Below are 54,493 nucleotides of genomic sequence, written 5' to 3'. Positions count from 1 at the left end.
CTTCTACACCAGCCACGAGGCCCTGCTGCTCGGCTACGAGGAGGCGCTGACCCGCATCGACTCGACCACGGGCGATTGGTACGCGACCTCCGGGCACATGCTGTGGATCGGCGACCGCACCCGGCAGCCGGACCATGCCCATGTCGAATATGCCCGCGGGATCAAGAACCCGATCGGCCTGAAATGCGGTCCGTCCATGCAGGCGGACGGCCTGATCCGGCTGGTCGATCAGCTCAACCCGGAGAACGAGCCCGGCCGGCTCAGCCTGATCTGCCGGTTCGGCGCCGACAAGGTCGGCGACCACCTGCCGGCCCTGATCCGGGCGGTCGAGCGGGAAGGGCGGACGGTGGTCTGGATCTGCGACCCGATGCACGGCAACACCGTCGCGGCGGGCCGCTACAAGACCCGGCCTTTCGACCGGGTGATGCAGGAGATCGAGGGCTTCTTCGGCGTCCACCGGGCCGAGGGCACGTTCGCGGGCGGCATCCATCTGGAGATGACCGGCAAGGACGTGACCGAATGCACCGGCGGCGCCCGGGCGCTCACCGCCGACGACCTGCAGGATCGCTACCACACCTACTGCGACCCGCGCCTCAACGCCGAGCAGGCGCTGGAGGTGGCGTTCCGCACGGCCGAGCTGGTCAAGGCCGAGCGCAGCCACATCGAGCGCCCGCGCCTCGACGCGGCCGAGTAAGGCGCTTGCCTATCCCTCCCCCCCGCGGCGGGGGAGGGATGCTTTCAGGCGATCGCCCGGGCGGCACCGTTCCAACGCTGGATGACCTCGCCCACCTGGGAGACCGGAACCGGGCGGCTGATCAGGTAGCCCTGGATCTCGTCGCAGCCCTCTGCGCGCAGATGCGCGAGCTGCGCTTCGGTCTCCACGCCCTCGGCGGTGGTGGTCATGCCGAGGCTGGAGCCCAGCCCGATCACCGCCCGGACGATGAAGTCGGTCCCGTCCTTCACGCACAGGTCGCGCACGAAGGACTGGTCGATCTTGATCTTGTCGAACGGGAAGCTGCGCAGGTAGCTCAGCGACGAGTAGCCGGTGCCGAAATCGTCCATCGAGACCCGAACACCGAGCGCCTTCAGGCTGTGCAGGATCGCGGTGGTCGCGCCGGGATTGGCGACCAGCACCGATTCGGTGATCTCCAGCTCCAGGCGGCGGCCGGGCAGGCCGGTCCGGCGCAGGGCCTCGCGCACTGCGGTGACGAGGCTCGCCGAGGTGAACTGCACCGCCGAAACGTTGACCGCCACCTTGAGCCCATCCGGCCAGCGGGCGGCCTCCTCGCAGGCCCGGCGCAGGACCCATTCGCCGAGCGGGACGATCAGGCCCAGTTCCTCGGCGATCGGGATGAATTCGGCGGGCGAGACGAAGCCGCGGGTCGGGTGATCCCAGCGCAGCAGCGCCTCGAAACCGCAGATCCGGTCCGTGTCGAGGCTGTAGATCGGCTGGTAATAGACCTCGAACGCCTCGCGGATCAGCGCGTCGCGCAGGTCGCGCTCCAGCAGCCGCCGGGCCTGGAGGCGGGCATCCATCTCGGGCTCGAAGAACCGGAACGAGCCCCGGGCCTCGGTCTTCCCGCGGTCTAGGGCGACCTCGGCATTCTTCAGGAGCTTCTCGCAGCTGGCCCCGTCGCTCGGTGCCAGGGTGATGCCGATGGTCAGCCCGACGCTAATCTCGTGGTTGCTCAAGATGTAGGGCGCGCTCAGCACCTCGATGATCCGGCGGGCCAGGATCGCGGCCTCCTCCGGGCGATCGACGCCGCGCTGGACGACGATGAACTCGTCCGCACCGAGCCGGGCGACGCAGTCGATCTCGCGCACGCAGGCGGTGAGCCGCTCGCCGACCGCCGCAAGCAGCTCGTCGCCGACCCCATGCCCGAGCGTCTCGTTGACCGGGCGGAAGTCGTCGAGGTCGATCGCGAAGACGGCGAAGCCCGAATCGCGCCCGGCCTGCGCCACCGCCATCTCGATCTGCTGGCCGAGCGCTTCACGATTCGGCAGGCCCGTCACCGTGTCGTGGTGCGCCAGGAAGGCGATGCGGGCCTCGGCGCGGCGGCGCTCCGTGACGTCCTCGTAGGTCGCCACGAATCCGCCATCGGCAGTCTCGCGGCGGTCGATCGAGACGGTGCGGCCGTTGGCGAGTTCTTGGAATTGCGTGTGCCAGGTGCCGCCGCGATGCGCTTCGTGCTCCTGGTGGAGGAGGGCAGCGAGGTCGCTGCCGGGATGGTTGCCGGCCACGAGGCTCGCCCGCATCACGTCCTGCGCCGACATCCCCGGAACGATCGTCCCGGCGGCCAGGCCGTAGATCTCGCTGTAGCGCCGGTTCACCACCATCAGGCGATGCTGTGCGTCGTAGAGGCAGAGGCCCTGGGACATGTTGTCCAGCGCCGCGTCGAGCCGCAGGTTGGTCTCGGTCAGCCGGTCCTCCTGCTCCTTGAGCAGGCTGATATCGCTGCACACGGCCACGAAGCCGCCCGACTGGGTGGCGCTCCGGCTCACCCGCAGCCAGCGCCCGTCCGCCAGCCGGATGTCGCCGTCGCGGGCGAGCGCCCGGAAGCACTCGTCGAGGGATTGCGAGCCGGTACCGGAACCGTCCTCGGAATCCGACGGACAGATGCCGGCCAGGATCGCGGCCTCGAGCCCGTCGAAGAAGCGCAGCGCCTGGGCGTTGGCGAGCGCGATGCACCCCACGGCGTCGACCACCACCACGCCTTCGCGGGAGGTCTGCAGCGCGTCCGTCACCAGGGCCTCGGCGACCCGTCGCTGGCTGACCTCACGCTGCATCATCGCCTGGATGTTGTCGCGCATCACCGCCATCGAGCGGAGCAGGCTGCCGAGCTCGTCCCGGCCGCCGGCCGGGATCCGGTCGTCGAGGCGTCCGCTGGCGATCCGCTCGGCGGCCGCCGAGGCATCGGCGAGGGGGCCGGTGATCCGGCGGTTGAGCAGCCAAGCGATCAGCGCGCAGGCGAACACCGCAAGCCCCGCCGCGATGGCGTTGACGTGGATCTCCCGGGCCACCAGCGTCCGGGCGGCCTGCCGGAAGGTGAAGCCGTCGCCCGCCGTATAGTTGACCAACAGGTCGATCTGGTTGTCGACCGCGCTGGCATACTGGTCCAGCGCGTCCCAGCGCTCGGGGCGGGCGGTGGCCGGGTCGAGGCCGCGGCGCATCTCCTCCCAGGCAGCCACCGCTGCCTGGACGGCGCCCGCGGTGCGCACCGACCGGTCCGATTGCGAGCGCTCGACGGCGATGGTCAAGTCTTCGGCGAGCGTGGTCGAGAGATCGGCAATCTCGGCATCGAGCTTGGCCGCCTGGGCGGAGTCGCGGACATGAGTCCGGCGCGCGAAGGCGCTGCGCATCTTTGCGAAATCCGCCGCGGTCGCCCGGGCGTAATTGATCGACATCAGCGACTCGTCATAAGTGCGATTGACGAGCGCCCCGACATGCGAGATCGCCACCACGGCATAGAGCCCGAGCGCCCCCGACAGCAGGCTCATGCCCAGGAACGCGACGAAGATCCGACCGCGGATCGTCGCCGAAAGGCCGGTGATGCCGCGCACAAAGCGCATCAGACCCGAAGGCGGCCGCTCATCCGTCGCTCTCTCGGGGTCTCGCATCGCACCGCGCCGTGTGACAGGTGCCATGAACCGTAATTGCCACATGTTAAGAGCCGATTAGCCGGGGCCATTATCGGTTCGTCTTATGGATAATCGTTTTGACCCGTTCCTGGTCTCGCAAACAGCCCAACTCCGCGGAACGTGAGGGTTTTCGAAAATGATTTCTCAATAAAGTCTCAGGTAGATTGCCTCGATCAGCCCGAGGAATGCCATGGCCCCCGCTGCGCCGAGTATGCCCGTCCCGCTCCGCTGGAAATCGGCCATGCCGGCGGCCATCGCTCTGGCCCTCGGCCTGGTCTGCGGCCTGATCCTGGTGGGCGACCTGGAAGCCTCCGGATTGCTGGTGTCCCAGAAGGGCCGCGCGTTCCAGCCGGGGAATATCGCCCTCAGCCGGGGCGAGACGGTGATGTTCGTCAACGACGACAGCGATTTGCTGCACCACGTCTTCGTGGAATCCGACACGTTCAGCTTCGATTCCGGGGATCAGGAACCAGGCAGCCGCACGCCGGTCACCTTCACCGAGCGCGGCACCTTTCAGGTGCTCTGCGGCATCCACCCGAAGATGAAGCTCGTGGTGCGGGTGAACTGATACCGGTTCGACGGGTCGGGCAGGCCATCGACCTCCGATCCCACGCCGTCATTGCGCGCGCAGCGACGAGGCGAGCGAAAAAGTTCTTCACCCCACGCATCCCGGGGTGCTGCGAGGCAGCCCAAGGATGAAAAAGGTTGGTCGGTGGAGAGGGCGCCGAGAGACCTCTCCTGCGGCCTCAACCGATCACCGCTCCGCGGCTCGGATCGGCTTGGTCTGCGGTGCCGGCTTCACGCGCTCGATCGTCTGGCCGTCGCGCAGCTCCGGGGGCGGGCTGAAGATGATGTGGCTGTCGGCCGCCAGACCGGATTCGAGTTCGAGAATCCGCCCGAGATCGCGCCGCACCTTGATCGTCCGCCAGGTCACCCGGTCGTCCTCGCCGACTTCCGCGACCTGGAAGCCGTTGCGGTTGAAGACGGTCGCCTCGGCCGGAACCGAGACGCTCTCCTCGGTGCGCGGGATCTTCAGCGTCACGGTGGCGTAGAGCCCGGCCCGAAGCGCCCGGTCGGGGTTGGGCACGTCCACCTGCGTGGTCAGGGTCCGCGAGGCGGCGTTCAACGCCACCGAGCTGCGCTCGACGAAGCCGCCGAACCGGCGACCCGGGATCTGCGGGACGCTGATCTCGGCTTGGACGCCCGGCTTGACGCCCACGGCATCGTTCTGCGGCACGTTCACGGTGATGCGCAGGACGCTGTCCTGGTCCATGCTGAGGAGCGGCGTGCCGCCGTTGTCGGCTCTGACCAGATCGCCCACATCGACGTTGCGGGTCGTGACCACGCCGTCGAACGGCGCGACAACCCGCTCGAACGCCGTGAGCGCCTTCAGGCGGTCGACCACGGCTTCCTGCGACGTGATGTTGGCGGTGGCGACCTTCACGCCCGCCTCGGCGGCCGCCAGGGTCGCGGCCTGCGAGAGCACGCCTGCCTGCGACGTGTCGGCGTTCTGGCGCGAGGCCCAGCCCTGGACGGCCAGGGTCGAGGTGCGGTTGTTGGTGAGATTGGCGAGGTTGACGTTGGCCCGGGCCTGCTCGACCTGCGCCTGAGCCTGTAGCAGCTGCGCCTTCAGCTGGCCGACTTGAGCCTCGGCCTGCGAGAGCTGCTGGTCGAGGTCCGGCGCCGCGATGCGCAGGAGCAGGTCGCCGGCCTTGACCCGGGAGCCGATATCCACCCGCCGTTCGGCGATGTAGCCGGTGGCACGGGCGGCGATCGCGGCGGTCGTGAAGGCCTGTGTCTCGCCCGGCAGCATCAGGTCGAGGGGGCCGTTCGCCCGCTCCGCCACGACGGTGCGCACCTGGGGCACCAGGGTCTTGATCCGCTCCAGGGTCGCGGTCGCCTCGACGTCCCGCTGCCAGTGGTTGTAGGCGCCGTAACCCAGCAATCCGAGAGCGGTGAGACCCACGAGGACGAACGGGCCCTTGCCGGGCGGCGGCGGGATGTCCTTGGTGCCCGTCTGCACCGCGTCTTGAGCCTTCATCGTTCGGCTCTCCGCCGCGAATACCGCCTACTCTTGTCACGGTAGCGGCCGAAGACCGCGACGAATAGAGCGAGGCTTCGCCGCATCTCGACTATCGCGCGACCGGCCCTTCCAGGCGCAGGCGCCGGCTGAGCCGCTTGTGCAGGTGGACCATCAGGGCGATGCCGAACAGCGGCGTCAGCAGGTTGAGGATCGGCACCACCATCAGGGCCGACATCAGGCAGCCGGCGCCGAGCGTCCGGACCGCGTAGGCCTTGCGCATCTCGGCGGCCTCCGGGAGCGGCCGGAACCGGGCCGCCGCCATCTCGAAATATTCCCGCGCCAGCAGGTAGGCGTTGGCGCCGAAGAACGCCACGATCCCGATGACCGGCACGAAGAAGATCACCAGGGCCGCCAGGTTGACCAGCAGCGTCACACCCGCGAAGCGCACCGCATAGAAGAGCGCGGTGCCGAGCGGCATCGGGCGGCCCGGGGGATCGTTCGGGAAGTCCGTGCGCTCGACGATCGCGGCGGCATCGTCGAGGAAGAACCCGGCCACCAGGATCGATATCGCCGGCATGAGGTAGGCCAGAACCACGAACAGGCCGAACCCCGCGAGGTAGTAGGCGAGGTTGTCGAGGATCGGGTACTGGGCGGAGATGTGGTGGCTCGCCTGGAACGCCTGGACGAGGCGGGTCAGGCCGAACCAGAGCAGGACCAGGAGCCCGAGTGTCAGGCTCAGGGATTTCCACAGGATCGCCCGCAGGGGCGGGGAGAAGGTCTGGCGCAAAGCCGCCGCGGCGGACTCGACGATCATCGGGCGGGGTTTCCGGCTTGAGCGCTTGCCGCCGATGAGACACCGGTTCGGCGCGAAGGAGCGCGAGACCTCGGGGACGCGGCGCCGGAAGCGGCGCGGCAGCGTTGTGAAGCGGTGTGGCGACCGGCGCAAGGCCAGGCACGGCCGCACCGGAGCGAGCGGACAGGAGCGCGCGTGCAGGATTCCAGGGTGAAGGCCTCGACTTCATCGCATGCTGAGGTCCGCTCCGCGGACCCGCCGCGGGCACCGGATTACCGGCCGCGCCTGGCGCCGCCGCCCGCGGATCCGGAAGTGCTGGTGATCGGTGCCGGCGCCGCCGGCATCGGGGCCGCGCGGACCCTGGTGGAGCGGGGCGTGCGTGTCGCCGTTCTGGAGGCCCGCGACCGGATCGGCGGCCGGGCCTTCACGGTTTCGATTCGCGGCCACGCCCTCGACCTCGGGGCCCACTGGCTCCATGCCGGGCCGATCAACCCGCTGGTCGCGTTGGGCCGGACGCGCGGAGAGCGCCTGAAGCTGGCTCCCCAGGAGAGCCACGTCTGGGTCGACCGCCGCCGGGGTCGCCCCGACGAGATCCGGGCCAACGCCAGGGCCTTCGACCGGGCCGACCAGGCCATGACCCGCGGCGCGGCGCAGCCGGGGCCAGACCGTCCGGCCGAGACCGCGCTTCCACCGGGGCTCGGCCCCTGGGGCACCCGCGTCGCGCAGGTCCACGGGCTGGTCTCGGGCCGGGCGCTCGATGAGGTCTCGCTGCACGATTTCCCGAGCCTCGAATACAGCGAGAACTTTTTTCTGGCCGGGGGCTACGGCAGCTACCTCGCACGGCTCACCAACGACCTGCCGATCGCGCTCGCGAGCCCCGTCACGCGCATCGACTGGTCAGACCGGCAGGTGCGCGTGGAGACGGGCGATGGAACCACGTACCGGGCCCGGGCTGTGATCGTGACGGTGCCGGTCATGGTGTTGCGCGACGGCCCGGCCTTCTCGCCGCCGCTGCCGAACGCGGTCCGGGCGGCGATCGACGGCTTCTCGACCGGGATCTACGAGCACGCGGTCCTGCACTGGCCGTCGAGCCCGTTCCGGGGCCGGGACCGGTTGGCGGCGATCCACGGCACGCGACCGTCGCCGGCCGGCCTGCTCACCCGGATCGACGACACGCCGTTCCATTACTACGAACTCGACGTGCATGAGGCGGAGGCGCTCGATGCGGCCGGCTCGGGCCCCGACGGGGTGCGCCGCCATGTCCGGGCGGTGCTCGCCGAGCAGTTCGGCCGGGCGCGGCTGCGCGACCTGACCATCCCGGCGGTGAGCGCATGGCGGCACGATCCCTGGTCCCGCGGCTCCTGGGCGGTGGTGCCCCCCGGCCACGCGCCGGCCCGGGCGTTCCTGCGCGCGCCCCTCGCCGACACCGTCTGGTTCGCCGGCGAGGCGCTGTCGCGGCTGCAATGGGGCACCGTGGGCGGCGCCTACGAGGAGGGCACCCGCGCCGCCGCGGCTGCCGCCGAGCGTATCCGCGCGGGCACAGGCTGAGGCGCGCGCGCACCGCCCGCGGCCGCGCGGCTTGCCGGAGCCCAGCGGGACGGGCATCCCGCTCAAGCTCGGGACATGGCGGAGGCGCGCGTGGATTGGATAGAGGCGATCGGCTACCTCGGTACCGCGCTGACCATCTCGGCCTCGGCGATGAGCACCATGATCCCGCTGCGGATCATCTCGCTCTGCGCCAGCTGCGCGGTGATCACCTACGGGATCCTGATCGGCAGCATGCCGGTGGTGCTCACCGAGGCGATCCAGATCCCGTTCAACGCCTACCGCCTCTGGCAGATGATGCGGCTGGTGCGCGACGTCGAGACCGCGGCCGACGGCAACCTCTCCCTCGAATGGCTGCGCCCGTTCGGGTCGCAGCGCCCATTCGGAATCGGCGAGGTGGTGTTCCGCAAGGGCGAGGAGGCCGGCGAGATGTACTACGTCGAGAGCGGCGCCTTCCGGATCCCGGAGGTCGGGATCGAAGTGCGCAAGGGCGGCATCGTCGGCGAGCTCGGGCTGCTCGCGCCCGGCAACACCCGCACCGCCTCGCTGGTCTGCATCGAGGCCGGCAACGCGCTCTGCGTGTCGTATTCCGACGTGAAGCAGCTCTATTACCAGAACCCGGAATTCGGATTCTACTTCCTCAAGCTCACCAGCGAGCGGCTGTTCCAGAGCGTGCAGAGCAAGACCTCACCGCAGTCCTTGGCGGCGGAAAGTGATTTGCTATGATCCACAGCTGGAATCGCTTCGACCGAAAACACCGCACCTTGTCTTTCCGGGGCTCGCCGAAGGCGAGAACCCGGAACCCATAACCGCCGAGGATGCCGAAACTAGGCGCTGTCGGCTTCGGTTTGGAAATGAAACCGATCAGGCAGATCTGCCGTGGCGTATCACGTCTACCTGCTCGCCAGCCGAAAGCACGGCACCCTTTACGTCGGCGTCACCAACAATCTCGCCCGCCGCGTCCACGAGCATCAGACCGCGGCAAGTCCTGGCTTCACGTCAACCTACGGCGTGACGCGGCTGGTCTGGTATGAATCCTACACTTACATCTTGGAGGCGATCGACCGGGAGAAGGCGCTCAAGAAATGGCGCCGTGACTGGAAGATCCGGTTGATCGAGGATTTTAACCCGGACTGGTCGGACCTCTACCCGACTTTGAGCGGCTGGACCGCATCATAGGCAGACGCGCTCGTCCGGCCGCGTTGGCGGCTATGGGTTCCGGGTTCCGCTGCGCGGCCCCGGAAAGACAAAGGCGGTGTTTCCGAATGTACGCTCAGAGCATGCTCGGCAGGATGCGGTCCGGCGGCCGGTGGCCGTCCATGAAGGTCTTGATGTTGATGATGACCTTCTCGCCCATGTCGGTGCGGCTCTCGTAGGTCGCCGAGCCCATATGCGGCAGCAGCACGACCTTGCCCTGGCGGGCGAGCTTCACCAGGCGCGGGCTCACCGCCGGCTCCTGCTCGAACACGTCGAGGCCGGCCGCCGAGACGTCGCCGGCCTCGATCAGCCGGGCGAGCGCGTTCTCGTCGATCACCTCGCCGCGGGCGGTGTTCACGACGATCGCCTCGGGCTTCAGCAGCTTGAGCCGCCGGGCCGAGAGCAGGTGATAGGTCGCCGGGGTGTGCGGGCAGTTCACCGACACGATGTCGACCCGGGCGAGCATCTGGTCGAGGGATTCCCAGTAGGTCGCGTCGAGCGCGCTCTCGATCGCGGCCGGGACCCGGCGGCGGTTGTGGTAGTGGACTTGCAGGCCGAAGGCGCGGGCGCGCTTGGCCAGCGCCTGGCCGATCCGGCCCATGCCGACGATGCCGAGCCGCTTGCCGGTGATGCGCCGCCCGAGCATCCAGGTTGGCGACCACCCCGTGGTCCAGTCGTCGTCCGGGATGATCCGCGCGCCCTCGGTCACCCGGCGGGCCACCGCGAGGATCAGCGCCATCGTCATGTCGGCGGTGTCCTCGGTCAGGACGCCCGGCGTGTTGGTGACCGTGATGCCGCGCTCCAGGGCGGCGGCCACGTCGATGTGATCGACGCCGTTGCCGAAATTGGCGATCAACCGCAGGTTGGGGCCGGCCTGGGCCAGCAACCCGGCATCGATCTCGTCGGTGACGGTCGGCACCAGCACGTCGGCCTCGCCCAGCGCCGCCGCGAGGGCGTCGGCCGGCATCGCGGCATCGTCGTGACTGAGGCGAACGTCGAACAACTCGCGCATCCGCGTCTCGACGGCATCCGGCAGGCGCCGCGTCACGACCACCAGCGGCTTGCGCTTCGACACGTCTCTCTCCCCGTCAGCCTCGCGGCCGTGTTGGCGATCCCCGCCCGGCGGCCCCGTTCCGGACAATCCGTGGCAAGCGTCCGTTAACCGAACTCGGCCAGACAGGTCGGGTGCGAGGCACCGGTCCCGGAGCCTGTTCCGACCCATCGGCCTCTCTACCAGAGGTGGGCTGGAACACAATCGGATGCCGGCGGGATCCGCGCATCGGCGGGCCGTCCCGTCGATATCCTGCGCCCGTCGGGACGCGTCCCGAACGGGACTTGCCGGTTCGAGAGATCTTGCCGGTTCGTAGGATGAATCATCAACCGACCGCGCGGATCGGCCCGAGGCGGTTCCGTACGGCACCACGACCCGGGAAAGGGAGAAGACCATGCGCGCGTCACGCCTGAGCTTCGCCGTCGCGGCGCTCCTGCTGGCCGGCCTCGCCCCGTCCGCCGCGGCCCCGCCGGTCGCAACGCCCGAGACCGGCCTCGGCCCCGTGACCAAGCTGCCGCTGCCGCGCTATGCCAGCCTGAAGACCGATCGCGTCAACCTGCGCGAGGGTCCCTCCAAGGATCACCGCACCCTGTGGGTGTTCCAGCGGGCCGGCCTGCCGGTGGAGATCGTCGGCGAGTTCGAGACCTGGCGGCGGATCCGCGATTCGGAGGGGACGGAGGGCTGGGTCCTGCACTCGCTGCTCTCTGGGCGCCGGACCGCCATCGTCAATGCCGGGCCCGACAAGGGCGCCGAGAAGGCCGCGATCTCGCTACGCGCTAAAGCGGACGAGGGCGCGGCGGACGAGGCGCGGCTCCAGACCGGCGTGATCGGCAACGTGAAGACTTGCAGCAGCGGCTGGTGCCGAATGATTGTGACCCTGCCGAACCGCCGGGACGTGGACGGCTACATCCGCCAGAACCGCCTCTGGGGCGTGTATCCGAACGAAGTGGTGGAGTAGGTTTTTCGGTTTTTCGGTTTTTCGGGAGGGGCGCCCGGCAACGCCGTTCGGCTTGATCCGCCGAGCCCATCTGCGCCGCGCCTCCCACCCACCTCTTCATCTGAAGTGGCGGCGCGCAGCGTCGCCCTCGAAGGAGCCCTCCAGAACCCGCGCACGGCCTGGAGTCCTCCTTCGAGGCCTCCGCTACGCTCCGTCGCCTCAGGATGAGGGAGAGGGGGTGGAATGTCGGTGCGTGATACGGTCTGCTGCGGCTCGGTTGAGGACCGGCCGGCGATCGCCTTCGCGAAGCGCGGCTTAGGCCTCGTCCCGTGCCCGCGCTGAGATGCTCATACCCAGCTCATGCAGCCCGTGACGCGCCGCTTCTCCCGTGCGGGCGAGGGTTGGGGTGAGGGGACAGGTCTCTCCGGAAAGTTCGCATCCCTCAACCTGTCCCTATCTCGAACGGGAGAGGGGACCCGCGACTCTTCCGGCCAGAACCGAACCGCAACAAAAAAGCCGCCCGAAACCGGGCGGCTCGACGTCAGGGCAAGCGGCTGAAGCCGCCCCGAAAGAACTCAGCTCTGGCGGCGGGAAGCCGGGCGGCTGCGACGCAGGCGGACGATCACCTCGACCCCGGCGATCTCCATGCCTTCGGGGGCCTCGGGGAGGGAATCGACCGTGATGCCGCAATCCGGCATGTCGATCACCTGATTCTCGTCCTCGAGATAGAAGTGGTGGTGCTCGCTCGGGTTCGTGTCGAAATAGGCCTTCGAACCGTCGAGTGCGAGTTGGCGGAGGAGACCGGCCTCGGTGAACTGATGCAGCGTGTTGTAGACGGTGGCCAGCGAGACCGGCACCTTGGCGCGCATGGCTTCGTCGTACAGCATTTCGGCGGTCAGGTGCCGGTCGCCGCGGCCGAACAGGAGCCAGCCCAGGGACAGACGCTGACGGGTCGGCCGCAGGCCGGCCCTGCGCAGACGGTCGCGCAGATCGGACAGCGGACAGCCGCGACGCGGCATGCCGTTGGCTTCCAGCTGGGGGGCGGGGACCCGGCCGTTGAGGATCGCCTGTAGGGGCAGCAGTTCGGACATTTCGGGACTGAACGCTCGACGAGGACCCTGAAGGAATGGGATTCGTCATACTATACGGAAGTGGACATGCGGTCGCAACCCGAGCCGGCTCACACACCCACCGAAGGCGTTGACGGCTTTGAAGGTGCTGCGCCCCGTGCTAACCCGCGCGCCGAACGACCGGGCGCCTGTCGCGTATCGTGTGTCCGCCCGCCAAGACAATCCAGAGGAAACAGCGACCTTCATGCCGCAAGACGCCGAGACGCCAGACCAGGCCGCGAGCCGCAAGTCGCACTATTCCTATGAGGATCTACTGGCCTGCGGGCGCGGCGAACTCTTCGGCGCCGGGAATGCGCAGCTGCCGCTGCCGCCGATGCTGATGTTCGACCGGATCACCAGTATCGGCCAGGAGGGCGGCGCCCACGGCAAGGGCCACGTCACCGCCGAACTCGACATCCGCCCCGACCTCTGGTTCTTCCCCTGCCACTTCCAGGGCGACCCGGTCATGCCGGGCTGCCTGGGGCTCGACGCCCTATGGCAGATGCTCGGCTTCCATCTGGGCTGGCTCGGCTCCCCCGGCCGCGGCCGGGCGCTCGGCGTCGGCGAGGTGAAGCTCGCCGGTCAGGTGCTGCCGTCGATGAAGAAGGTCGTCTACAACGTGGACGTCAAGCGGGTCCGCCAGGGCAAGCTGGTGCTGGGCATCGGCGACGGCTGGCTCGAGGCCGACGGTGCGCGGGTCTACCAGGTCCAGGACATGCGGGTCGGCCTGTTCCAGAGCTGATCGAGCCGCGGTCCGGGGGCGTCTTTCGCATCGCGGCGGCAACGCCCGGCGCCCTCGGCAGTTGAGATTATGTCCGCGTCACCTTAGCTGACCGGGACGCGGCCCGGGCGACCGATGCCGCGACGGAGGAATCGTCACGACCATGCGCCGCGTCGTCATCACCGGGATGGGCATCGTCTCATCCATCGGCAACACCACGCAGGAGGTGCTCACCTCCTTGCGCGAGGCACGCTCGGGCATCGCGCGCGACGCGAGCTACGCCGAGCACAATTTCCGCAGCCAGGTTTCCGGCAAGCCCAGCCTCGATCCCGAGGGCGTGGTCGACCGGCGCGCCATGCGATTCCACGGCGGCGGCTCCGCCTGGAACCATGTCGCGATGGATCAGGCGATCCGCGACGCCGGCCTGGAGCAGGCCGAGATCTCGCACGAGCGCACCGGCATCATCATGGGCTCCGGCGGTCCCTCGACCCGGATCATCGTCGATGCCGCCGCGATCACCCGCGACAAGGGCCCGAAGCGGATCGGTCCGTTCGCGGTCCCGAAGGCGATGTCCTCGACCGCCTCGGCGACACTGGCGACCTGGTTCAAGATTCGCGGCGTGAACTATTCGATCTCATCGGCCTGCGCGACGTCCAACCACTGCATCGGCAACGCCGCCGAGATCATCCAGGGTGGCCGGCAGGACATCATCTTCGCCGGCGGCTGCGAGGACCTCGACTGGACGCTGTCGTCCCTGTTCGACGCCATGGGCGCCATGTCGTCGAAGTACAACGACACCCCGGCCCGGGCTTCGCGCGCCTACGACGCCAACCGGGACGGCTTCGTCATCGCCGGGGGCGCGGGGGTGCTGGTTCTCGAGGAACTCGAGCACGCCAAGGCCCGCGGCGCGCGGATCTACGGCGAAGTCGCCGGCTACGGCGCCACCTCGGATGGGCACGACATGGTCGCCCCCTCGGGAGAGGGCGCGGTGCGCTGCATGCGTCAGGCGATGGAAGGCCTGAAGGGTGCCCGGATCGACTACATCAACCCGCACGCGACCTCGACGCCGGTCGGCGACGACAAGGAAATCGAGGCGATCCGGGAGGTGTTCGGCCACGGGGAGGATTGCCCGCCGATCTCGGCGACCAAGTCGCTGACCGGCCACTCGCTCGGCGCCACCGGCGTGCAGGAGGCGATCTACAGCCTGCTGATGATGGAGAACGGCTTCATCTGCGAGAGCGCCCATATCGACACGATCGATCCGGCCTTCGCCGACATGCCGATCCTGCGCCAGCGCCGGGACGAGGCCAAGCTGGGCCACGTCCTGACTAATTCGTTCGGCTTCGGCGGCACCAACGCCACGCTGGTGCTGAAGCACGTGGACGCTTGACTGTCTCTTTTCGGAACCACCGCGACGGGGGCGGCGTTGACCGTCCGTTGAATGGGGTGGTGACGATGGGTACGTTCCTGATCGGAGCACTGAGCGGCCTGATGATCGCAGGCTTCGCGGCGATCTACGCCAAGCAGGCGCTCATCGAGGAAGCCCGCTCTCATACGGACGGGTATTTCTAGGCCGTCTTTCCACCCCACGATGAACGCCCCGCCCGCCGGCGGGGCTTTTTTTTGCCCGATGCGGAGGTCGGTGCGGTTTGGATCGCGCGGCAAGCCGCGTTAAGGCACCTTCGTCGCGATCCGGACAATCGCATCGCGACCCGTCGCCGGTCCTCGGCGGCGGCGTGCTCGTACGGAATGTGAGTCGGCATGACAGGTTTGATGGCGGGCAAGCGCGGCCTGATCATGGGCGTCGCCAACGATCACTCGATCGCCTGGGGCATCGCCCGGACCCTCCACGCCCACGGCGCCCGCCTGGCCTTCACGTATCAAGGCGAGGCACTGGGCCGGCGCGTCGCGCCGCTGGCGGCGCGGCTCGATTCCGATATCGTCATGCCCTGTGACGTGGAAGACCTTGCCTCGGTGGATTCCACCTTCGCGGCCCTCGACGAGCGCTTCGACGGCGAACTCGATTTCGTCGTCCACGCCATCGGCTTCTCCGACAAGGCGCAGCTCAAGGGCCGCTACGTCGACGTCACCACCCGCGAGAACTTCGCCCGGACCCTGACGATCTCGTGCTTCTCGTTCACCGAGATCGCTCAGCGCGCGGCCAAGCGCATGAAGACCGGCGGCTCTCTGCTGACCCTCACCTACGGTGGCTCGACCCGGGTGATGCCGAACTACAACGTGATGGGCGTGGCCAAGGCCGCGCTGGAGGCCTCGGTACGCTACCTGGCGAGCGATCTCGGCCCGGACGGGATCCGGGTCAACGCGCTCTCGGCCGGCCCGATGCGGACGCTGGCCGGTGCCGGCATCGCCGACGCCCGCCTGATGTTCAACCACCAGGCAGCCCATGCTCCGCTGCGCCGCACCGTCAGCCTCGACGATGTGGGCGGCTCCGCCCTCTACCTGCTGTCGCCGCTCTCGGGCGGCGTCACCGGCGAGGTCCATTTCGTGGATGCCGGCTTCAACATCATTTCGATGCCGCGCCCCGACGTGCTCCAGGCCCAGGACGCGGCCGGCGTCGTCGGCGACGCCTGAACCGAGAGCCGGCTACTCCTCGGGGACCCGCCCAGGCGGCACCGGTCCACGGCCGCGCGAACGCTCGCCCCGGACCGATTGACGTTGTCGCTCGATCCGGACCTCGTCGGGGCTCGGAGGCGCCGACGGGTAATTCGAAGCGAACGGGTTCGGCGGCGCAGACCGCGAAGAACCGCCGAAGAGGGAGTCGAAAAAGCCCTCCTCGGCGTGGACATTCGTCGAAGCAACGAGGAGGCCGAGGGCCAGGATCGGTCGAAGCGTCGTCATCATGGGCCGCCCATAGCTCGACTTTCCGGCGGATCGGAGGCCGGTCGGGAACCCGGCGGCGCGCGATGTGTTCGCGCTCAACGAATCCAAGCGCGTACAGGAGTCGAGATGTCCGATGTTACCTATCGCATCGTCGAGCACGATGGCGGCTTCGCCTACAAGGTCGGCGACGTGTTCTCCGAGACCTTTCCGAGCCGCGAGGAGGCGCTTCAGGCAGCCCAGGCCGCCGCCGCCGAGCAGCAGGTTCCCGGTTCCACAGAGGGCATCCGCTACCAGGACAAGGCCGGCAGCTGGCACGACGAGACCGCGCAGGGGAGCGACCGCCCCCGCGCCAAGGTCGTCGACTAGGCCGATCCGGCGGATCGACGGGCAGTACCATGGCGCGCGCGAGGGCCATGACGCGGGGGGCGGGGCATAAGGCCCCGCCGAAGCCGGAGGCGTCTCCGAAGGGGGCGAGACCCAAAGGCGCGCGCCGCACCACCCCGTCGCCCGAGACGCTGGCTGCCCTCGGGCCGGATCGTCTCATCGGTCTCATCCTGGGCGAGACCGCGCGCAACCCCACCTTCAAGAAGCTGGTCACCGCGGCGCTCGCCGCCCTGCAGGGGCCGGATGCCGTCGCCGCGATGATCGACCGGCGTCTGACCGCACTGGAATCTGCGCAGGGCTACATCGACTGGCAGAAGCGCAGGGCCTTCGCGGCCGATCTCAACACCACCGTGACCGTCATCGTCGACGAGCTGCGCCCCCTCGATGCCGGCGCCGCCCTGGAACGGCTCCGACGGTTCCTGGACGGCGCCGACGCCGTGCTGAACCGGGTCGACGACAGCACCGGTGCCGTGCAGGGCGTCTACGAGCGAGCCAGCGACGCCTTCGTGGAGACAGCAGCCAACCTGCCGCCAGCCGCGGCCGCGCAACTCGCTACCAGCCTCGTCGGCCCATTCACGACCGACCCGTTCGGTCCCCTGGGTACTCTGCTCCGCGAGATGACCCCGACCCTCGACGAGGACGCCCTTTCGGAAATCGATGCTGCCCTCGCGGAGGCAGCTTCCGGGATGGCGAAGGGCGGCGAAGCGCGGAACGAGGCTGCATACCGCCGAATCGCCGCCCGCGGCCAGATCCTGCGCCTGCGCCAGGTGATCGCCGACCGGCGCAACGACACCGATGCCTTCATTGCCATCGAGACGGAGATCGCTTCGGGTGGTGAGGACCGCGTGTCGATCGCGCGGCGGCTGCTCTCTGCCGGCCGCCTCGAGGAGGCCCTGGACTGGATCCGGCGCAAGCGGGAGAAGGGTCCGCGCATCGTGACGCGGGCCGACCTGATCGCCGGCTACGATCCGCGTGGTCCGGAGCGCGAGCGGCAGGCGCTGGAGATCGACATCCTCGACGCGCTGGGCCGGAGCGATGCGGCGCAAGACCTGCGCTGGGCTCTCTTCGAGCGCGACCTCGATGTCCCGATGCTGCGCGCCTACCTGGCCAAGCTCCCGGATTTCGAGGACGAGGAAGCGCTCCTGAAAGCGTTGGATCACGCGGAAGCCTTCGCCAATCCGCACAGGGCCCTCGCCTTCATGGTAACTTGGCCGGATCTCGCCCGGGCCGCCGCGCTGGTCGAGAGGAACCGAAAGGTCTGGCAGGGCGAGCACTACTCCGTGCTGGCCCCGGCCGCGGACGCGTTGGTCCAGGATCATCCGCTGGCGGCCACGATTCTGTATCGGCGGCTGCTCGACGGCATCCTCGAGGCCGGCCGGAGCGCCGCGTACACGCACGGTGCCCGCTACCTATTGGAACTCGACGGCCTCGCCGAGCGCCTCGATGCGGGTTCAATCAGCCCGGCACCGGCCGCCTACCGGGACGCGCTGCGACGTGATCACGGCCGCAAGCACGCCTTCTGGGGTTTGCTCAGGGATTGAGCGGCTCCGGTTGACCAACGCGAGCGTCGCGATAGCCCGACAACGCAGGATCTTCAGTCGTTTCGCCATCATGCCGAGAACGGGATGGCAGCCCGCTATGGCGCGTCCGACACTTCGATGGCATCGACCCGGTCGGGATAGAACGCCACGTGGCCCGCGATCTCCGCCACCGCCGGAAACGGCGCGTCATAGCTCCACACCGCCTCGGGTCGCCGCGTGCCGTCGACCACGAGGTCGAAGTAGCGGGCATCGCCCTTGTAGGGGCAGTGGCTGGTGCGTGAAGTGGGCACGAAATGGTCCGCCCGGATGTCGGCCCGGGGGATGTAAAACACCGCTTCGTAGCTGGATTCCTTCAGGCGCAGGGCCTGACGCGTGTCGGCGACGGGTACGCTCGCCACGAGAACGCGCACCCGGCGCGCCTCCGCCGTGATCGTGATCGGATGGTCGGCGCTCGGGCTTTTCATGGCGTTCTTCCGGGTTCAGGCTTCAGTTCGACGGTACCGAGGGCGTCGGCCAGGCGTGATTTGGCGGTGCCGGGCCGAAGCGGCTTCTGCTGGCTCTCGTGCGGCACCCAGCCCGACAGCCACAGCACCTCGAAGGTCGCCCGCACGCGCCCGTCCGGGTCGGAGAAGCGCTCGGCGTAGGCCTCCGCGGTGCGCACCAGGGTCGTCCGGCGCAGGGGCGTGCGCCGGCGCTCGGTGAGCACGTTGGTCATGCCCATCGCCCGCAAATCCCGCATCAACCCGAACGCGTCGGCATAGCGCACCGTCAGGGTGTCGGTGTCGGCCACCGGCAGGGCGAAACCCGCCCGCTGCATGAGGGCCCCGGCCTCGCGAACCGCCGCGAACGGCGCCACCCGCGGGCTGATCCCGCCCTCGATCTCGCTCTCGGCCTGGGCGAAGCTCTGGCGCAGCTCGGTGAGGGTGGCGCCGCCCAGCAGGCACCCGAGGAACAGGCCGTCGGGCCGCAGCGCCCGGCGCAGCTGGATCAGCGTGCCGGGCAGGTCGTTGACGGCCTGAAGCGCCAGCAGCGAGACCGCGAGGTCGAGGCTTCCGGCCGCCAGGGGCAGCAATTCCGGATCGCCGACGATCATCAGGTTCTTCCCGCCCGGTGCGGGCAGGGCTGCCAAGCGGAGATGCGCGGCCTCAGGGTAGCGCGCGGCAAGTGTCGGCGCGGCACCGCCCCCCGGCGTCGCGAGGTCCAGTACCGTCGCGAAATTGCGCAGCACCGCCCCGAGGCGATCGTCCATGTCCTCGACGACGCGGTCGAGCAGGAAGCCGGCATAGCCGTTCCGCTCGGCTCGAGCGAGGCGCGTGCGGGCGAGGGCGGTGTCGAACAGGGCGGCAGGGGAATCCATGGCGAACCAGATGGCGCTTTCGAACCCATCCTGCCAGCATCCTCGAAGACGCCTGTGAAGCCGGTCGATCGCCGTCACACACAGAGCCGTGAGGCGGGCTAACGTGGTGGAACGACTCGGCGGGGTCGCCGTTCCTGCTGCGACTGGCCGCAAGGCCGAGATTCGTTATGGAGTGCAGGTCATGAAGCGCATCCTCGTCGGAGCCGCAATGGCGCTGGCCACCCTCACCGCCGCGGGCGGCGCCGAGGCGAAGGGCTGCATCAAGGGCGCGATCGTCGGCGGCATCGCCGGCCACTATGCCGGCCATCACGGCCTGATGGGTGCCGCCGCCGGCTGCGCCATCGGTCGCCATCGGGCGAACGCCAAGGCCCGGGAGATGGACCAGCAGGTCGATCAGCGGGGCGCGCGTCCCGTCTCGGCCCGCTAGCACCCGTTTGCGACCCGAATGACGGCTCTCAAGGCCGTCGCATCGGCCCTGCGCGGCTTGCCGCGCGGGGTCGTTTCGCTGATCTACCCGCCGACCTGCGCCGGCTGCGGCGCCGCCACGGCCGATCCCGGAGCCCTGTGTCCGGCCTGCTGGACCGGCCTGCGGCTGATCGAGGAGCCTCTCTGTCCGCGCTTCGGCACGCCGTTCGCGGTGGATCTCGGCGTTGGGCCTCTGCTTTCCCCCCGCGCCATCGCGGAACCGCCGGTCTTCGGACGTGCGCGCGCCGTCGCGCTCTACGACGATGTCGCCCGCCGCCTCGTCCACCGGCTGAAATACGAGGATCGCCTCGACCTGTCCGGCGTGATGGGCCGGATGATGTCTGCGAGCGGCCGGGCCCTGATCGCCGAGGCGGATTGCGTCGTCCCGGTGCCGCTGCACCGTTGGCGGCTCTGGCGTCGCCGCTTCAATCAGGCCGCCCTTCTGGGCCGGGTGATCGCCCGGGGCGCCGGCCTTCCGTTCGAGCCGTCCGCACTCGTCCGCGTGCGGGCGACCCGCTCGCAGGTCGGCCTGAGCCGGCCGGCCCGCGCCGAGAACCTCAGCGGTGCCTTCCGGGTGGACGCCGCCCAGGCGCACCGGATCCGCGGCCGGAAGATCCTGTTGATCGACGACGTCATGACGACCGGGGCGACCTGCAATGCCGCGTCCCGTGCGCTGCTGCGCGGCGGGGCGGCATCCGTGGACGTGCTGACCTTCGCGCTGGTCGGCGACACGGCCGGCTGAGGCCGTTCAGGCGGTGGCTCGCTCGCGGTGCGGGAAGCTCACCGCCAGGGTGAAGTCGAACGCCTCCGCGATGGTCTCGTGCCAGAGCGAGAACGGCGTCGGCCGGGCGAGATGAAGCGCGCCCTCGGTCTCGGTCCCGGCGCGCTGCAGCGCTGCGCCCTGCTTGGCCGCCAGCCGCAGCATCGGCCCGTTCCCGGACAGGCAGCGGACGTGCAGGTCGGCCACGCCGCGATGGCGGGCGGCGCGGGCGATCCGGGCGAACAGGGACGCGCCGATGCCCTGGCGGCGGAAGGCGCGCTCCACCGCGAAGGCGGCTTCCGCCCGCGGGCCGAGACCGTAGGGGGAGGCCCCGATGGCCATCGGCCGCAGCTCGGCCAAGCCGCGCAGCTCTCCCTCCACGAAGGCGCCATACATCACGCCGTCGGCGGTAAGCGCCTGCGCGGCATAGGCCCGCACGCCGGCTTTGCTGACATTGCCCATGAAGCGATTCGCGCGCGCCTCCGGATCGAGGCGCAGGAAGTAGTCGAGGACCGCATCGCGGTCGGCCGGCCATAGGCGCCGGACCGTGTGGGCCGACACGGCGAGGTGTCGAACGGCCATGGTGGGTCTCCGGTCTGTGCGCGTTGTCGCGCAAGTTGGTCCGGACGTTCCTCCCGAAGGACGAGGCTGATCTCGCATCCCCAAGCTCGTTGTGCAATGCAGCAAAATGACTGAGCCTGTTGGCGGGAGACCTGCCATGCGCCGGCTTTCTGGAACGGGTCGGCACGCCGTGTTCCAGGTTGCCTCGGTCCGCGGGCTTGATTCGCGTCGAGCTTGCACGGCACAGGGTTGCGGCCCCGGCGGGAACGGTCGACCGGGGGCGGGGGTGCCGGTCCGGCGCCGTATCGCGTTTCAGGGGACCGGCGGCGTGAGCGAGCAATCCGGGAAGCAACACGCGCCATCCGCGGAGGCGCGAGCCAGCGCCGTGTCGCCCGGCCCGGTCCATGAGCGCTACGAGGCCCTGGTCGCCACCGGCGCCATCGAACGGGATCCCGCCCAGGCACAGCTGGTGCGCGCCCTCGACCGGCTGATCCAGGATCTCGGACGCCGCAAGCGTGCGAACAAGACCAGCGCGCTGGGATGGCTGTTCCGGCGCAAGGACGAGGCGCCGGCTCCCAAAAGTCTCTACATCTGGGGCTCGGTCGGCCGCGGCAAGACCATGCTGATGGACCTGTTCCACGAGGCCGCGCCGGGACCCAAGCGGCGGGTCCACTTCCACGGGTTCCTCGCCGACGCACACGCGCGCATCCACGCTTACCGCCAGGCGCTGAAGGCCGGCACCGTGAAGGGCGACGACCCGATCGGCCCCGTCGCCGACCAGCTCGCCGACGAGGCGACCCTGCTGTGCTTCGACGAGTTCACGGTGACCGACATCGCCGACGCCATGATCCTCGGGCGCCTGTTCGGCCACCTGTTCCGCCGCGGCGTCATCGTGGTGGCGACCTCCAACGTCGAGCCCGACCGGCTCTACGAGGGCGGCCTCAACCGGGCTCTGTTCCTGCCCTTCATAGCGACGCTGAAAGAGCAGGTGGACGTGGTGCGGCTCGATTCGCGGACCGATTTCCGCCTTGAGAAGCTCGGCGGCACGGCCGTCTATCACGTGCCGGCGGATGCGGCCGCCCGGGCGGCCCTGGACGCCGCGTTCAAGGGGCTCACCGGCAAGGCGCGGGGCCGCACCGCGACGATCCAGGTCCAGGGCCGCGACGTCGCGATCCCCGAGGAGGCCAACGGCGTCGCGCGCTTCGGCTTCGACGACCTCTGCCGGCAGCCGCTCGGCGCCTCCGACTACATGGCCCTGGCGCGGACCTTCCACACGGTGATCCTCGACGGGATCCCGGTGCTCGGAGAGGCTGAGCGCAACGAGGCCAAGCGCTTCATCACCCTAGTGGACACCCTCTACGACCGGCACGTGAAGCTCGTCGCCTCGGCGGCGGCCGAGCCGCAGGACCTCTACGCGGCGGAGTCCGGGCGCGAGGCGTTCGAGTTCGATCGGACCGTCTCCCGCCTGATCGAGATGCGCTCGCGGGAATACCTCGCCCTGCCGCACGGACGGGCCGATTCCGAGGCCTCGGGTGCCAGCACCGGGCTGGTGGAGACGTGAGCCGCCCCGGAGTCGGCTCGATCTTCCGCCTGCGGCGGCCGAACTGGCGCGGTGCCGGTCCGCTCGGACCGCTTCTCGGCTCGCCGGCCGCCTTCGTCCTGCTGGTCGTCGCGCTCGCGGCGGGCACAGCCAACTACATTGCCGGAGAGGCCGACCGGGCCGCGACCGCGCGGGCCAACGCCACGATCACCGGGGTCGAGCGGCTGCTCTCCGAGGTCAAGGACCTCGAGACCGGCGAGCGCGGTTTCGTGCTGGTGGGCAGCGAGGATTACCTGACGCCCTACACCGTCGCGCTCGGCAAGCTCGAGACCGAGCTCGCCGCCCTCGGGGCGACTGCGCAGGAGCCGGTCCGCAGCGGCGGCCCGTCGCTCGCCGGGCTGGTGGCGCAGAAGCGCGACTTCGCCACCCGGGTGGTCGCGGCACGCCGGGACCGGGGCTTCGACGCGGCCACCGACCTCGTCCGCACCGGCGAGGGCAAGCAGCTGATGGACGCGATCCGCGCGGAGGCGACGGCCCGCCAGGCGATCACGGCCCAGCACCTCGGCGAGGTACAGGCCCGGGAGCGCTGGCGCGGGCTGATCCTGTTCCTGCTGTCGGGGGCTGCCGCGCTCGGCGCGATCGTGCTGCTGGCCCGCCTCGCCCTGGTGCGGCGGCAGGAATCGCTGCGCATGTCGCGCCTGCTCGACGGCGTGCTGGCCAACGCCCCCGTGGGCCTCGGCTTCCTCGACCGCGACCTGAAGATCCGCCACATGAACCGGGCGCTCGCCACCATGAGCGAGCGCGGCTTCGGGGCCGATCTCGGGGCCCCGATCTGGGCGATTCTGCCGACGCTGCAGGAGGCGCTGGCGCCCAAGCTCGCGGCGGCGCTCAACGAAGGCCTGGTCTCGCCCAACGTGCCGGTGGCGATCCCGACGCCCTCGGCGCCCGGGGGCGTCCGCCAGTTCTCCATGAGCTTCTACCCCCTGCGCGGCGAAGCGACGGGGCCGGACAGCGGGCAGGACGTCGAGGGGGTGGGCCTGGTCGTGGTCGACGACACGATCCGCCACCTCGCGGAGATGCGGACGAAGCGCAGCGAAGAGCGCTTCCGCTCGCTGATCGAGGCCAGCGCGGCGATCGTCTGGACCGCCAACCCGGAGGGCAGCCTGCACCGGCGACAGATCGCCTGGAGCCGCTTCACCGGCCAGGACGAAGCAGCCTACGCCGGCCTCGGCTTCCTCGACGTGATCCATCCGGACGACCGTGCCCACACCCAGGCCGACTGGGCCCGCGCGGTGACGACCCTGCAGCCCTACGCCACCGAACACCGGATGCGTGCCCGCTCCGGCGCGTACCGGCACATGAGCGTGCGCGCCGTGCCGATCCTCGAAGCGGACGGCACGCTGCGGGAATGGGTCGGCACCCACACCGACATCACCGAGCGCAAGGAAGCGGAGGCCGCCATCGAGGCGGCGCGGGCCGCGGCCGAAGCCGCCAACGAGGCCAAGAGCCAGTTCCTGGCCAACATGAGCCACGAGCTGCGCACGCCGCTCTCGGCGGTGATCGGCTATTCCGAGATGGTCCAGGAGGAGTTGGAGGATCTGGGCGAGGCGGCCCTGATCGCCGACATGAAAAAGATCGAGTCCAACGCCCGGCACCTGCTCGGCCTGATCAACGACGTGCTCGACATCTCCAAGATCGAGGCCGACCGGGTGGAGATCTACGCTGAGGATTTCGACGTCGCCGAGGTGGTCCGCGACGTCGCCGCCACCGTCGAGGGGCTGATCGCCAAGAAGGGCAACACCCTCGCGCTGGACCTCGCAGCGGATGTCGGCACGGCCCACACCGACGTGACCAAGCTGCGCCAGTGCCTGATCAACCTCCTGAGCAACGCCGCGAAGTTCACCGAGAACGGCCGGATCACGCTTGGGGTCACCCGCACCGCGGAGGCTCTGCGCTTCACGGTCGCCGATACCGGCATCGGCATGAGCGCGGAGCAGGTCGGGCGCCTGTTCGAGCGCTTCACCCAGGCCGACGCCTCGACCACCCGCCGCTTCGGCGGTACCGGCCTCGGCCTATCGATCACCCGGGCCTTCTCGGAAATGCTCGGTGGCGCCATCGTGGTGGAAAGCCGGGAAGGGGAGGGCACCGTCTTCACGCTCACCCTGCCGGCGCAGTTCCAGGGCCCGGAGGCCGAGCACGCGAACGCGGCCGGCGCGGGCGTCGGCGACCGCCGGACGATCCTGGTGGTGGACGACGATGCCGCGACCCGCGACCTGCTCGCCCGTTTCCTGGAGCGGGAAGGGTTTTCCGTGGCGGTGGCGGAGGACGGGCGCCGGGGCCTCGAACGCGCCCGCGCCCTGCGCCCCCGGGCGGTGCTGCTCGACGTGACCATGCCGCAGATGGACGGCTGGGCGGTGTTGCGGGCCCTGCGGGCGGATCCCGAGATCGGCGCGACGCCGATCGTGATGGTCACGGTTCTGGACGAGCAGAACCTCGCCTTCTCCCTCGGCGCGACCGACTATCTGCAAAAGCCGATCGACTGGGGCAGCCTGCGCCAGGTCATCGACCGCTTCCGGCCGGTGACCGTCGATGGCCCGATCCTGGTGGTCGAGGACGAGGCGGACGTGCGCGCCCACCTCTGCGCCTATCTCGGCCGCGAGGGCTTTCCCGTGGTCGAGGCGGAGAACGGGCTGCGCGCGTTGGAGACGCTGGAGACGGAGCGTCCCTGCCTGGTGCTGCTCGACCTGATGATGCCGGAGATGGACGGCTTCGGCTTCCTGCGGGCCATGCGCGCCCGGGCGGACTGGCGCGACATCCCCGTGGTGGTGCTCACCGCCAAGGACATCACCGCCGAGGACCGCCGCCGCCTCGCCGGCCAGGCCGACCGGGTTCTGGCGAAGGGGACCACCGGCCTGAGCGAACTCGCCCGCGAATTGCGGGCGCTGATGCCGGGGCATGCCGAGGTGGATTGAATCGCTTCTCGTCCCGCTCGGGACGATACCGCGGTTGGGTTTTCAGCCGATCCTGGCGATCAGAAGCTCCGGAACGCCATCACCAACGCCCCGATCGCGATGCCCCACAGGGCGAGCGTCGACCAGAGCGCGCGTCGGCGCTCGGTGCGGGCGAAGCGCTCCAAGCGTTGCGCGTCCCCGGTCCCGCTCTCGTCGAGGCGGATCAGCACGCGCTTGAGCCGCGTCGCGAGGTCGGGGATGTCGCCGACCACACCGGAGAGCACCCGCAGGGCCTCGAAGCCGCTCTGGGCGCGCCCGAGCGGGCCCGCATTCGTGGTGATCCAGCTGCGCACCACCGGCTCGGCGGTGGTCCACATGTCGAGGCGCGGATCCAGCGAGCGGGCCACGCCCTCGACCACCACCATGGTCTTCTGGAGCATCACCAGCTCGGTTCGAGTGCTCATGTCGAACAGGGCGGTGATGTCGAACAGCAGCGTCAGCACCTTGGACATCGAGATCTCGTCGGCCCGGCGCTGGTGGATCGGCTCGCCGATCGCCCGGATCGCCTGCGCGAAATCCTCCACCGAATGGTGCGCCGGCACGTAGCCGGCCTCGAAATGCACCTTCGCCACCCGGCGGTAGTCGCGCAGGATGAAGCCGAGCAGGATCTCAGCGAGGAACCGGCGCTCGTTCAGGCCGAGCCGGCCCATGATGCCGAAATCCACCGCCACCAGCCGGCCCTCGGCGTCCACCAGCAGGTTCCCCTGGTGCATGTCGGCGTGGAAGAATCCGTCACGGATCGCCTGCCGCAAAAAGCTCTGGATCACCGTGCGCCCGATCGCCTGCGGATCGTGGCCGGCCGCGACGAGTTCGGCCGCGCTGTGCAAGCGCACACCCTCGATCCACTCGGCCGACAAAACCTCCCGGGCGGTCAGCTCCCATTCGGGTTTCGGCACCCGGAAATCGAGGTCGTCCCGGGTGTTCTCGGCGATCTCCGAGGCGGCGGCCGCCTCCAGCCGGAAATCCATCTCCATCATCACGGAGCGGGCGAGGATCTCCACCACCTCGCGCGGGCGCAGCCGCTCGGCCTGCGGGGAGAGGGCGTGCACCACCCGGGCCATGAAGCGCATGACTTCGAGGTCGCGCATGAAGCGCTCGCGCACGCCCGGGCGCATCACCTTCACGGCGAGCGCCCGCTGCGTGCCGTCGGCATCCTGCACGACGGCCTTGTGGACCTGTGCGATCGAGGCGGCGGCGATCGGCTCGCTGAACGACACGAACAGCGCGTGCACCGGCTTGCCCAGTGCCATCTCGACCACCTTCAGGGCGGTCGCCTGCGGGAACGGCGGCACCCGGTCCTGCAACCGCTCCAGGTCGAAGGCCGCCCGCATGCCGACGATGTCGGGCCGGGTCGCCAGGAACTGGCCGAACTTCACGTAGGAGGGGCCGAGCCGCGTCAGCGCGGACGACAGTCCGGCGGCGCCGTCATCCAGACCCCGGCGCTCCAGGGACCGTCCGAGCTTCAGCGCGAAGCGCAGATGCGCGGGCAGCTCCGACGGATCGACTAGAGCGAGCGCGCCCTCGCGCGCCAGGACGAAGCCGACCCGGGCGCCGCGGAACAGGTTGATCGCGGCGCCGATCATGGACGCACCATCGTATCATCCAGGCCCCGCCGAACGCTCGCAAGATGAGACATCGACATGCCCTCGGCGGGCCTCTCCGCCTCCTTGCGGCTACGGCCTGCCCTGGTTTCGATCGCAGCCGCGGGCATATCGTGCGTGCAGAAGGCGCTGGTCCCCTCTCCCGTGTGGGAGAGGGACAGGGTGAGGGATGCGACTTTTCCGGAGAACCCTGGTCCCTCACCCCAACCCTCTCCCGCACGGGAGAGGGGGTGCATCGCGGCCTGCCACAACCCTGGTGCCTCAAACCTGTGTCGCCCGTAGCCCTTGCAGGCAGGAGCCGGAGCTGGTGCCGGATGCGGCGCGGCGGTCCCGTCTGAACCACCCCCACCCCCAGCCCCTCCCCATGAGGGGGAGGGGAAAGCGTTGTGGGCCAAGATCAGGAGACCTTCCAGCCGGAATGGATCGCCACGATCCCGCCCGAGAGCGGCCGGTCCGTGACGTGACGGAAGCCGGCACGCTCGATCATGCCGCTGAAGGCACCCCGGCTCGGGAACTTCCGTATCGATTCGACCAGATACCGGTAGGATTCGGCGTCCCCGGCCACCCGGGCGCCGATCCGCGGGATCACGTGGAAGGAATAGGCGTCGTAGATCCTGTCGAGCAGCGGGATATCGACGGCTGAGAATTCGAGGCACAGGAACCGGCCGCCGGGCTTCAGCACGCGGCGCGCCTCGGCGAGGGCGGTCTCGATCCGCGGCACGTTCCGGATGCCGAACGCGATCGTGTAGGCGTCGAAGGCGGCGTCGGGCAGCGGCAGGGTCTCTGCGTTGCCGGTGACGAAGGCGATCCGGTCGCCCGCGCCCTCGACCTTCTCCCGGGCCCGCTCGGCGCCGACGCGGAGCATCGATTCGTTTATGTCGAGCACCGTGACCCGCGTCTTCGGGCCGCCCGCGGCGAGCACCCGGAACGCCACGTCGCCGGTGCCGCCCGCGACGTCGAGATGCGCGAAGGGCCTGCCCTGCGGCGGCCGCAGCATCGAGACGAGCTGCGCCTTCCAGGCCCGGTGCAGGCCCGCCGACATCAGGTCGTTCATGACGTCGTAGCGGCGGGCGACCGAGTGGAAGACGCTGTCGACGCGCCCCTGCTTCTCGTCGAGCGACACGCGCTCGAAACCGAAATCCGCGCCTTCGCGCTCCGTCGCCCCGTCCCCGGCCTTCATGACGCTCCCGTTCCTCACGTCCGCGCGTCATAGCGAAGGCCGCGCCCATCCGCCATGCGTCCTATCACGCGGACGGTGCCGGATCCTCAGCCGACGCGGGCACGCAGGGCGTCCGCCACGGCATTCGCCATGGCGCGGGTGCCCATCGGATTGATGCCCTCGCCGGCGATGTCGGCGGTGCGGGCGCCCCCGGCCAGCGCATCCATAACGGCGCCGTCCAGCGCGTCCGCGGCCTCGCCCAGGCCGAACGAGTAGCGCAGGCACATGGTCAGCGAGCCGATCATGGCGATCGGGTTCGCCTTGTCCTGGCCGGCGATGTCCGGGGCCGAACCGTGGCACGGCTCGTAGAGCGCCCGGCGCACGCCGCTGTCGTCCACCGCGCCCAGCGACGCCGAGGGCAGCATGCCGAGGGAACCGGTCAGCATCGCGGCGAGGTCGGACAGCACGTCGCCGAACAGGTTGTCGGTCACCAGCACGTCGAACTGCTTCGGCCGGCGTACCAGCTGCATGGCGCAGTTGTCGGCCAGGATGTGCTCCAGCTCGATCTCGGCGTAGTGCTCGGCATGGACCTTGGTGACGACCTCCTTCCAGAGGACGCCGGACTTCATGACGTTGTGCTTCTCGGCCGAGGCCACCCGGCCGGAACGCTTGCCCGCCAGGTCGAAGGCGACCTTGGCGATCCGCTCGATCTCGCCCGTCGTGTAGACCTGGGTGTCGACCGCCCGCTTCGAGCCGTCCTCCAGAATGGTGATCTCCTTGGGCTCCCCGAAATAGACGCCGCCGGTCAGCTCGCGGACGATCATGATGTCGAGGCCCTCGACCAGCTCGCGCTTGAGCGCCGAGGCGTCGGCAAGCGCCGGATAGCAGATCGCCGGCCGCAGGTTGGCGAACAGCTCCAGATCCTTGCGCAGCCGCAGCAGGCCGGCCTCCGGACGGTTCTCGTAGGCCACGCCCGCCCATTTCGGGCCGCCGACCGCGCCGAGCAGGATCGCGTCCGCCGCCCTGGCGCGCGCCAGGGTCTCGTCCGAGAGGGGGCTGCCGTGTGCATCGAGGGCGCAGCCGCCGACGAGGTCGGTCTCGGTCTCGAACGCGGCGAGCCCGGTCTCCTTCAGGGCTCCGAGCACGACCTCCATGCCGGCCGCGACCTCCGGGCCGATCCCGTCGCCGGGCAGGAGCAGGAGCTTGTAGCTGGCCATGGCGGTCTCGCGGGTTCTCTCTCGACGTGCCGGCGGGCTTTATCGAGGGCGGACCGCGCTTGGCAAGGCGGCGGGCGAGGGCGGCCCTTGTGTTTCCGGCACGCGGGGGCTACCTCTGCGGCCCTTCGCGCGGATGCCGCTTCACGCCGTCCGCGATTCACCCGGGAGAGACGAGCCTTGGCCAGAGCCGGCTCAGCGTCCGAGACCGCCCACGCCGCTTCGCCGGCGTTGCGGTCGCGCGCGCATCGTGCCCGGCTTCGTCTTCCGCTTCTGCTTACCCGCCCCTGAGGGCCGTCCGGGCGCGCGCGCCTGGGCCTTCAGGGGATTTTTTGAATTCGCGAACCTCGCCCCTTTTGGGCTCCCCGCCGCCCCGAGCCTTCCGCCGGGCGGCCCGCGACAGGGTAAAGCCATGACCACCAGCAGCACCACCGCCCGCGAACGCATCGTCATCTTCGACACCACCCTGCGCGACGGCGAGCAGTGCCCCGGCGCAACCATGACCCACGACGAGAAGCTCGCGGTCGCCGAGCTCCTCGACACGATGGGCGTCGACATCATCGAGGCCGGCTTCCCGATCGCCTCGATCGGCGATTTCGAGGCCGTCTCGGAGATCGCCCGGCGGACCAAGCGTGCCACCATCGCGGGCCTCGCCCGCGCGATCCCCGCCGACATCGCCCGGGCCGGCGAGGCGGTGCGGCACGCCAAGCGCGGACGGATCCACACCTTCGTGTCGACCTCGCCGATCCATCTCGCGCACCAGATGCGCAAGACCCAGGACGAGGTGCTGGAGATCATCCTCAAGACCGTGGCCCAGGCCCGCGACCTCGTCGAGGACGTGGAATGGTCGGCCATGGACGCGACTCGCACGCCGATCGACTACCTGTGCCGCTGCGTCGAGGCCGCGATCAAGGCCGGCGCCACCACGATCAACCTGCCCGACACGGTGGGTTACGCCACGCCGTCCGAGTATCGCGACATGTTCGCGTCCGTGCGCGAGCGGGTGCCCAACGCCGACCAGGCGGTTTTTTCCGTCCACTGCCACAATGATCTGGGTCTCGCGATCGCCAACTCGCTGGCCGGCATCGAGGGCGGCGCCCGGCAGGTCGAGTGCACGATCAACGGCATCGGCGAGCGCGCCGGCAACGCCGCGCTCGAGGAGATCGTGATGGCGCTGCGCACCCGCGCCGACGTGCTGCCCTACGAGACCGGCATCGAATCGACCATGCTGACCCGCGCTTCCAAGCTGGTGAGCCACGCCACCAACTTCCCCGTGCAGTTCAACAAGGCGATCGTCGGCCGCAACGCCTTCGCGCACGAGAGCGGCATCCACCAGGACGGCATGCTCAAGAACGCCGAGACCTACGAGATCATGACGCCCGCCTCGGTGGGCCTGACCAAGACCTCCCTGGTGATGGGCAAGCACTCGGGCCGGGCGGCGTTCCGCTCCAAGCTCGATGACCTCGGCCTGCACCTGTCCGACAACCAGTTCCAGGACGCGTTCGAGCGGTTCAAGGCGTTGGCCGACCGCAAGAAGCACGTCTACGACGAGGATATCGAGGCCCTGGTCGACGAGAACCTCGCCACCGCCCATGACCGGATCCGCCTGGTCTCGCTCTCGGTCATCGCCGGCACGCGGGGCCCGCAGCGCGCCACCCTCCGCATCGCCGACGAGGACGGCACCCGGATCGAGGAGGCCGACGGCAACGGGCCGGTTGACGCGGTGTTCAACGCGATCACCGCCCTGGTGCCGCACAAGGCCGAGTTGGAACTGTACCAGGTGCAGGCGGTCTCCGGCGGCACCGACGCGCAGGCTGAGGTCTCGGTGCGGCTGCGCGACGGCGACCGCAGCGTCACCGCTCGGGGCGCCGACCCGGACACGCTGGTGGCGTCCGCGAAGGCGTATCTCTCGGCCCTGAACAAGCTCGCGGCCCACGCCGTGCGGGTTCATGCACAGCACGCGGCAGCGGAATAGCAAAAAACCCGCGTCCGGGGGTGGACAGCCCCCGGATGCGTTGGTATCAGCCCGCCACCCCGGACGGACTTGGTGGCCACCGGGGCGGGTCGCAGACGCGATCGGGCGCATAGCTCAGTTGGTAGAGCAGCTGACTCTTAATCAGCGGGTCCTAGGTTCGAACCCTAGTGCGCCCACCAAGACTTCCCAGGACGCTCCTCACAATCTGTTTTGTCGGATCGTCGCCGCGCAGGCGCCGATGGGGCGTATCGGCTTGGTATCGTTGCGCCGCTCCCCATTCACAACGAAATCAATTCTTTGGCGACAGCGCTGAAGACAATTCGTTCTACCTATGCAATTTCGGGTTTAGAACTATCTCCGCCTGAAGATGGTCTGGCTTTCGCATATCGCGGGCTGAACTCGGAGATTTGTCGGTTGGTTCGTTTCGCCTCGATTGTCGCCGCGGCGGGGGCAGCTGCCCTGGCGTGGTGCGGGCCCGCTTCGGCGGCACCGGAGATCACCCTCGCGGCGATCGCGACGGGCCGGCTCTACATCGTCGGGACGACGGAGCGTCCGCACATGCCGGTGGTGTTGGAGGACAAGTTCCGCACTGAGTCGGATGAGAAGGGCCGGTTCCAGTACGAGCTCGTCTATCATCCGAGCCGGTGCATCGTGTCCGCGATGATCGACGGCAAGAGTGTGGAGGCCGTCGTGAGCAATTGCGGCCAGACCTGCACGGCGGCGCCGCAGACTGCGGCTGTCGGCCCCGCCTCAGTCACCCCGCCGCAGCCGCAGCGAGCGGTGCCGCACAATCGGGCCACCGTCGCGCAGCCGTCGAGCCCCGCCGCCCCCGCGGCCGAGACGACGGATACCGCGCTGAGGAACGTTCCGATTGCCCGGCCGCCGCGGCCGCCGCAACGACCTGCGGTGCAAACGCCCCCGCAGGTTCGGACCGTCCAACCGGCCAAGCCGGCGCGCAAGCCGCGGCCGGTGCCGCGGCAGGCCCCCGACGAGGCCGGCCCTCCGATCGCGGATTGATCGATCGCGCCGCCACGCTCGAAACCTGAACCGGCCAAGCCGGGACGCCTCGAGGCAAGGACGACGACGGACCTGATCGCTCCCGCCTCTATCGATGACATGGCGCAGGTGACAGACAGCCCCGTCGCGCCGGGGGCCTCCGATGCGCGACAATGCGGACGAGGCGCTCCAATCGGGGCCAGCGCTGCCGCCGGCGTTGCAGGCCCCCGTGCAGCGACCCGATCCCGGCCATCCCAGGATCGATACCGACTGACATTCCGAAGTAGAGCCACACAGCATCGCCGCGTGGGTTTGCCGAGGGCCACAGCGCGCAGATAACGGCCTTCTTCTGCGCGACGTTTTAACTCATACAAAACAGCCACTACAAAGGGTGACGATTATTCCGCCCAATGCCAGTAATCGAAATTTTATTTCCAATACAAAAATCTCGCACGAATCTTAATAGATTGAATACAGTAATTATCTGATTTTTAGACCAATTAATTCGGATCTACCATTTTTAGGTGCGCTGATCGATAATGCGGCAATCCTGGATCGAGATTGCCGAGACGACTTGCGATTCGATGAAAATCATCTTTTCAGCTATCAGTGATCGATCCAATACGAATTTCAATCTCTGGAGGGATTTTGCCACGAGCCGCCTGATGCCAGCCGAACTGCTTCGGGTGGACGATGGTCCCTTCCACGGCTTGTTCGAAGGGACCGATCTCGGGTCGCTGCTGATCACCCGCTCGACGTTCAGCGCCGTGCGGGTCGAATCGACCCCGGCCACGCTTCGGCGAAACCACAAACGGGACACGCTTGCCGTGACGGTCAAGCTGTCCGGAACGTCGGTGTGCGAGCAGTTCGGGCGCCAGGCCGTGGTGCAGCCCGGTGAGATCGCGGTCCTGGATCGGGCGAGCCCGTCCGTCCGACAGACGTCCGGACCGTCCCGATCCTTGCTCCTGGAAATCCCCCGAGAGCGCTTGGAAAGCCTGCTCGGGGACGCCCGCCACTTCTCGGCCCTGACCATCGGACGGGACCTCGGCAGCGCTCGGCTGGTGACGACGTTCCTAGACACGTTGCTGCATGTCGAGACCGCGCTCACGGCCGACGTCGCCCAGCGGATGTCGGCCATCGCCGTGGACCTGATCGCGGCCAGTATCGCCGAGCGCCTGGCCAAGGAGGTTCCCCGGCCTTTGCACGGCACCGTCGTGGTCCAGCGGGCCAAGTCCCATGTCGAGGCCAATCTCGGCGACCTGACCCTAGACCCGCCCCAGCTCGCGGCGGCCGTCGGCGTGTCGCTGCGCCGCCTTCAGGAACTGTTCCATGAGCACGGGCAACACATCTCCGATTGGATCTGGCAGCGCCGGCTGGAGACCGCGGCCAAGCGCCTGGCCGACCCGGGCTGCCGACACCTGTCCCTCGGCACCCTGGCCTATGGCTGCGGCTTCGCCAGCCAGGCGCATTTCTCCCGGCGGTTCAAGGACAAATACGGGATGGCGCCGAGCGAGTTCCGGCATCTTGCCGATCGCGCCATCGCGAAACCCTGAATATACCCGCGCGGGTGTCCGATTCTGATCTCCCGGCCGGCCAGCACGGCCAACTCCGTCCATACCGCGTTGGGCTTCGTCCGTAATTACGGGACCAGAGCAATCAGCGGTTGTTAACATCTGTTGGTTAAGCATTCGCGGCTGCAGCCTGCGCAAATTTGCTATTCCGCTGCATTCCGAGGGTGCCGTGACGCTGCAATCTGTCTCCATCCGCACGAAATTGATCGTGGCGTTCACCATCCTGACCGTCTTCGTGGTTGGCCTGGGTATACTCGGGCTCGTCAGCACGCAGAAGCTGCGCGATCAGACCGTCGCCATCGAGACCAACTGGCTGCCGAGCATCAGGACGCTGAGCGAGATCAATACGCTGACGGCGCGGAGCAGTGGGCTTCTTCTGCGCCACACACAGGCGACCGATCCGGCCCTGCTGGCCACCATCGAGAAGGACATCGGCAACTTCGACAAGTCCGTGGACGACAAGACCAAGTTCTATCGCACCTTGATCAGCTCACCCGAAGAGCAGGCATTGGACGCGACGCTGAGCCGTGCGTCGGAAACCTTCCGGGCTGTCCGGGACGAGGTGCTGGCCCTATCGCGCCGGGGCGACAAGGCGCAGGCCTACGCGCTCTACGAGACGAACGGGCTCGCGCCCCGTCGTGCCGTCTCCACCACCCTCGAGAAGCTGATCGCCCTCAACAACGAAGGCGCCAGCGCCGCCGAGGCACAGGGGCTCGTGGTGTTCGAGGAGACCCGTACGGTGACCCTGATCGCGATCGGGCTCGCCCTGGTTCTCTCGGTCCTGTCGGGGGCGGTGATCGTCCTGGGTGTCACGCGCGGCATCCGGTCCGTGGTGCAGCCGATGCAAGCCCTGATCGCCGGCGACCTGTCGGCGACGATCCCGCACCAGGGCGACCGCACCGAGATCGGCACGATCGCGGACGCCGTGCAGGTGTTCAAGGACGGGCTGATCCAGATGAAGGCTCTGGAGGCCGAGACGGCCGAGGCCCGGCTCACAGCCGAGGCGCAGCGCAAGACCGGCATGCGCCAGATGGCCGAGACGTTCGAGCAGGCGGTCGGCGGCATCATCGGCCTCGTCTCGGCCTCCGCCACCGAGCTTCAGGCAACCGCGGGGGCGATGTCGGCCATGGCCGGCCAGACCTCGGCGCAGTCCGGCGCGGTGGCCGCCGCGGCCGAGGAGGCCGCCAGCAACGTCAACACCGTGGCGGCCGCCGCCGAGGAGCTGGGCTCGTCGGTCCAGGAGATCGGCCGCCAGGTCGACGGCTCGGCCAGCCTGGCGCAGCGCGCCGTCAGCGAGGCGGATCAGACCGCCGTGCTGGTGCAGGAGCTCAGCACGGCGGCGGCCCGGGTGGGCGACGTGGTCGGCTTGATCTCGTCGATCGCCGGCCAGACAAACCTGCTGGCCTTGAACGCCACCATCGAGGCGGCCCGCGCCGGCGCCGCCGGACGCGGCTTCGCCGTCGTCGCCTCCGAGGTGAAGGCGCTGGCCGAGCAGACCGCCAAGGCCACCGAGGAGATCTCGGGCCAGATCGCCCGGATCCAGGCCTCCACCGGCCAAGCCGTCACGGCGATCGGCTCGATCGCGGCGCGGATCCAGGAGATCAGCGGCGTGACCACCTCGATCGCCGCCGCCGTGGAGCAGCAGGGCGCGGCGACCCAGGAGATCGTCCGCAACGTCAGCCAGGCCGCCATGGGGACCGGGGCGGTGACCAGCAACATCACCGGCGTCGCCAGCGCCGCGGAAGAGACCGGATCGGCGGCGAGCGAGGTGCTGGGCGCGGCATCGGAACTCTCGCGGCAGTCCGAACACCTCGCCGCCGAGGTCGGCCGCTTCCTCGCCACCGTGCGGGCGGCCTGAACGGCGGCCCGCCAGGATCGCCGGCCCGATGCGCGCAGTCCAAACCGGTGCGCGCGTCGGCCCAGGCGACGTTTCGCGTTCCGAGCAACCATCGGTTGACCACGCCGACACCCCGCCGCTCGCCCAGGAGGGAGCCAGAACCAGATTGCGGACTTCGCCCGGCGGCTGCGCGTATCCCGCACTGTTCAAGGTCTTGGCCTTCCTGGCCGCGCTGGGATCGGTCGCCTGCGGTTTGCTGATCGTCCGGGACCTGCTCCAGTTGTTGACGCTGCAGCAGAGCCCGACCGAAGCACGCGTGGCAACGTTGCTGGCGGTTCTCGCCGTCGGCTCGAGCCTGGGCGCCGCCGCAAGCCTGCTTCAACGAAATCGTTGAGCCGAATGCGGACAAAACCCATCGCGACCCAGGTGTGCCGGAGCACGCCCGCCCGGAAAGCTTAGGCATACATCAGGGTCACACCGCGAACACAGTCGCGGACCTGATGGAGACTTCCAATGCCCCTCGCAACCCGCCTCACCATTGCCGCCGCCGCGACGATCGCCACCTTCGCGGTCCTGGCCGGCTCCTACGTCCAGGCCTTGAGCCTCGCCCTGCCGGCTCACTTCGTCTGATGCGATCGGACCCGGCGACGGAACGCCCGGCAACCCGGCGCTCCGTCGCCCCAGACGGCCTAAATCTCCTGCGCGGGGAGGCAAGCGATGCACGCCATCCTGTCATCCATGCTCGACGGCGCGACCTGGGTCGCCGACAGGCTCAATACGCTTCTCGACGACGCCGTCATCGGCTTCGGAGCTGCAGCCCCGTTCGTAGTCCGAAGCGAGGACGACGCCGGCGGTGAGGCCCCGGCTCCTGCGACCAAGCTCTCCCCAAACGCCCCGTGACGGATTGATCGGCGGCGAGGGGCCCAGCGACGCCGAGCCCGCTGTCCGCACCGGCGCCGGCGTGGTTGACCGAACCGCCTGAGTCGGCCTCAGGTGGCATTGAACGGACCCGTGCGTCCGCGCACCGTCAGGGCCCCTGATCTGTGTCGTTTTCTAAAATGGTCGGCCGGCATCACTATTGCCGAGTCTGAGCAGCATCGCCATTTCTTGTCTCATTCGCGGACAAGTGGCGAAAAGCAGTCCAGGATTGAGCCAATGGCCGCTGCCACAGTAGAGAAGCCGCTGGACGTCGGCGGCCCGATCAGCCGGAGAGCCGCAGCGCTCGCCAACGTAAAATGGTTTCGGGCTCTGGCATCTCGCGTGCTGCGCGAAGGGGGGCCTCAGGCGACATTGCGCGCCGCCAACGCCAGGGCGGCGGCCCGCATCATCCTGCGCCAGGCCAAGCGGGACGCACTCGTCAACCGGATGGCCCGTGAGGCTCTGCAGGCGGATCGGGTCTCGCACTAGATCGGGCGCCTGTTCGACTGCGCCGTGCCGACGTATCCCTCGAAGCCTCTGCTGCGATGAACCGCCGAGGTCATTCGGAAGAACCGGGGCCGCCGGCCAGCCCATGCCGCCGGCAGCCCCGTCGAACGCTCAGCGCTTGAATTTGCCGTCGTACTTGAACTCCGGCGCGGACTTCAGCTGCTCCTTGGTCGCGCCGATGATCGCCTTCCACTTCTTGGCGTCGGCATCGTAGCCCAGGGCCACGGAAGCCGGCGACACGGCGACGTAACGCTCGCCCATGCCGAGGAAGCCACCGACCGAGACGATGTAGCCGACGACCTTCTCGTTGTGGATCGCGATGTCCTTGATCTCGCCGACGGTGTTGTTCTCGGCGTCGGTGATGTTGAGGCCGATCAGGTTGTAGCTCAGCACAGCGTCCTGCGGCACGCTCTCGAACTTGGGGGCCACCGTCGGGGGCGTGGTGTTCGCGGCGAGGGCGGGTCCGGCGAGGACAGCGGCGGCGAGGGAAGCGAGGACGAGGCGGCGCATCGAGATCTCCAGCGGCCCGGGATGGGCGCGGGGAAAGGGCCGACCTGCACGCATCGTTCCGCGTGATCGCAGAAATGTTAATCCCCGGAACATGGAACCGACCGGCCGGATCGTTAGGCCACCGCGCGTGTCCTGCCGCGCGGCCGGTACAGTTCGGCTCGTCCGGCCCGAACCGTCCCTATCTGAGCACGCGCAGCAGGCGCATGTCCCGGCGGATCAAGGCCGAGGGGACAGGCGTGGCACGATCCGGGCAAGCATCGACGGCATTGACCGACCCAGGCGCCGGGCGGGACCTCGCCTCGGCAAAGCCGGGGGCGTGGATCGACGGGCTGGTCGGCGTGGCGATCTTCAGCGGCTCCCTGGTGGCGACCCGGCTTGCGCTCACCGGCATGGACGCGCTGTTCCTCAGCGCCGCACGGGCGGCCCTGGCCGGGCTCGCGGGGGCCGCCGCGTTGCTCATCCTGCGGGAGGCCTGGCCCCGCAGGAGCGACCTCGGGGCGCTCGCCATCGTGGCGGCGGGCGTGGTGGTCGGGTTCCCCCTCCTGACCGCGCTCGCCCTGCGCACCGTCAACGCGGCGCACCGGACGGTCTTCGTAGGGCTGCTGCCGCTCGCCACCGCCGTGTTCGGCGCCCTGCGGTCGGGCGAGCGCCCCTCCGCGGCGTTCTGGATCCTGTCGATCCTGGGCGCCCTCGTGACGGTGGGCTTCGCGGCGCGCGGGCTCGACGGGCCGCCGGGGCCCGGGGACGCCTTCATGCTGGCGGCGATCCTGGTCTGCGGCCTCGGCTATGCGGAGGGCGGTAAGCTCGCGCGGCGGCTCGGCGGCTGGCAGGTGATCGCGTGGGCCACCGTCCTGTCGCTGCCGCTCTCCCTGCCGCTGGCGCTGGCCTTGCGCCCGGCCGATCCCGGCGCGATCCCGCTGCCGGCCTGGGTCGGCCTCGGCTACGTCGCCCTGTTCAGCATGCTGATCGGGTTCGTGTTCTGGTATCGGGCGCTGGCCCGGGGCGGCATCGCGGCGATCGGGCAGCTCCAACTCCTGCAGCCGTTCATGGGGCTGGGCATCGCCGCACTGGTGCTGGGCGAGCGGATCGAGCCCGCGATGATCGGGGCGGCGCTCGCGGTCGCGGCCTGCGTGGCTTTGGCGCGGCGGATGGCCTGAACCGAACGCTCAGCCGGCCTTCGCCACCACCTCGATGTCCCGGTCCATCCCGCTCTCGACCTTGAACTCGCGGGTGTAGACCTGCCCGTCATGCCGGGCGATCAGCACGTAGTCGCCCTCGGCCAGGGTTACCTGCGGAAACGCGCCGATCGCCTCGCGGATCGTGTCGCCGCCGGGGGTGAGGACCGAGAAGGCGGTGCCGGCATAGGCCTCCGCCCCGTAGGCGGCGACCAACTTGAGGGTGACGGTGGCGGCGCGGTGGTTGAGCGTCGCCTCGGTGACTTTGCCGTTCTCGACTCGCAGGTCGGCGCGCTGGATCGCGTTGGATTCTCCGTAGGTCGAGACCACGTGATACGTGCCTTCCGGCAGCCGCAGGATCTCCCCGGCCTTGATGCCGGAGCGCACGAGCCGGCCTTCGGAATTAGTGCCCACCGGCACGAACACCGAGAACACCACCTGGGCGGGCGGGATCTTCTGGTCGCCGACGGCGCCGGCGAGCTTCAGCGCGCCGGCCGCGACCCGGAGGGTGTCGGTGGCCGGCTGTCCGCCCATCACGATGCGCTTCGAGGCACTGGCGAAGCCGTAGGTAACGGTCGCCACGTAGGCGCCCGGGGGCAGGGTGAAGTTCGGCTCGGCCTCGGTGGAGCGGCCGACGATCGAGGGCCGGGTGCCGTCGCCGCGATCCTCGTAGATCCGCCAGGCCAGGCCCTTGCGCAGCGGCACCCCCGCTCCGGACAACAGCGCCGACAGGGACAGCTGCGCCTCCGGCTCGGCCGGCGGCATGTTGGGCGGCAAGGTCGGGCTGGTGATCGACGGGGAGGGCAGGGGGTCGCCGAGGCGGTTCTGGAACACGCCCTGCTGCGCGCGCGCAGCAGCGGGCATGAGGGCGGGCGAGAGAATTGCCAACGCCATCGCGGCAAGCCTCGTGCGCATCAGTCGAATCCTCATCAAGTCCCAGTCCGGTTCCGCCTGTGCCTCCGGACCATGGCGGCGGCAAGGCCGCACGGTCTTCCCCCGGGTGCCCGTGCGTGCCACATCCGGGTCCCGATTCATCCGCGGGACAGGACGCATGACTGCCACCCTCGACCTCCTGACGACGCGCCGTTCGGTCCCGCCGCTGCTGCTGGACGGCCCGGGGCCGGACCGCGCGCAGCTCGAGACCATCCTGACCGTGGCGTCCCGGGTGCCCGACCACGGCAAGCTGGCGCCCTGGCGGTTCATCGTGATCGCCGACGCGGCGCGGGAGCGGGTCGGAGACATCATCGCGACCACGTTCGCGGCGGACAACCCCGATGCGAGGCCGGAGCGGCTCGCCCAGGAGCGCGGCCGCCTGATGCACGCGCCGCTGACCGTCGCGGTCGTCTCCCGCACGGGCCCGCACGTGAAGATCCCCGAATGGGAGCAGCTGCTCTCGGTCGGTGCCGCCACCATGAACCTCGTGGTCGCGGCCAACGCCTCGGGCTTCGCCACGTCGTGGCTGACGGAATGGTACGCCTACGATCGCCGGGTGCTGGACGCTCTGGGCCTGGCGCCATCCGAGAAGCTCGCCGGCTTCGTGCATATCGGCCGGGCCCGCGAGGTGCCGTCCGACCGTCCGCGGCCGAGTCTTTCGGAGATCGTGACCTATCTCTGAGTGCGTCCCGACTCAGAAGGCGCATCCGTGCATTACGATCTCGACGTCCCGCGCGAGGCCCGCGCGCTCCCGCACAACCCCCTCAAGGCGATCGTGGCGCCACGCCCGATCGGCTGGATCAGTGCCATGAGCCGCGAAGGCAAGCTCAACCTCGCGCCCTACTCGTTCTTCAACGCGGTCGCCGACGACATGGTGGCGTTCTCGTCCTCGGGCCGGAAGGACGCCATGACCTTCGCCGAGGAGGGTGCGGAGTTCGTGTGCAGCCTGGCGACCTGGGACCTGCGCGACGGGATGAACGATTCCTCGGCGCCCCTGCCGCGAGGCGAAAGCGAATTCGCCTTCGCCAACCTGGAGACCGCCCCCTCGCAGAAGGTGCGCCCGCCCCGGGTGGCGGCCTCGCCTGCCGCCCTCGAATGCCGCTGGCTCCAGACCGTCCCGCTGGTGCCGCTCGGCGGCGGCGAGGCCGAGAATTTCCTGGTGATCGGCCAGGTCGTGTCGATCTACGTCGACGAGCGGTTCGTATCGGACGGCATGGTCGACACCGCCGCGATGCATCCGATCATGCGCGGCGGATATTTCGACTACTTCCACGCCACCGCGGAAACCCGGTTCCAGATGCGCCGGCCCAAGGGTGCGGCGGAGTTCACCGGATCCTGAAAGCTCGATTGAAGCGGGCGCAGCGGAGCGTTGGACGTTTCGCACAGCCCCTGTCCCGGGCGCATGCAGCGCCAGCGGAATGCGGCCCGGGACCCAGCACGAGACAACGCGAAGCGACTATGTCCCTCCAGGAGCGTGCCGCTACGCGGCGCTTTCCCTGCTGGGTCCCGGATCGCATTCCACTATCGTTCCAGGCGTCGAGGAGATGGGGCGTGGCTCTCCGCTAAAGATGGAGAATCGCGCCCGACAGGGCGCACCGTCGATTGAGGAGTTGTTTACCATAGGCGGCGCAGGTTCACGGTGTCCTCAGACCCCGTGCGCGCCCGGATGTTCCTGTTCACCACGCCATCCAGCCCATCGGAAAGCAGCCCGCCCGCGCAGGGACGGGCGGCCGCGGGCTCGGCCGCCTCCGGGCCGGTCGTCCAGGCGATCCGCGACGGCGCGATGGCGAGCGGCGTCGGGTTCGACTACCTGCTCGCGACGGCCCGGCGGGAATCCGCCCTCGATCCGGCGGCCAAGGCCGGGACCTCCTCGGCCACCGGCCTGTTCCAGTTCATCGAGCAGACCTGGCTCGGGGTGATGAAGAATGCCGGGCCGAAACTCGGCCTCCAGGCGCAGGCGGACGCCATAACCCGGCAATCCGACGGCACCTACGCGGTCCCGGATGCCGAGCAGCGCCAGGCGATCCTCGACCTGCGGCGCGATCCGAAGATCTCCGCGACGCTCGCCGGCGCCCTGACCCAGCAGAATTCCGACGCCCTCGCGTCGGCGCTCGGGCGCGACCCGACTGCGGGTGACCTCTACGCCGCGCACGTCCTCGGCGCGAAAGGCGCAGCCGCCCTGATCTCCACCGCCCGCGCCTTCCCGGCCCGGGCCGCGGCCCTCGACCTGCCGGAGGCGGCCGCAGCCAACCGATCCCTGTTCTACGACCGGACGGGCCGGCCGCGCAGCGCCGCCGAGCTCTACGCCAGCCTCGCGGCCGCCGCTCAGGGTGCCGCACAAGGCGCCGCACAGGGCGCTACCGCCACAGACCTGACCGTGTTGCGCCAGGACGGCGCCCCGGCCACGCAGGCGGCCACGGCCTATGCCAGCACCGCCACGGCGTTCGGCGGCACCTCCGACCTGCGCAGCCTGTTCCAGACCGACCAGCGCGGCACGGCCTCGGACGCAGCGGCGCGCCTCTGGCAGGCCCGCAACGCCGCGCCGCCGACCCAGCACCCCGCGCCGACCTATTTCCCGCGCTCCGGCGCGGAGACGCCGCTCGTCGCGGCCGCCGCCGAGCCCGCGATTACCGGCGCCCTCGCCGAACCGGCGCCGACGCCGGCGGGCCTCGCCCTCGTCAACCCGCCACTGCCGCCCCGCCGCCCGGCCGATCTCGCCGCCGCGGGATCCACCACCGGCATCAGGAACAGCCTGTTCGCCCCCCGGAGCGGCCCATGATCATTCGCGAGTTCCTCGCCTGGACCCAGAATGCCTCGGCCGGCCGCAGGGCCGAGGCGACCACCGCGCTGGCGCGCGCCTTCCTGTACGGCGACCTCTCCGCCGACGAGGCCTGGGAGGCCAAGACCGCACTGCTGTCGCTGCTGGACGACCCGTCACCCCTGGTCCGCCGGGCGCTCGCCGAGACCTGCGCGGCCTCGGCCCGCACCCCGCGGCCGCTGGTGGTCGCCCTGTCCTGCGACGTGCCCGAGGTGGCGCGCCTCGTCCTGGCGCGCTCGCCGGTGCTCACCGACGCGGACTTGGTCGACGCCGCCGCGCTGGGCGACGAGACCACCCGCGCGGTGATCGCGGCCCGGCATCACCTGTCCCCGTCGGTGTCGGGGGCGCTCGCCGAGATCGGCGAACTGGAGACCCTGGTGGTGCTCGCCGGGAATCCCACGGCGAAGATCACCGCGGGCCGGATGCTGCGCATGATCGAGCGCCACGGCGCCGAAGCCCGCCTGCGCGAGGCCCTGCTGTGCCGGTCCGATCTGCCGCCGGAGGTGCGCTACACGATCGGCCTCGCGGTGGCCCAGGCGCTGTCCCAGTTCGTGATCGCGCGCGGCTGGATCGGCACCGAGCGCTGCGACCGGATGAGCCGCGAGGCGGGCGAGCGTGTCGCCCTCGAGACCTGCGACGATTCGGGGGTCGCCGCGGTGGCGCGCCTGGTGGCGCATCTGCGCACCACCCGCCAACTCACCGCGGGCCTGATCCTCCGGGCCGTGCTCTCGGGCCGGACCGACTTCGTCCACGCCGCCCTCGCGGACCTTTCGGGGCAGGATTACGCGGGGATCACCCGCGCCATGCGGGATTCCCCGCGCGACCCGCGGGCCTTCGCGGAGCTGCACCGGAAGGCCGGGCTCCCCGAGGCCCTGCTGCCGGCCATGCAGGCGGCTCTCGCGGCCCGGCACGCGGCGGCGGGCGGGCTGCGCGGCGCCGGCCTGTCACGCCGGATGATCGAATCCGCCATCGACGCCTGCACGGACCTGCCGGCGCCCGAGATGCACGCCGTGGTCGCGCTTCTGACCCGCTACGAGGCCGAGGCCGCCCGCGACGAGGCCCGCGAGGTCGCCCGCGCCGTCGCGGCCGAGGCGATGGCGCGCGAGACCGCCCGTCGCGATGCCGAAGCTGCGGACGCCGCCTGGCGCGCCGCCCTGGAGAGCCAGCGGCGCACCGCGTTCGCGGCGGCGAGCGCCGGCGAAGCCGTCGTGGAGGCGATCGCCGCCCCGGCCGAGATGCCCGATCAGGCCCCGGTCGAGCCCGCGATCGCTGCGCGTGCGGATGGCGCGCCGGCCATGGCCGAACCGCTCAACCCGGTCGGCGCGATCCTCGACGCGCTGCCCGAACACATCCTGGCCTGGTACCGCACGGAGCCGAAGGAGGAGGATCCGGAGGTCCAGGCCGCCATGCAGGAGGTCCTCGACGGGCTCGGCGCCGACCTGCTGGACCAGTTCCGCGCCAGTCGCAGCACCCCGGATACCGCATCCGACGCGGCCATCAAGATCGCAGCCTGACCGGCGGGGCCGGCGGTCGGTCTATTCGGCCGCCCGTTGCGCGATGGGGTCGACGAGGCCGAAGCGTTCGATGCTGTCCTCCAGCCGCAGGGCCGCGTTGATCAGAGCCATGTGGGAGAAGCCCTGCGGCGTGTTCCCGCGCTGCGCGCCGGTGGCCGGGTCGATCTCCTCGGCGAACAGGCCCACATCGTTCCCGCGGGCGATCAGCCGCTCGAACGCCGCCTTGGCCTCACGGGTCCGTCCATCCAGCGCCAGGCACCCGACCCGCCAGAACGCGCAGGCCGTGAAGGTGCCCTCGTCGCCCTTCAGCCCGTCATCCATGCGATAGCGGTAGATCAGGTCGCCGTCGCCCAGCTCGCGTTCGATCGCTGCCAGCGTCGAGCGGGTGCGCGGGTCGCTCGGATCCAGCGCACCGAACAGGGCGATCCGCAGCACCGCCGCGTCGAGGTGGTGCGAGTCGTAGGCCCCGGTATAGGCCTGCTTCTCCGGGTTCCAGCCCTTGTCGTGGTATTCCGCCCGGATCTCGGCGGCGATCCGCTCCCATTCGGCGATCTTCTCCGCGGGGACGCCTTCGATGTTGCGGCCGATCCGGGCCGCGTCGGTGAGCGCGACCCAGATCATCGCCTTGGTGTGGACCTGCTGGCGCGGTCCGGTCCGCAATTCCCAGATGCCATTATCGGCGTCGTGGCGATGGCGGATCGCCCGGGCGGTGAGGTTGTCGAGCACCTCGGGCAGGCGGTCGTTCACCTTCTCGGGCGGATCGTAATCGACCGCCTCCAGGAACACGCACAGCGCCCGCAGCAGTTCACCGTAGATGTCGTGCTGGTCCTGGGCCTCGGCCAGGTTGCCGATCACGACCGGGCCGACGCCGCCCCAGCCGGCCAGGTGGTCCAGCACTTCCTCGGCCGGCATGCCGTCGCTGATGCCGTACATCAGCTTGGTGTCGCGCCCGTAGGAGCCGTCGCGCTCGCGCAGGAAGCGCAGGAATTCGGAGGCTTCGCGCACGTAGCCCAGCATCACGAAGGCCGTCACCGTGAAGGCGGCGTCGCGCATCCAGGTAAAGCGGTAATCGTAGTTGCGGTCCCCCGGCACCGCCTCCGGCAACCCGGCGGTGGCCGCCGCCACGATGCCGCCCGAGGGCGAGTAGGTCAGCAACTTCAGGCACAGGGCCGAGCGCATCACCGCGTCTCGGTAGGCGCCGCGGTAGCTGCTGCGGGCGCTCCAGCGGCGCCAATACTCGGTGGTGGATTCCAGGCGGCGCTGGGCCCCGGCGAAATCCTCGATGCAGGCGTCTTCCTGGTCCTCGCCATGGGTCAGGACCAGGTAGGCGGTCTCGCCCTCGGCGAGGTCGAACAGGACCTCGGACGCATCGCCCTCCAGCTGCGGCTCCGGGAAGGCGTTGACGCGCAGGCGCCAATCCCCGGCCTCGAACAGCACGGACCGGCCCTCGACGATCGGCGTGCAGGGGCGGCGCGCGTAGTCGAAGGTCGGCCGCACCACGAACCGGCCGGCGACCCGCCCGCTCTCGCAGGTGAGCAGCCGGATCAGCCGGCTCTCGCCCTCGCCGTCGGGCCCCTCATCGGGCTCGGGGCTCGGCGGGTTCACCGGCATCACGTCGATCAGCCGGGCGCGCCCGGTCGCCGTGGTGAAGGTGGTCTCCAGGATGTTGGTGTCGGGCACGTACCGGCGTGCGGTCTCCGTGAGCCCGTCGAAGGCGAGGCTGCACGCGCCGCCCTTGTCGTCGTCCAGGAGCTTCAGGAACAGAGCCGGCGAATCATGGCGCGGCCAGCACAGCCAGTCGATCGAGCCGTCCCGCGCGATCAACGCGCAGGAATGGGTGTCGCCGATGAGGGCGTAATCGCTGATGGGCTTGGACACAGGGCTTCCGAAAGGCGGTCGCGCCGCCGGTGCGGCATGGGACGAACCTATCGTGAGTTAGCCAGACCGCCCCGGGCGGGGAGTCCCGCTCGACGATTCGCCGCACGGGTCCGCGGCCGCGGAGCGGCCGATCACCCCTTGGGCCGCGGCAGCATCCGGTCGCTGATGATCCGCCGCTGGATCTCGCTGGTGCCCTCGAAGATCGTGGTCAGGCGCGCGTCGCGCCAGTAGCGCTCGACCCGCCGCTCGGTGGTGTAGCCGTTGCCGCCGTGCAGCTGCATCGCCTGGTTCGTCACGCGCACCGCCATCTCGGTCGCCAGAAGCTTCACCATGGCGGATTCACTTTCGGCGGCCTCGCCCTGGTCGAGCAGGTGGGCGACCTGCTGCCAGAACGCCCGCGCCTGGGCGACCTCCGCGGCCATGTCGGCGAGCGCGAAGCGCAGAGCCTGGAAATCGCCGATCGGGTGGCCGAACTGGACCCGCTCCTGGAGGTAGGCCTGGGTATCCTCCACCGCCGCGCGCGCCACGCCGACGGCGCGGGCCGCCGTGTGGACCCGGGCGATGTTGAGGCCGCGCTGGACCGAGGCGAAGCCGCCGGAATCCGCGTCGGCCCCCTGGTCGCCGTAGAGGCCGGTGAGCCGATCGCTCTCGGGCACGCGCACGCCATCGAGGGCGAGCTCGAAGGTCTGGAAGCCGTGATAGCCGATCTTGTCGATCACCCGGCCGGTCACCCCGGGCGGGAAGCTGTCGCGCTCCTTCACCACCAGGAACGGCTCCAGGCCGGCCGAGCGGGACTCGCCGGGCTCCGGGTCGCGGGTGCGGGCCAGGACCTCGATGAAGTCGGCGCCCTTGGCGAAGCCCGCCCAGCGCTTGGTGCCGGTGATCACCCAGGTGTCGCCGTCCCGCACCGCGCGGGTCTGCACGCCCGCCAGATCCGAGCCGGCATTGGGCTCCGACAGGGAGATCGAGCCGATCCAGCGGCCCCGGGCCGAGCGGCGCAGAAGATCCGCCCGGCGCTCGGGGTCGAGGGTCTGGGTGCCGAGGCCTTGGCCCCGGGCCAGGATGCTGCCCACCGACAGCCAGGCCCGGGCCAACTCCTCCGAGACGAGGCAATATTCGAAGACCCCGAGACCGAGGCCGCCCTGCGCCTCGGGTATCGTGATGCCGAACCAGCCCTTCTCGGCCATGGCCTCGATGAGCCCGCGGGGCATCTCGGCCTTCTGCGGATCGAGCTCGTCGGCGAGCGGGAGGACGACGTCGTGCGCGAAGGCGCGCGCCTCGGCCTGGAGCGCGGCCCGGGCCGGATCGTGCCAGGGCGAGACCAGTTCGGGCGGCTTCGGGGCGATCGGATCAGGCTTGCGCGCCATCGTGCTCATGCTTTCCCCCGGCTTCCACCCGCCGCTGCATTCATGGCCACGCGGCACGGCAAAGCTGGAAACACGCGCTTACAAAATGGTTCCCGCAGCCATCTTCGAATAATCGCCGCGTCGGCGCATAATAACCTGATGACGCTCGCCGATCCGCTCGCCGAATCCTTCGCGATGAACGCACCCGCTACCCCCCACATCCTCGTGGTCGAGGACGATCGCGAAATCTCGGCCCTGGTCGCCCGCTACCTGCGCGGCAACGATTGCCGCGTCACGCTCGCGGGCGACGGCACCGAGATGGACCGGGCGCTGGCGGAGGCGCGGATCGACCTGATCGTGCTCGATCTGATGCTGCCGGGCGAGGACGGCATGAGCCTGTGCCGCCGCCTGCGCAGCGCCTCGCAGATCCCGATCCTGATGCTGACCGCGAAGTCCGAGGAGGTCGACCGCATCCTCGGCTTGGAACTCGGGGCCGACGACTACCTGGCCAAGCCGTTCAATCCGCGCGAGCTGCTCGCCCGGATCCGGGCGATCCTGCGCCGGGTGGCCGCCGAGGCACCCGACCCGGACGAGCGCCGCCGCCTGCACTTCTCCGGATGGACGCTGGACGTGTCGCTCCGGCAGGTGCTGTCGCCGGAAGGCGCCCGCATCGCCATGACGGGCGCGGAGTTCGAGCTGCTGCACGCGCTCTGCCTGCGGCCGGGCCGCGTCCTGTCGCGCGACCAGCTGCTCGACCTGACCCAGGGCCGCACCGCCGGGCCGTTCGAGCGCAGCATCGACGTGCTGATCTCGCGCATCCGCCAGAAGATCGAGCGGGATACGCGCAATCCCGAATTCATCCGCACGATCCGCTCGGGCGGATACCTGTTCACCCCCGAAGTGACCCGGTCATGAGCGCGTTCCGATCCTTGCGCGCCCGTCTGCGCCCGCAGAGCATCGCGGGGCAGATCGCCCTGCTGGTCGTGGCCGGGATCGCGGTGGCCCACATGGTCGCCACCGCGGCGTTCCTGCTCCTGCACGAGCCGCAGAACCCGGACACGCTACCGGGCGTCGCGGCGGGCCGGCTCTCCACGCTGGTTCGGCTCCTCGACGAGGCGGACCCGGCCGCGCGGCCGGCCCTGCTGGCGAGCGGTCGCAGCCTGCCGCTGATGCGGGTCGAGGCGTGGGATGGGACGGTGCCGCCGGACGCGGCCCCCGTGCCCGACCTCCCGGTCATCCGCCGTCTGCGCGTCGGCGCCGGCCGGCACGTGACCCTGGTGGATCTGTCCAACCAGGATCCGGCACAAACGCAGTCGGACGGGCAACTGCATATCGGGATGATCACGCCCAAGGGCGCGACCCTGCAGGCCACGCTGCCGAACGCGCCGCTACGCCCGCCCCGGCAGGGTGCCCTGATCTTCACGGTCGTGTTCCTCGCTCTGACCCTGGCGCTGCTCTGCGTCTGGGCGACCCGGGCGCTGACGGCGCCGTTGGCGCGGCTGGCCGGCGCCGCCGAGGCGTTCGGCACCCACGACGACCACGTCGCGCTACCGACGGCCGGACCCCGCGAGGTGCTGGCCGTCTCCCGGGCGCTCGACCGCATGCGCGCCCGGGTGCGCCGCCTGATCGACGACCGCACGCAGATGCTGGCGGCGATCAGCCACGACCTGCGCACGCCGATCACCCGACTGCGCCTGCGCGCCGAGTTCATCGAAGACGAGCACACCCGCACGGCCACCCTGCGCGACCTGGACCAGATGAACGGCCTGGTGGAGGCGGCCCTCTCCTTCGTGCGGGACGGGCAGACGCGGGATGCCAGCAGCCTGAGCCTCGTGGACCTCGCCTCGGTGGTCCAGACGGTCTGCGACGACTTCTCGGATTTCGGCGCTCCGGTGCGCGTCGGCCGCAGCCGGCACGTCCTGGTGCAGGGCCGCCCGGAGGAACTGCAGCGGGCAATCACCAACCTGGTGGACAACGCCGTCAAGTACGGCGGCCGGGCGGAGGTCCAGATGGAATCCTCGGAGCGCGGCATCCGCATCTGCGTGCTGGATCAGGGCCCCGGCATCCCGGAGACCGAACGCGACGCCATGCTGCAGCCCTTCGTGCGGGGCGACCGCGCCCGCAATCTCAACGCGGCCAGCGGCTTCGGCCTCGGCCTGTCCATCGTGCTGGCGATCGTCGAGGCGCATAACGGCCGCCTGACCCTGGAGAACCGGAGTGAGGGCGGCCTTTGCGCCGCCATCGAGCTGCCCCTGGCGGCGCAGGCCTATGCGAGCCGGGCGGCGCAGCGATCACAAGGCCCGCTGCCGGCCCGGGCGGCCTGACGGCCGTCCGAGCCGGATCGTCTTCTCGGCTTGGCGCATCGTGCCGGAACCGGCACGATGCGCCAGCCCCCTGATCCGCATCGTCTCTTTCCGGAAGCCGGCGGCCAGCTTTCGGAACGATGGTTCAGGCCGCCCGCACGTTGCGCAGGAACTGCGACACCTCGGCCCGGAGCTGCTCCGACTGGGCGGCGAGTTCGTCCGAGGCCTGCGCCACGGAGGCGGCGGCCTCGCCGGCATCGCTGGCGACCCGGGCGACCTCGGCGATGTCGGCGGTCATCCCGCTGGTGCCGGTCGAGGCCTGGCCCATGCTGCGGACGATGTCCTGCGTGGTGACGCCCTGCTCCTCGACGGCCGCCGAGATGCTGGTGGAGACGTGGTTCATCGCCTCGATCTGGGACACGATGCCCTGGATCGCCTCGGAGACGCCGCCGGTCACCGCCTGGATCGACGCGACCTGCCGGCCGATCTCCTCGGTGGCCCGGCTGGTCTGGGTCGCGAGTTCCTTGACCTCGGCCGCCACCACCGCGAAACCGCGGCCGGCCTCGCCGGCGCGGGCGGCCTCGATCGTGGCGTTCAGGGCCAACAGGTTGGTCTGGCCCGCGATGGTCGAGACCATGCCGACCACGTCGCCGATCCGGGTGGCGGCGGCGGCGAGATCCGCCATCGTGCCCTCGGCCCGCTTGGCCTCGCCGACCGCGGTGGCCGACATGCCGGCCGCCTGCTCGACCTGACGCCCGATCTCCTGCACGGTGGCGCCGAGTTCCTCGGCGGCCGCAGCCACGGCATCGACGTTGTCGGCGGTCTGGCGCGCGGCGCTGGCGACGCTGGTCGAGCGCTCCGAGGTGCCACTGACGGCGACCCGCATGGTGCCGGACGCGCCCTGCAGGGCCGCCACGCCCCGGGTCAGCCCCTCGACGATGCCGCCCACCGACATCTCGAAGCCGTTCGCGAGATCCTGCAGCATGGCCCGGCGGGCCTGCTCCTCGCGCAGCCGCGCCGCCTCGGTGGTCTGCAGCTGCTGCGCCGCATCCTCCAGCGACACGTCGCGGATGATGACCACGGCGCGGGCGATGTCGCCGATCTCGTCCCGGCGCCGGCTGCCGGGCACGTCGCTGAGCGCCTGGCGTTCGGCGAGCGCCTTGAGCGCGCGGGTCAGGGCGCCGAGCGGCGACACGATCGAGCGCGCCAGCAGCAGGCCGAGCACCGCCGTCCCCGCGAGAACGCAGAACCCGATCAGGAGCAGGTTGCGGGAGAGCGCCCGCACGGCGTCGATCGCCTCGGCCTGCGACTGCTCCGCGACCACGATCCAGGGGGCGCCGAGCACGCTGACCGGCGAGGCCGCCGCCATGTGCGGGCCGTCCGCGGCGGCGAAGTCGAAGCTTCCGCCCGCCTTGAGCCGACTTGCCTCGATCCCGAGCGGCGTGAGTTCGCTACCGGCCTTCACGGTGGCGTTGAGGGGCGGGTTGCTGCGCAGGCGCCCGTCCGCGCCGGCGGCCAGCACCTGACCGGTCTCGCCGAGGCCGGTCCGCTTGGCGAGCGCCTGATCGAACAGCGTCGGCGTCACCCGCATGGCGATGAAGCCGATCCGCTCGGCGGCCTGGGCCGTGCCCATGGCGACGTTCGCCCGCTTGGTCATGGCGCGGCCGATGAAGGCGGCCGGGACGCCGTCCACCGGATAGGCCGAAAAATCCTCGTACAGCACGGCGCTCGGGTCGGCGGCCTTGAGACGTTGGACGAGACGCGCGAGCGCCGTATCCTTCAGCGCGTCCTCGGTCACCGCCAGGCCGAAATCCTTGCCCTTGGTGGTGGTGTACACGACACGGCCGGCATCATCGAGGAACAGCAGGTCCGCGTAGCCGGCCTGCGTGATGAGCTTGCGCGCCGTCTCCTGCACCTTCACGTGCCGGCGCCCATACATGCCGGTGCCGTCGAGGGCGACCCGCGCCTCGGCGGTCGGCGGCGCCTGGAACGCCTCGATGACCGCGGCCGTGTCCGGCTTGGCGGGGTCGAGGTTCTCGATCAGGTCGGGGAAGTTCGAGACGATCTGCGGATGCGCCGACGTAGCCAGGAAGTCGGCCTGCATCCGGTCCGCCACCAGCTCGATCCCGTCGCGGCGCGCCGCCGCGGCGAGCTGCAGCCGCTCGTTCGCCGCGTCGATCAGGCCGGACTTGGCGGAATACCAGCTGAAGCCGCCCATCGCGGTGGCGCTGAGCAGGGCCAAGCCGATCGTCATCGCCGGCAGGCGAGAACTCAGCCGCGAAAGCACCACCATGGCTATCCTACATCGTTTTCTTAGAGAGAGCGCCGCAACCTTAGAGCAATGCCACTAAGATCCCGTAAATTTTGGCTGCAAACCATGGAATTATAACGCAAAACTCAATCTATCGTACCACAAGAACATTCAATAGTTATAGGAATGCTGTGTTCCCAAAAATACAGTCGGAATCACTTGGACACTTGGATCCGTACGAAAAATGCCATCCAATACAGGTGTCTACATGACGATTCAGCAGCTGACCTGCCGGTTCGTCCCGTGAACCGATCGGTCCGGAATTCGCCCGCATGCGGAATGCCACGGCGCCGAGGCTAGCGCGGCCCGCGGCTTGCGGGCGGTCGGGCGATGCGGAAGCGAATCGTTGGCCCGCCCTTCGAGTGCGCCTAGAGCATCGGTCGGGCGCACGAGCCTCCACCTGCACTTGAGGGGACCGGATGACGAGCGACACCAGCCGAGAGGATGCGCACCGGATCGCGCTGATCGGGGCGCCGATCGAGGTCGGGACCAGCGAGCCCGGCGCGCTCATGGGCCCGGCGGCCCTGCGAACGGCCGGGCTGGTCCGGACCCTGTCCGACCTCGGCCACGCGGTCGTCGATCACGGCGACGTCGTCCCAGACGGGCCGGTGGACGCGCGGGGCCTGCCCGCCGTCACGGCCTGGACCCGCGCCCTGTCGCGGTCGGTGGAGGCCGCCCTGGGCGCGGGCTCCCTGCCGCTCGCCGCCGGAGGCGATCACAGCCTGTCGCTCGGCTCGGTGGACGGTGCGATGCGCCACTGCGCCCGGGACGGCCGACCGCTCTTCGTGCTCTGGCTCGACGCCCATGCCGACTTCAACACCCCGGAGACCTCGCCGTCGGGCAACGTCCACGGCATGCCGCTGGCGGCCCTGTGCGGCGAGCCGGGCTTCCCGAGCCTGTTCGCCGAGCCGGTGCCGGCGCCGCTGCCGCCGGCCAACGTCCACCTGTTCGGCCTGCGATCGATCGATGCCGGCGAGCGCGCCCTCGTGACGGCCCGGCGGGTCGGCGTCACCGACATGCGCACCATCGACGAGTTCGGCGTCGTCGCGCCCCTGCGCCGCGTCCTCGACCGCGTGGCTCGGGACGGCGCGCATCTCCATGTCAGCCTCGACGTCGATTTCCTCGACCCGTCGATCGCGCCCGGCGTCGGCACCACCGTACCGGGGGGCGCGACCTTCCGCGAGGCGCACCTGATCATGGAGATGCTGCACGATTCCGGCCTGGTGCGGTCCCTCGACGTGGTCGAGCTGAACCCGTTCCTCGACGAAAGGGGCCGCAGCGCCCGGGTGCTGGTGGAACTGGTGGCGAGCCTGTTCGGCCGGCGGATCCTGGACCGGCCGACCCCCGCGATCGAGGCGGTGTCGAGCGACCCGGCCGGCCGCCGCTGATGTCGGACGGCGAGGCCCGGGTTCAGGATCCTCCGGCGGCAGGGGCGCCCGCGCGCCAGCGCTCGGACGGGCGCGTCCATCTGCGGGCCGGACCAGCCGGGGGAACGGGTCCGACCCGCATCCTCGACCTTGCCGAATCCGGCCCGTCGCGGCTGCGCTTCCCCCGCGGGGAGGGGGCGCTGGAGGCGGTGCTGGTCAACACCGCCGGCGGTGTCGCGTGCGGCGACGCCTTCACGATCGCGCTGGACCTCGCCCCGTCGGCCGACCTCGTGCTGACCACCACGGCGGCGGAGAAAATCTACCGCTCGGACGGGCCAGTGAGCCGGATCGAGAACCGCGTCACACTGGGGGAGGGCGCCCGGCTGGCCTGGCTGCCGCAGGAGACGATCCTGTTCGATCGCGCCCGGGTGCGGCGGCGTTTCGAAGCCGACCTGGCTGACGGCGCCGCCCTGCTCGCCGTCGAAATCGTGGCCTTCGGCCGTGCCGCCCGGGGCGAGCGGATCGAGGCGGGGTTGTTCGCGGATGCCTGGCGCGTGCGCCGGGCCGGACGGCTGGTCTACGCCGACAGTGTTTGTCTCGATGGCCCGATCTCCGATCTCCTCGCGCGACCGGCGATCGGCGGCGGTGCCCGGGCCTGCGCGACCCTGCTCGATGTCTCCGACGGCGCCGAGGCCCGCCTGGAGGAAGCCCGCGCTCTGCTCGAACAGGCCGCCGTGCCGGGGATCGAGGCGGCGGCGAGCGCCTGGAACGGCCACCTCGTCATCCGCGCCCTGGCCGATGGGGTCGGCCCCCTGCGCGGCCTCGTCGGCCGGGTGCTGGCCGGGTACCGCGATCGGCCGATGCCCCGGGTCTGGCAGAGCTGAAAGGCTCTCCGTCGGGCCAAGGGCCGGTCCCGCGCCGATCGGCCCGCATATTCCTGCGCGGAAGCCGCACAGGGCGATCGCTTGAAGGGGATCAGGCGGTCTGAGTGACGATGGCTCTGAGGTAGTCGTGGTTCCAAGCGGCGGCTTTTCTGCGGGTCTTGAGGCTGTCCGTGTCGGATGCGGTGCGGATGAGGTTCATGG

Annotated in this window: 47 protein-coding genes and 1 tRNA gene; 32 read left to right on the top strand and 16 right to left on the bottom strand. The window is 70.0% G+C overall.

What is annotated here, in order from left to right; genetic code table 11:
- Nucleotides 1-694: 3-deoxy-7-phosphoheptulonate synthase (locus tag FV233_RS09540; RefSeq protein ID WP_147897329.1), on the top strand; the 694-nt coding region annotated here is incomplete at its 5' end.
- A gap of 44 nt (nt 695-738) precedes the next feature.
- Here the strand turns inward: FV233_RS09540 and FV233_RS09535 are convergent.
- The gene (locus FV233_RS09535) at nt 739-3,618 is read right to left on the bottom strand and encodes an EAL domain-containing protein (protein ID WP_147897328.1); all 2,880 of its coding nucleotides are present in this window, start codon (nt 3,616-3,618) and stop codon (nt 739-741) included.
- 262 nt (nt 3,619-3,880) lie between these two features.
- Between FV233_RS09535 and FV233_RS09530 the strand changes: the two genes are divergently transcribed.
- Complete coding sequence (locus FV233_RS09530; RefSeq protein ID WP_238260382.1) at nt 3,881-4,207, top strand: plastocyanin/azurin family copper-binding protein; 327 nt, start codon at nt 3,881-3,883, stop codon at nt 4,205-4,207.
- A 186-nt stretch (nt 4,208-4,393) separates the two neighbouring features.
- Here the strand turns inward: FV233_RS09530 and FV233_RS09525 are convergent, their stop codons facing one another.
- Nucleotides 4,394-5,680: an efflux RND transporter periplasmic adaptor subunit gene (locus FV233_RS09525; protein WP_147897327.1), complete on the bottom strand. Its 1,287-nt coding sequence runs from the start codon at nt 5,678-5,680 to the stop codon at nt 4,394-4,396.
- A gap of 91 nt (nt 5,681-5,771) precedes the next feature.
- Nucleotides 5,772-6,476, bottom strand: coding sequence for a sulfate transporter family protein (locus FV233_RS09520; protein ID WP_147897326.1), 705 nt, complete (start codon nt 6,474-6,476; stop codon nt 5,772-5,774).
- A gap of 264 nt (nt 6,477-6,740) precedes the next feature.
- On the opposite strand from FV233_RS09520, the gene FV233_RS09515 reads away from it, so the two are divergent.
- The 3 genes from FV233_RS09515 (at nt 6,741) to FV233_RS09505 (ending at nt 9,179) form a co-directional block, all read left to right on the top strand.
- A complete protein-coding gene (locus tag FV233_RS09515; RefSeq protein WP_147897332.1) occupies nt 6,741-8,003 on the top strand; it encodes an NAD(P)/FAD-dependent oxidoreductase in 1,263 nt (420 codons plus the stop codon).
- A 90-nt stretch (nt 8,004-8,093) separates the two neighbouring features.
- Nucleotides 8,094-8,726 carry a cyclic nucleotide-binding domain-containing protein gene (locus FV233_RS09510; protein ID WP_147897325.1) on the top strand — a complete coding sequence of 211 codons (633 nt, stop codon included), beginning with the start codon at nt 8,094-8,096 and terminating at the stop codon, nt 8,724-8,726.
- Between the two features lie 153 nt (nt 8,727-8,879).
- Entirely contained in the window at nt 8,880-9,179 is a 300-nt protein-coding gene (locus tag FV233_RS09505; RefSeq protein ID WP_147897324.1) for a GIY-YIG nuclease family protein, read from the top strand.
- Nucleotides 9,180-9,273: 94 nt separating this feature from the next.
- Here FV233_RS09505 and FV233_RS09500 read toward each other — a convergent pair whose 3' ends face one another.
- The gene (locus FV233_RS09500) at nt 9,274-10,272 is read right to left on the bottom strand and encodes a D-glycerate dehydrogenase (protein WP_147897323.1); all 999 of its coding nucleotides are present in this window, start codon (nt 10,270-10,272) and stop codon (nt 9,274-9,276) included.
- Nucleotides 10,273-10,642: 370 nt separating this feature from the next.
- Between FV233_RS09500 and FV233_RS09495 the strand changes: the two genes are divergently transcribed.
- Nucleotides 10,643-11,206, top strand: a complete 564-nt coding sequence (locus tag FV233_RS09495) for an SH3 domain-containing protein (RefSeq protein ID WP_147897322.1) — start codon at nt 10,643-10,645, stop codon at nt 11,204-11,206.
- A 554-nt stretch (nt 11,207-11,760) separates the two neighbouring features.
- Here FV233_RS09495 and irr read toward each other — a convergent pair.
- Entirely contained in the window at nt 11,761-12,276 is a 516-nt protein-coding gene (irr, locus tag FV233_RS09490) for a Fur family transcriptional regulator Irr (protein ID WP_147854769.1), read from the bottom strand.
- A 223-nt stretch (nt 12,277-12,499) separates the two neighbouring features.
- Here irr and fabA point away from each other — a divergent pair, with 223 nt between their 5' ends.
- From fabA to FV233_RS09460, 5 genes are all read left to right on the top strand, one after another.
- Nucleotides 12,500-13,036 (top strand): 3-hydroxyacyl-[acyl-carrier-protein] dehydratase FabA, encoded by a 537-nt coding sequence (gene fabA / locus FV233_RS09485; protein ID WP_147854770.1) that lies wholly within the window; start codon nt 12,500-12,502, stop codon nt 13,034-13,036.
- 142 nt (nt 13,037-13,178) lie between these two features.
- A complete protein-coding gene (gene fabB / locus FV233_RS09480; RefSeq protein WP_147897321.1) occupies nt 13,179-14,405 on the top strand; it encodes a beta-ketoacyl-ACP synthase I in 1,227 nt (408 codons plus the stop codon).
- A gap of 371 nt (nt 14,406-14,776) precedes the next feature.
- A complete protein-coding gene (fabI, locus tag FV233_RS09475; protein ID WP_147854772.1) occupies nt 14,777-15,607 on the top strand; it encodes an enoyl-ACP reductase FabI in 831 nt (276 codons plus the stop codon).
- A 375-nt stretch (nt 15,608-15,982) separates the two neighbouring features.
- Complete coding sequence (locus FV233_RS09465) at nt 15,983-16,222, top strand: DUF2188 domain-containing protein (protein ID WP_147897320.1); 240 nt, start codon at nt 15,983-15,985, stop codon at nt 16,220-16,222.
- A gap of 47 nt (nt 16,223-16,269) precedes the next feature.
- Nucleotides 16,270-17,781 (top strand): DUF6880 family protein, encoded by a 1,512-nt coding sequence (locus FV233_RS09460; protein ID WP_147854775.1) that lies wholly within the window; start codon nt 16,270-16,272, stop codon nt 17,779-17,781.
- A gap of 95 nt (nt 17,782-17,876) precedes the next feature.
- On the opposite strand, the gene FV233_RS09455 is transcribed toward FV233_RS09460, so the two are convergent.
- Entirely contained in the window at nt 17,877-18,245 is a 369-nt protein-coding gene (locus FV233_RS09455; RefSeq protein ID WP_147897319.1) for a DUF427 domain-containing protein, read from the bottom strand.
- Nucleotides 18,242-19,138, bottom strand: coding sequence for a methyltransferase domain-containing protein (locus FV233_RS09450; protein ID WP_147897318.1), 897 nt, complete (start codon nt 19,136-19,138; stop codon nt 18,242-18,244). Before FV233_RS09450 ends, FV233_RS09455 begins: the two co-directional genes overlap by 4 nt.
- A gap of 181 nt (nt 19,139-19,319) precedes the next feature.
- On the opposite strand from FV233_RS09450, the gene FV233_RS09445 reads away from it, so the two are divergent.
- Both FV233_RS09445 and FV233_RS09440 read left to right on the top strand, forming a co-directional pair.
- Entirely contained in the window at nt 19,320-19,565 is a 246-nt protein-coding gene (locus FV233_RS09445; protein WP_147854778.1) for a hypothetical protein, read from the top strand.
- 18 nt (nt 19,566-19,583) lie between these two features.
- The gene (locus tag FV233_RS09440; protein ID WP_147897317.1) at nt 19,584-20,345 is read left to right on the top strand and encodes a ComF family protein; all 762 of its coding nucleotides are present in this window, start codon (nt 19,584-19,586) and stop codon (nt 20,343-20,345) included.
- A gap of 6 nt (nt 20,346-20,351) precedes the next feature.
- Here the strand turns inward: FV233_RS09440 and FV233_RS09435 are convergent, their stop codons facing one another.
- Nucleotides 20,352-20,945 (bottom strand): GNAT family N-acetyltransferase, encoded by a 594-nt coding sequence (locus FV233_RS09435; RefSeq protein ID WP_147897316.1) that lies wholly within the window; start codon nt 20,943-20,945, stop codon nt 20,352-20,354.
- 307 nt (nt 20,946-21,252) lie between these two features.
- Between FV233_RS09435 and zapE the strand changes: the two genes are divergently transcribed.
- Both zapE and FV233_RS09425 read left to right on the top strand, forming a co-directional pair.
- Nucleotides 21,253-22,485, top strand: coding sequence for a cell division protein ZapE (gene zapE / locus FV233_RS09430; RefSeq protein WP_147897315.1), 1,233 nt, complete (start codon nt 21,253-21,255; stop codon nt 22,483-22,485).
- The gene (locus FV233_RS09425) at nt 22,482-25,436 is read left to right on the top strand and encodes a response regulator (protein WP_238260386.1); all 2,955 of its coding nucleotides are present in this window, start codon (nt 22,482-22,484) and stop codon (nt 25,434-25,436) included. The genes zapE and FV233_RS09425 overlap by 4 nt, the downstream gene beginning before the upstream one ends.
- A gap of 59 nt (nt 25,437-25,495) precedes the next feature.
- Here FV233_RS09425 and ubiB read toward each other — a convergent pair whose 3' ends face one another.
- The 3 genes from ubiB to leuB form a co-directional block, all read right to left on the bottom strand.
- Nucleotides 25,496-27,058, bottom strand: coding sequence for a 2-polyprenylphenol 6-hydroxylase (gene ubiB, locus FV233_RS09420; RefSeq protein ID WP_147897314.1), 1,563 nt, complete (start codon nt 27,056-27,058; stop codon nt 25,496-25,498).
- A gap of 415 nt (nt 27,059-27,473) precedes the next feature.
- Complete coding sequence (gene ubiE, locus FV233_RS09410) at nt 27,474-28,256, bottom strand: bifunctional demethylmenaquinone methyltransferase/2-methoxy-6-polyprenyl-1,4-benzoquinol methylase UbiE (protein WP_147853575.1); 783 nt, start codon at nt 28,254-28,256, stop codon at nt 27,474-27,476.
- 86 nt (nt 28,257-28,342) lie between these two features.
- Nucleotides 28,343-29,452, bottom strand: coding sequence for a 3-isopropylmalate dehydrogenase (leuB, locus tag FV233_RS09405; RefSeq protein WP_147897312.1), 1,110 nt, complete (start codon nt 29,450-29,452; stop codon nt 28,343-28,345).
- Nucleotides 29,453-29,861: 409 nt separating this feature from the next.
- On the opposite strand from leuB, the gene FV233_RS09400 reads away from it, so the two are divergent.
- The 8 genes from FV233_RS09400 to FV233_RS09360 all read left to right on the top strand — a co-directional run bounded on the left by FV233_RS09400 (nt 29,862) and on the right by FV233_RS09360 (nt 37,235).
- Nucleotides 29,862-31,424 carry a 2-isopropylmalate synthase gene (locus FV233_RS09400; RefSeq protein WP_147897311.1) on the top strand — a complete coding sequence of 521 codons (1,563 nt, stop codon included), beginning with the start codon at nt 29,862-29,864 and terminating at the stop codon, nt 31,422-31,424.
- 103 nt (nt 31,425-31,527) lie between these two features.
- A tRNA-Lys gene (locus FV233_RS09395) sits at nt 31,528-31,603 on the top strand.
- A 235-nt stretch (nt 31,604-31,838) separates the two neighbouring features.
- On the top strand, nt 31,839-32,441 hold the full coding sequence (locus FV233_RS09390; RefSeq protein ID WP_147897310.1) for a hypothetical protein: 603 nt from the start codon (nt 31,839-31,841) through the stop codon (nt 32,439-32,441).
- A gap of 563 nt (nt 32,442-33,004) precedes the next feature.
- Complete coding sequence (locus FV233_RS09385) at nt 33,005-33,973, top strand: helix-turn-helix domain-containing protein (protein WP_147897309.1); 969 nt, start codon at nt 33,005-33,007, stop codon at nt 33,971-33,973.
- A gap of 187 nt (nt 33,974-34,160) precedes the next feature.
- A complete protein-coding gene (locus FV233_RS09380; protein WP_147897308.1) occupies nt 34,161-35,849 on the top strand; it encodes an MCP four helix bundle domain-containing protein in 1,689 nt (562 codons plus the stop codon).
- Nucleotides 35,850-35,877: 28 nt separating this feature from the next.
- Complete coding sequence (locus FV233_RS09375) at nt 35,878-36,222, top strand: hypothetical protein (RefSeq protein ID WP_147897307.1); 345 nt, start codon at nt 35,878-35,880, stop codon at nt 36,220-36,222.
- A 323-nt stretch (nt 36,223-36,545) separates the two neighbouring features.
- Nucleotides 36,546-36,728 (top strand): hypothetical protein, encoded by a 183-nt coding sequence (locus FV233_RS09365; protein WP_147897306.1) that lies wholly within the window; start codon nt 36,546-36,548, stop codon nt 36,726-36,728.
- Nucleotides 36,729-36,983: 255 nt separating this feature from the next.
- Nucleotides 36,984-37,235: a hypothetical protein gene (locus tag FV233_RS09360; protein WP_147852753.1), complete on the top strand. Its 252-nt coding sequence runs from the start codon at nt 36,984-36,986 to the stop codon at nt 37,233-37,235.
- Nucleotides 37,236-37,364: 129 nt separating this feature from the next.
- Here the strand turns inward: FV233_RS09360 and FV233_RS09355 are convergent, their stop codons facing one another.
- Complete coding sequence (locus tag FV233_RS09355; RefSeq protein WP_147852752.1) at nt 37,365-37,763, bottom strand: PRC-barrel domain-containing protein; 399 nt, start codon at nt 37,761-37,763, stop codon at nt 37,365-37,367.
- A 266-nt stretch (nt 37,764-38,029) separates the two neighbouring features.
- Here FV233_RS09355 and FV233_RS09350 point away from each other — a divergent pair, with 266 nt between their 5' ends.
- On the top strand, nt 38,030-38,920 hold the full coding sequence (locus FV233_RS09350) for a DMT family transporter (protein ID WP_147897305.1): 891 nt from the start codon (nt 38,030-38,032) through the stop codon (nt 38,918-38,920).
- Nucleotides 38,921-38,929: 9 nt separating this feature from the next.
- Here FV233_RS09350 and FV233_RS09345 read toward each other — a convergent pair whose 3' ends face one another.
- Nucleotides 38,930-39,853, bottom strand: a complete 924-nt coding sequence (locus FV233_RS09345) for a hypothetical protein (protein ID WP_147897304.1) — start codon at nt 39,851-39,853, stop codon at nt 38,930-38,932.
- Nucleotides 39,854-39,989: 136 nt separating this feature from the next.
- Here FV233_RS09345 and FV233_RS09340 point away from each other — a divergent pair, with 136 nt between their 5' ends.
- From FV233_RS09340 to FV233_RS09325, 4 genes are all read left to right on the top strand, one after another.
- A complete protein-coding gene (locus FV233_RS09340; protein WP_147897303.1) occupies nt 39,990-40,553 on the top strand; it encodes a nitroreductase in 564 nt (187 codons plus the stop codon).
- Nucleotides 40,554-40,580: 27 nt separating this feature from the next.
- Nucleotides 40,581-41,210 carry a flavin reductase family protein gene (locus FV233_RS09335; protein ID WP_147852749.1) on the top strand — a complete coding sequence of 210 codons (630 nt, stop codon included), beginning with the start codon at nt 40,581-40,583 and terminating at the stop codon, nt 41,208-41,210.
- A 327-nt stretch (nt 41,211-41,537) separates the two neighbouring features.
- The gene (locus FV233_RS09330) at nt 41,538-42,650 is read left to right on the top strand and encodes a lytic transglycosylase domain-containing protein (protein WP_147897330.1); all 1,113 of its coding nucleotides are present in this window, start codon (nt 41,538-41,540) and stop codon (nt 42,648-42,650) included.
- The gene (locus FV233_RS09325; protein ID WP_147897302.1) at nt 42,647-44,203 is read left to right on the top strand and encodes a DUF2336 domain-containing protein; all 1,557 of its coding nucleotides are present in this window, start codon (nt 42,647-42,649) and stop codon (nt 44,201-44,203) included. Before FV233_RS09330 ends, FV233_RS09325 begins: the two co-directional genes overlap by 4 nt.
- Before the next feature lie 21 nt (nt 44,204-44,224).
- Here FV233_RS09325 and FV233_RS09320 read toward each other — a convergent pair whose 3' ends face one another.
- Complete coding sequence (locus FV233_RS09320) at nt 44,225-46,081, bottom strand: glycoside hydrolase family 15 protein (protein ID WP_147897301.1); 1,857 nt, start codon at nt 46,079-46,081, stop codon at nt 44,225-44,227.
- 131 nt (nt 46,082-46,212) lie between these two features.
- A complete protein-coding gene (locus FV233_RS09315) occupies nt 46,213-47,457 on the bottom strand; it encodes an acyl-CoA dehydrogenase family protein (protein WP_147856351.1) in 1,245 nt (414 codons plus the stop codon).
- A gap of 129 nt (nt 47,458-47,586) precedes the next feature.
- On the opposite strand from FV233_RS09315, the gene FV233_RS09310 reads away from it, so the two are divergent.
- Together FV233_RS09310 and FV233_RS09305 are read left to right on the top strand one after the other, a co-directional pair.
- On the top strand, nt 47,587-48,342 hold the full coding sequence (locus FV233_RS09310; protein ID WP_187277839.1) for a response regulator: 756 nt from the start codon (nt 47,587-47,589) through the stop codon (nt 48,340-48,342).
- Complete coding sequence (locus FV233_RS09305) at nt 48,339-49,751, top strand: ATP-binding protein (RefSeq protein ID WP_147897300.1); 1,413 nt, start codon at nt 48,339-48,341, stop codon at nt 49,749-49,751. The genes FV233_RS09310 and FV233_RS09305 overlap by 4 nt, the downstream gene beginning before the upstream one ends.
- A gap of 124 nt (nt 49,752-49,875) precedes the next feature.
- Here FV233_RS09305 and FV233_RS09300 read toward each other — a convergent pair whose 3' ends face one another.
- Complete coding sequence (locus FV233_RS09300; protein WP_147897299.1) at nt 49,876-52,023, bottom strand: methyl-accepting chemotaxis protein; 2,148 nt, start codon at nt 52,021-52,023, stop codon at nt 49,876-49,878.
- A gap of 437 nt (nt 52,024-52,460) precedes the next feature.
- Here FV233_RS09300 and rocF point away from each other — a divergent pair, with 437 nt between their 5' ends.
- Nucleotides 52,461-53,429, top strand: a complete 969-nt coding sequence (gene rocF / locus FV233_RS09295) for an arginase (RefSeq protein WP_147897298.1) — start codon at nt 52,461-52,463, stop codon at nt 53,427-53,429.
- Nucleotides 53,429-54,292, top strand: a complete 864-nt coding sequence (locus FV233_RS09290; protein ID WP_147897297.1) for an urease accessory protein UreD — start codon at nt 53,429-53,431, stop codon at nt 54,290-54,292. Before rocF ends, FV233_RS09290 begins: the two co-directional genes overlap by 1 nt.
- Nucleotides 54,293-54,493 lie beyond the last annotated feature (201 nt).

Origin of the sequence: Methylobacterium sp. WL7 (assembly GCF_008040085.1) — a bacterium.
Taxonomy (GTDB): Bacteria; Pseudomonadota; Alphaproteobacteria; order Rhizobiales; family Beijerinckiaceae; genus Methylobacterium; species Methylobacterium mesophilicum.
The sequence above is the reverse complement of the archived record's forward strand: the minus strand, read 5'-3'. Positions and strand labels throughout refer to the sequence as shown.

Excerpts from the sequence above, each read along its gene's own strand:
- FV233_RS09535 (WP_147897328.1), bottom strand. The coding sequence starts at position 3,618 with ATGCGAGACCCCGAGAGAGCGACGGATGAGCGGCCGCCTTCGGGTCTG.
- FV233_RS09530 (WP_238260382.1), top strand. The coding sequence starts at position 3,881 with ATGCCGGCGGCCATCGCTCTGGCCCTCGGCCTGGTCTGCGGCCTGATC.
- FV233_RS09525 (WP_147897327.1), bottom strand. The coding sequence starts at position 5,680 with ATGAAGGCTCAAGACGCGGTGCAGACGGGCACCAAGGACATCCCGCCG.
- FV233_RS09520 (WP_147897326.1), bottom strand. The coding sequence starts at position 6,476 with ATGATCGTCGAGTCCGCCGCGGCGGCTTTGCGCCAGACCTTCTCCCCG.
- FV233_RS09495 (WP_147897322.1), top strand. The coding sequence starts at position 10,643 with ATGCGCGCGTCACGCCTGAGCTTCGCCGTCGCGGCGCTCCTGCTGGCC.
- irr (WP_147854769.1), bottom strand. The coding sequence starts at position 12,276 with ATGTCCGAACTGCTGCCCCTACAGGCGATCCTCAACGGCCGGGTCCCC.
- fabA (WP_147854770.1), top strand. The coding sequence starts at position 12,500 with ATGCCGCAAGACGCCGAGACGCCAGACCAGGCCGCGAGCCGCAAGTCG.
- fabB (WP_147897321.1), top strand. The coding sequence starts at position 13,179 with ATGCGCCGCGTCGTCATCACCGGGATGGGCATCGTCTCATCCATCGGC.
- fabI (WP_147854772.1), top strand. The coding sequence starts at position 14,777 with ATGACAGGTTTGATGGCGGGCAAGCGCGGCCTGATCATGGGCGTCGCC.
- FV233_RS09465 (WP_147897320.1), top strand. The coding sequence starts at position 15,983 with ATGTCCGATGTTACCTATCGCATCGTCGAGCACGATGGCGGCTTCGCC.
- FV233_RS09460 (WP_147854775.1), top strand. The coding sequence starts at position 16,270 with ATGACGCGGGGGGCGGGGCATAAGGCCCCGCCGAAGCCGGAGGCGTCT.
- FV233_RS09455 (WP_147897319.1), bottom strand. The coding sequence starts at position 18,245 with ATGAAAAGCCCGAGCGCCGACCATCCGATCACGATCACGGCGGAGGCG.
- FV233_RS09450 (WP_147897318.1), bottom strand. The coding sequence starts at position 19,138 with ATGGATTCCCCTGCCGCCCTGTTCGACACCGCCCTCGCCCGCACGCGC.
- FV233_RS09445 (WP_147854778.1), top strand. The coding sequence starts at position 19,320 with ATGAAGCGCATCCTCGTCGGAGCCGCAATGGCGCTGGCCACCCTCACC.
- FV233_RS09440 (WP_147897317.1), top strand. The coding sequence starts at position 19,584 with ATGACGGCTCTCAAGGCCGTCGCATCGGCCCTGCGCGGCTTGCCGCGC.
- FV233_RS09435 (WP_147897316.1), bottom strand. The coding sequence starts at position 20,945 with ATGGCCGTTCGACACCTCGCCGTGTCGGCCCACACGGTCCGGCGCCTA.
- ubiB (WP_147897314.1), bottom strand. The coding sequence starts at position 27,058 with ATGATCGGCGCCGCGATCAACCTGTTCCGCGGCGCCCGGGTCGGCTTC.
- ubiE (WP_147853575.1), bottom strand. The coding sequence starts at position 28,256 with ATGAAGGCCGGGGACGGGGCGACGGAGCGCGAAGGCGCGGATTTCGGT.
- leuB (WP_147897312.1), bottom strand. The coding sequence starts at position 29,452 with ATGGCCAGCTACAAGCTCCTGCTCCTGCCCGGCGACGGGATCGGCCCG.
- FV233_RS09400 (WP_147897311.1), top strand. The coding sequence starts at position 29,862 with ATGACCACCAGCAGCACCACCGCCCGCGAACGCATCGTCATCTTCGAC.
- FV233_RS09385 (WP_147897309.1), top strand. The coding sequence starts at position 33,005 with ATGAAAATCATCTTTTCAGCTATCAGTGATCGATCCAATACGAATTTC.
- FV233_RS09375 (WP_147897307.1), top strand. The coding sequence starts at position 35,878 with ATGCGCGCAGTCCAAACCGGTGCGCGCGTCGGCCCAGGCGACGTTTCG.
- FV233_RS09365 (WP_147897306.1), top strand. The coding sequence starts at position 36,546 with ATGCACGCCATCCTGTCATCCATGCTCGACGGCGCGACCTGGGTCGCC.
- FV233_RS09360 (WP_147852753.1), top strand. The coding sequence starts at position 36,984 with ATGGCCGCTGCCACAGTAGAGAAGCCGCTGGACGTCGGCGGCCCGATC.
- FV233_RS09355 (WP_147852752.1), bottom strand. The coding sequence starts at position 37,763 with ATGCGCCGCCTCGTCCTCGCTTCCCTCGCCGCCGCTGTCCTCGCCGGA.
- FV233_RS09345 (WP_147897304.1), bottom strand. The coding sequence starts at position 39,853 with ATGCGCACGAGGCTTGCCGCGATGGCGTTGGCAATTCTCTCGCCCGCC.
- FV233_RS09340 (WP_147897303.1), top strand. The coding sequence starts at position 39,990 with ATGACTGCCACCCTCGACCTCCTGACGACGCGCCGTTCGGTCCCGCCG.
- FV233_RS09330 (WP_147897330.1), top strand. The coding sequence starts at position 41,538 with ATGTTCCTGTTCACCACGCCATCCAGCCCATCGGAAAGCAGCCCGCCC.
- FV233_RS09325 (WP_147897302.1), top strand. The coding sequence starts at position 42,647 with ATGATCATTCGCGAGTTCCTCGCCTGGACCCAGAATGCCTCGGCCGGC.
- FV233_RS09315 (WP_147856351.1), bottom strand. The coding sequence starts at position 47,457 with ATGAGCACGATGGCGCGCAAGCCTGATCCGATCGCCCCGAAGCCGCCC.
- FV233_RS09310 (WP_187277839.1), top strand. The coding sequence starts at position 47,587 with ATGACGCTCGCCGATCCGCTCGCCGAATCCTTCGCGATGAACGCACCC.
- FV233_RS09305 (WP_147897300.1), top strand. The coding sequence starts at position 48,339 with ATGAGCGCGTTCCGATCCTTGCGCGCCCGTCTGCGCCCGCAGAGCATC.
- FV233_RS09300 (WP_147897299.1), bottom strand. The coding sequence starts at position 52,023 with ATGGTGGTGCTTTCGCGGCTGAGTTCTCGCCTGCCGGCGATGACGATC.
- rocF (WP_147897298.1), top strand. The coding sequence starts at position 52,461 with ATGACGAGCGACACCAGCCGAGAGGATGCGCACCGGATCGCGCTGATC.
- FV233_RS09290 (WP_147897297.1), top strand. The coding sequence starts at position 53,429 with ATGTCGGACGGCGAGGCCCGGGTTCAGGATCCTCCGGCGGCAGGGGCG.